This is a genomic window from Microbacterium psychrotolerans (genome assembly GCF_031085295.1).
Lineage (GTDB): Bacteria > Actinomycetota > Actinomycetes > Actinomycetales > Microbacteriaceae > Microbacterium > Microbacterium psychrotolerans.
Map to the genome: position 1 here is coordinate 169,486 of NZ_JAVFWO010000005.1, position 56,253 is coordinate 225,738.

General features: G+C 70.6%; 53 protein-coding genes (1 of these 53 only partly in view). 34 read left to right on the forward strand and 19 right to left on the reverse strand.

Annotated features, from left to right (window positions below):
- From Q9R08_RS16650 to Q9R08_RS16675, 6 genes are all read left to right on the forward strand, one after another.
- Positions 1-841, forward strand: the 3' portion of a protein-coding gene (locus Q9R08_RS16650) for a sugar ABC transporter ATP-binding protein (RefSeq protein ID WP_308869262.1). 743 nt of this gene lie to the left of the window's left edge; the window shows 841 of its 1,584 coding nt (coding positions 744-1,584); its start codon lies beyond the left edge, outside the window; it ends in the stop codon at positions 839-841.
- Entirely contained in the window at positions 838-1,938 is a 1,101-nt protein-coding gene (locus tag Q9R08_RS16655) for an ABC transporter permease (protein ID WP_308869263.1), read from the forward strand. Before Q9R08_RS16650 ends, Q9R08_RS16655 begins: the two co-directional genes overlap by 4 nt.
- Positions 1,935-3,014: an ABC transporter permease gene (locus Q9R08_RS16660; protein ID WP_308869264.1), complete on the forward strand. Its 1,080-nt coding sequence runs from the start codon at positions 1,935-1,937 to the stop codon at positions 3,012-3,014. The genes Q9R08_RS16655 and Q9R08_RS16660 overlap by 4 nt, the downstream gene beginning before the upstream one ends.
- Before the next feature lie 14 nt (positions 3,015-3,028).
- Positions 3,029-4,231 carry a substrate-binding domain-containing protein gene (locus tag Q9R08_RS16665; RefSeq protein WP_418001365.1) on the forward strand — a complete coding sequence of 401 codons (1,203 nt, stop codon included), beginning with the start codon at positions 3,029-3,031 and terminating at the stop codon, positions 4,229-4,231.
- 122 nt (positions 4,232-4,353) lie between these two features.
- Positions 4,354-5,211, forward strand: coding sequence for a sugar phosphate isomerase/epimerase family protein (locus Q9R08_RS16670; protein ID WP_308869266.1), 858 nt, complete (start codon positions 4,354-4,356; stop codon positions 5,209-5,211).
- A 24-nt stretch (positions 5,212-5,235) separates the two neighbouring features.
- Entirely contained in the window at positions 5,236-5,532 is a 297-nt protein-coding gene (locus tag Q9R08_RS16675) for a Dabb family protein (protein ID WP_308869267.1), read from the forward strand.
- A gap of 6 nt (positions 5,533-5,538) precedes the next feature.
- Here Q9R08_RS16675 and Q9R08_RS16680 read toward each other — a convergent pair whose 3' ends face one another.
- The 3 genes from Q9R08_RS16680 to Q9R08_RS16690 all read right to left on the reverse strand — a co-directional run bounded on the left by Q9R08_RS16680 (position 5,539) and on the right by Q9R08_RS16690 (position 8,665).
- Positions 5,539-6,003, reverse strand: a complete 465-nt coding sequence (locus Q9R08_RS16680) for a MarR family winged helix-turn-helix transcriptional regulator (protein ID WP_308869268.1) — start codon at positions 6,001-6,003, stop codon at positions 5,539-5,541.
- A gap of 11 nt (positions 6,004-6,014) precedes the next feature.
- Positions 6,015-7,802 (reverse strand): MDR family MFS transporter, encoded by a 1,788-nt coding sequence (locus Q9R08_RS16685; RefSeq protein ID WP_308869269.1) that lies wholly within the window; start codon positions 7,800-7,802, stop codon positions 6,015-6,017.
- 176 nt (positions 7,803-7,978) lie between these two features.
- Positions 7,979-8,665 (reverse strand): TetR/AcrR family transcriptional regulator, encoded by a 687-nt coding sequence (locus tag Q9R08_RS16690; RefSeq protein WP_308869270.1) that lies wholly within the window; start codon positions 8,663-8,665, stop codon positions 7,979-7,981.
- Positions 8,666-8,916: 251 nt separating this feature from the next.
- Here Q9R08_RS16690 and Q9R08_RS16695 point away from each other — a divergent pair, with 251 nt between their 5' ends.
- From Q9R08_RS16695 to Q9R08_RS16720, 6 genes are all read left to right on the forward strand, one after another.
- Positions 8,917-10,665 carry an amidohydrolase gene (locus Q9R08_RS16695; RefSeq protein ID WP_418001370.1) on the forward strand — a complete coding sequence of 583 codons (1,749 nt, stop codon included), beginning with the start codon at positions 8,917-8,919 and terminating at the stop codon, positions 10,663-10,665.
- 64 nt (positions 10,666-10,729) lie between these two features.
- Positions 10,730-12,394, forward strand: a complete 1,665-nt coding sequence (locus Q9R08_RS16700) for an ABC transporter substrate-binding protein (RefSeq protein WP_308869272.1) — start codon at positions 10,730-10,732, stop codon at positions 12,392-12,394.
- A 66-nt stretch (positions 12,395-12,460) separates the two neighbouring features.
- Positions 12,461-13,417 (forward strand): ABC transporter permease, encoded by a 957-nt coding sequence (locus tag Q9R08_RS16705; protein WP_308869273.1) that lies wholly within the window; start codon positions 12,461-12,463, stop codon positions 13,415-13,417.
- A 75-nt stretch (positions 13,418-13,492) separates the two neighbouring features.
- Positions 13,493-14,326, forward strand: a complete 834-nt coding sequence (locus Q9R08_RS16710; RefSeq protein WP_308869274.1) for an ABC transporter permease — start codon at positions 13,493-13,495, stop codon at positions 14,324-14,326.
- Positions 14,323-16,248: a dipeptide ABC transporter ATP-binding protein gene (locus Q9R08_RS16715; protein WP_308869275.1), complete on the forward strand. Its 1,926-nt coding sequence runs from the start codon at positions 14,323-14,325 to the stop codon at positions 16,246-16,248. The genes Q9R08_RS16710 and Q9R08_RS16715 overlap by 4 nt, the downstream gene beginning before the upstream one ends.
- Before the next feature lie 46 nt (positions 16,249-16,294).
- A complete protein-coding gene (locus Q9R08_RS16720) occupies positions 16,295-16,801 on the forward strand; it encodes a 2'-5' RNA ligase family protein (RefSeq protein ID WP_308869276.1) in 507 nt (168 codons plus the stop codon).
- A gap of 30 nt (positions 16,802-16,831) precedes the next feature.
- On the opposite strand, the gene Q9R08_RS16725 is transcribed toward Q9R08_RS16720, so the two are convergent.
- Complete coding sequence (locus Q9R08_RS16725; protein ID WP_308869277.1) at positions 16,832-17,539, reverse strand: YqaJ viral recombinase family protein; 708 nt, start codon at positions 17,537-17,539, stop codon at positions 16,832-16,834.
- Positions 17,540-17,678: 139 nt separating this feature from the next.
- Between Q9R08_RS16725 and Q9R08_RS16730 the strand changes: the two genes are divergently transcribed.
- Complete coding sequence (locus Q9R08_RS16730) at positions 17,679-18,314, forward strand: VOC family protein (protein WP_308869278.1); 636 nt, start codon at positions 17,679-17,681, stop codon at positions 18,312-18,314.
- A 73-nt stretch (positions 18,315-18,387) separates the two neighbouring features.
- Here Q9R08_RS16730 and Q9R08_RS16735 read toward each other — a convergent pair whose 3' ends face one another.
- The gene (locus tag Q9R08_RS16735) at positions 18,388-18,786 is read right to left on the reverse strand and encodes a GlcG/HbpS family heme-binding protein (RefSeq protein ID WP_308869279.1); all 399 of its coding nucleotides are present in this window, start codon (positions 18,784-18,786) and stop codon (positions 18,388-18,390) included.
- 60 nt (positions 18,787-18,846) lie between these two features.
- Positions 18,847-20,067 (reverse strand): formaldehyde dehydrogenase, glutathione-independent, encoded by a 1,221-nt coding sequence (gene fdhA / locus Q9R08_RS16740; protein ID WP_308869280.1) that lies wholly within the window; start codon positions 20,065-20,067, stop codon positions 18,847-18,849.
- 407 nt (positions 20,068-20,474) lie between these two features.
- On the opposite strand from fdhA, the gene rplJ reads away from it, so the two are divergent.
- From rplJ to Q9R08_RS16775, 7 genes are all read left to right on the forward strand, one after another.
- Entirely contained in the window at positions 20,475-20,990 is a 516-nt protein-coding gene (gene rplJ / locus Q9R08_RS16745) for a 50S ribosomal protein L10 (RefSeq protein ID WP_308869281.1), read from the forward strand.
- A gap of 44 nt (positions 20,991-21,034) precedes the next feature.
- Entirely contained in the window at positions 21,035-21,424 is a 390-nt protein-coding gene (gene rplL / locus Q9R08_RS16750) for a 50S ribosomal protein L7/L12 (RefSeq protein WP_159842404.1), read from the forward strand.
- Positions 21,425-21,717: 293 nt separating this feature from the next.
- On the forward strand, positions 21,718-22,644 hold the full coding sequence (locus tag Q9R08_RS16755) for a carbohydrate ABC transporter permease (protein ID WP_308869282.1): 927 nt from the start codon (positions 21,718-21,720) through the stop codon (positions 22,642-22,644).
- On the forward strand, positions 22,631-23,554 hold the full coding sequence (locus tag Q9R08_RS16760; RefSeq protein ID WP_418001366.1) for a carbohydrate ABC transporter permease: 924 nt from the start codon (positions 22,631-22,633) through the stop codon (positions 23,552-23,554). The genes Q9R08_RS16755 and Q9R08_RS16760 overlap by 14 nt, the downstream gene beginning before the upstream one ends.
- A gap of 95 nt (positions 23,555-23,649) precedes the next feature.
- Complete coding sequence (locus Q9R08_RS16765) at positions 23,650-24,987, forward strand: ABC transporter substrate-binding protein (protein ID WP_308869283.1); 1,338 nt, start codon at positions 23,650-23,652, stop codon at positions 24,985-24,987.
- 199 nt (positions 24,988-25,186) lie between these two features.
- Positions 25,187-27,043, forward strand: a complete 1,857-nt coding sequence (locus tag Q9R08_RS16770) for a DUF6807 family protein (RefSeq protein WP_308869284.1) — start codon at positions 25,187-25,189, stop codon at positions 27,041-27,043.
- Positions 27,040-28,149, forward strand: coding sequence for a Gfo/Idh/MocA family protein (locus tag Q9R08_RS16775; protein WP_308869285.1), 1,110 nt, complete (start codon positions 27,040-27,042; stop codon positions 28,147-28,149). The genes Q9R08_RS16770 and Q9R08_RS16775 overlap by 4 nt, the downstream gene beginning before the upstream one ends.
- Positions 28,150-28,167: 18 nt before the next feature.
- Here the strand turns inward: Q9R08_RS16775 and Q9R08_RS16780 are convergent, their stop codons facing one another.
- Positions 28,168-29,214 (reverse strand): LacI family DNA-binding transcriptional regulator, encoded by a 1,047-nt coding sequence (locus Q9R08_RS16780; RefSeq protein ID WP_308869286.1) that lies wholly within the window; start codon positions 29,212-29,214, stop codon positions 28,168-28,170.
- Positions 29,215-29,458: 244 nt separating this feature from the next.
- Between Q9R08_RS16780 and Q9R08_RS16785 the strand changes: the two genes are divergently transcribed.
- The 3 genes from Q9R08_RS16785 (at position 29,459) to Q9R08_RS16795 (ending at position 33,217) form a co-directional block, all read left to right on the forward strand.
- The gene (locus Q9R08_RS16785; protein WP_308869287.1) at positions 29,459-30,802 is read left to right on the forward strand and encodes an ABC transporter substrate-binding protein; all 1,344 of its coding nucleotides are present in this window, start codon (positions 29,459-29,461) and stop codon (positions 30,800-30,802) included.
- A gap of 97 nt (positions 30,803-30,899) precedes the next feature.
- Positions 30,900-32,240, forward strand: coding sequence for a carbohydrate ABC transporter permease (locus Q9R08_RS16790; RefSeq protein ID WP_308869288.1), 1,341 nt, complete (start codon positions 30,900-30,902; stop codon positions 32,238-32,240).
- Entirely contained in the window at positions 32,240-33,217 is a 978-nt protein-coding gene (locus Q9R08_RS16795; RefSeq protein ID WP_308869289.1) for a carbohydrate ABC transporter permease, read from the forward strand. Before Q9R08_RS16790 ends, Q9R08_RS16795 begins: the two co-directional genes overlap by 1 nt.
- 79 nt (positions 33,218-33,296) lie before the next feature.
- Here the strand turns inward: Q9R08_RS16795 and Q9R08_RS16800 are convergent, their stop codons facing one another.
- Together Q9R08_RS16800 and Q9R08_RS16805 are read right to left on the reverse strand one after the other, a co-directional pair.
- Positions 33,297-33,971 (reverse strand): DUF305 domain-containing protein, encoded by a 675-nt coding sequence (locus Q9R08_RS16800; RefSeq protein WP_308869290.1) that lies wholly within the window; start codon positions 33,969-33,971, stop codon positions 33,297-33,299.
- Between the two features lie 7 nt (positions 33,972-33,978).
- Positions 33,979-34,683 (reverse strand): DUF3105 domain-containing protein, encoded by a 705-nt coding sequence (locus Q9R08_RS16805; RefSeq protein ID WP_308869291.1) that lies wholly within the window; start codon positions 34,681-34,683, stop codon positions 33,979-33,981.
- Between the two features lie 360 nt (positions 34,684-35,043).
- Between Q9R08_RS16805 and Q9R08_RS16810 the strand changes: the two genes are divergently transcribed.
- Entirely contained in the window at positions 35,044-36,411 is a 1,368-nt protein-coding gene (locus Q9R08_RS16810) for a multidrug effflux MFS transporter (RefSeq protein ID WP_308869292.1), read from the forward strand.
- A 7-nt stretch (positions 36,412-36,418) separates the two neighbouring features.
- On the opposite strand, the gene Q9R08_RS16815 is transcribed toward Q9R08_RS16810, so the two are convergent.
- A complete protein-coding gene (locus tag Q9R08_RS16815; RefSeq protein ID WP_308869293.1) occupies positions 36,419-36,919 on the reverse strand; it encodes a nitroreductase family deazaflavin-dependent oxidoreductase in 501 nt (166 codons plus the stop codon).
- Between the two features lie 132 nt (positions 36,920-37,051).
- Between Q9R08_RS16815 and Q9R08_RS16820 the strand changes: the two genes are divergently transcribed.
- The 3 genes from Q9R08_RS16820 to Q9R08_RS16830 all read left to right on the forward strand — a co-directional run bounded on the left by Q9R08_RS16820 (position 37,052) and on the right by Q9R08_RS16830 (position 40,434).
- Entirely contained in the window at positions 37,052-37,711 is a 660-nt protein-coding gene (locus Q9R08_RS16820) for a phosphatase PAP2 family protein (RefSeq protein ID WP_308869294.1), read from the forward strand.
- A gap of 9 nt (positions 37,712-37,720) precedes the next feature.
- Positions 37,721-39,682 carry a helicase HerA-like domain-containing protein gene (locus Q9R08_RS16825; RefSeq protein WP_308869295.1) on the forward strand — a complete coding sequence of 654 codons (1,962 nt, stop codon included), beginning with the start codon at positions 37,721-37,723 and terminating at the stop codon, positions 39,680-39,682.
- A 95-nt stretch (positions 39,683-39,777) separates the two neighbouring features.
- Positions 39,778-40,434, forward strand: coding sequence for a DUF305 domain-containing protein (locus tag Q9R08_RS16830; protein ID WP_308869296.1), 657 nt, complete (start codon positions 39,778-39,780; stop codon positions 40,432-40,434).
- A 92-nt stretch (positions 40,435-40,526) separates the two neighbouring features.
- Here the strand turns inward: Q9R08_RS16830 and Q9R08_RS16835 are convergent, their stop codons facing one another.
- A complete protein-coding gene (locus Q9R08_RS16835) occupies positions 40,527-41,273 on the reverse strand; it encodes an IclR family transcriptional regulator (protein WP_308869297.1) in 747 nt (248 codons plus the stop codon).
- Entirely contained in the window at positions 41,270-42,709 is a 1,440-nt protein-coding gene (locus Q9R08_RS16840) for an APC family permease (protein WP_308869298.1), read from the reverse strand. The genes Q9R08_RS16835 and Q9R08_RS16840 overlap by 4 nt, the downstream gene beginning before the upstream one ends.
- 252 nt (positions 42,710-42,961) lie before the next feature.
- Between Q9R08_RS16840 and Q9R08_RS16845 the strand changes: the two genes are divergently transcribed.
- The 7 genes from Q9R08_RS16845 (at position 42,962) to Q9R08_RS16875 (ending at position 50,695) form a co-directional block, all read left to right on the forward strand.
- Positions 42,962-43,807 carry a hypothetical protein gene (locus Q9R08_RS16845; protein ID WP_308869299.1) on the forward strand — a complete coding sequence of 282 codons (846 nt, stop codon included), beginning with the start codon at positions 42,962-42,964 and terminating at the stop codon, positions 43,805-43,807.
- A 17-nt stretch (positions 43,808-43,824) separates the two neighbouring features.
- Positions 43,825-45,738 (forward strand): copper amine oxidase, encoded by a 1,914-nt coding sequence (locus Q9R08_RS16850; RefSeq protein WP_308869300.1) that lies wholly within the window; start codon positions 43,825-43,827, stop codon positions 45,736-45,738.
- Between the two features lie 99 nt (positions 45,739-45,837).
- The gene (locus Q9R08_RS16855) at positions 45,838-46,524 is read left to right on the forward strand and encodes a DUF305 domain-containing protein (RefSeq protein ID WP_308869301.1); all 687 of its coding nucleotides are present in this window, start codon (positions 45,838-45,840) and stop codon (positions 46,522-46,524) included.
- The gene (gene lepB / locus Q9R08_RS16860; protein WP_308869302.1) at positions 46,521-47,099 is read left to right on the forward strand and encodes a signal peptidase I; all 579 of its coding nucleotides are present in this window, start codon (positions 46,521-46,523) and stop codon (positions 47,097-47,099) included. The genes Q9R08_RS16855 and lepB overlap by 4 nt, the downstream gene beginning before the upstream one ends.
- A 119-nt stretch (positions 47,100-47,218) precedes the next feature.
- Complete coding sequence (locus Q9R08_RS16865) at positions 47,219-49,747, forward strand: FdhF/YdeP family oxidoreductase (protein WP_308869303.1); 2,529 nt, start codon at positions 47,219-47,221, stop codon at positions 49,745-49,747.
- Between the two features lie 28 nt (positions 49,748-49,775).
- Complete coding sequence (locus Q9R08_RS16870; RefSeq protein WP_308869304.1) at positions 49,776-50,255, forward strand: MogA/MoaB family molybdenum cofactor biosynthesis protein; 480 nt, start codon at positions 49,776-49,778, stop codon at positions 50,253-50,255.
- The gene (locus tag Q9R08_RS16875) at positions 50,255-50,695 is read left to right on the forward strand and encodes a molybdenum cofactor biosynthesis protein MoaE (RefSeq protein ID WP_308869305.1); all 441 of its coding nucleotides are present in this window, start codon (positions 50,255-50,257) and stop codon (positions 50,693-50,695) included. The genes Q9R08_RS16870 and Q9R08_RS16875 overlap by 1 nt, the downstream gene beginning before the upstream one ends.
- Before the next feature lie 43 nt (positions 50,696-50,738).
- On the opposite strand, the gene Q9R08_RS16880 is transcribed toward Q9R08_RS16875, so the two are convergent.
- The 7 genes from Q9R08_RS16880 to Q9R08_RS16910 form a co-directional block, all read right to left on the reverse strand.
- On the reverse strand, positions 50,739-50,972 hold the full coding sequence (locus tag Q9R08_RS16880) for a MoaD/ThiS family protein (protein ID WP_308869306.1): 234 nt from the start codon (positions 50,970-50,972) through the stop codon (positions 50,739-50,741).
- Positions 50,972-51,247: a DUF6457 domain-containing protein gene (locus tag Q9R08_RS16885; protein ID WP_308869307.1), complete on the reverse strand. Its 276-nt coding sequence runs from the start codon at positions 51,245-51,247 to the stop codon at positions 50,972-50,974. Before Q9R08_RS16885 ends, Q9R08_RS16880 begins: the two co-directional genes overlap by 1 nt.
- Positions 51,244-51,891, reverse strand: a complete 648-nt coding sequence (mobA, locus tag Q9R08_RS16890) for a molybdenum cofactor guanylyltransferase (protein WP_308869308.1) — start codon at positions 51,889-51,891, stop codon at positions 51,244-51,246. The genes Q9R08_RS16885 and mobA overlap by 4 nt, the downstream gene beginning before the upstream one ends.
- A complete protein-coding gene (gene moaC / locus Q9R08_RS16895; RefSeq protein WP_308869309.1) occupies positions 51,891-52,385 on the reverse strand; it encodes a cyclic pyranopterin monophosphate synthase MoaC in 495 nt (164 codons plus the stop codon). The genes mobA and moaC overlap by 1 nt, the downstream gene beginning before the upstream one ends.
- Positions 52,382-53,614: a molybdopterin molybdotransferase MoeA gene (locus Q9R08_RS16900; RefSeq protein WP_308869310.1), complete on the reverse strand. Its 1,233-nt coding sequence runs from the start codon at positions 53,612-53,614 to the stop codon at positions 52,382-52,384. Before Q9R08_RS16900 ends, moaC begins: the two co-directional genes overlap by 4 nt.
- Entirely contained in the window at positions 53,611-54,810 is a 1,200-nt protein-coding gene (locus Q9R08_RS16905; protein WP_308869311.1) for a ThiF family adenylyltransferase, read from the reverse strand. The genes Q9R08_RS16900 and Q9R08_RS16905 overlap by 4 nt, the downstream gene beginning before the upstream one ends.
- Positions 54,811-54,898: 88 nt before the next feature.
- A complete protein-coding gene (locus tag Q9R08_RS16910) occupies positions 54,899-56,098 on the reverse strand; it encodes an NAD(P)/FAD-dependent oxidoreductase (protein ID WP_308869312.1) in 1,200 nt (399 codons plus the stop codon).
- Positions 56,099-56,253 lie beyond the last annotated feature (155 nt).

Sequence of the window (56,253 nt, forward strand, 5' to 3'; positions counted from 1 at the left end):
CGTCCGTCGCATGGTCGGCCGTCCGCTGCAGTCCTACTTCCCCGGTCCGGTCGAGGGCACGACGCTCGGAGACCCTCGTCTCGAGCTGACGGGCTGCGGCAACGAATTCGTGGACGGCGTCTCGCTGACACTGCGGGCGGGGGAGATCGTGGGCCTCGCGGGCCTTCAGGGATCCGGTCGTACCGAGCTCGTCGAGGGCATCTTCGGCGTCCACGGCTTCACCCGCGGCGCGATGATCCTCGACGGCAGGTCGGTGCGCTTCACGAGCCCGCGTGCCGCCGTCCGCGCCGGTCTCGCGCTCGTCACCGAGGACCGCAAGGCCCAGGGGCTCGCGCTCGGTCAGTCCGTGCTCGACAACTCGCTGCTCGTGGTCCGCAGCGTGTTCGCCGGACGCACCCGCGCATCACGCAAGCGCGTGCCCGGCATCCTGAGTTCGCTCGAGGTCTCGTCACGCGGCGTCGACCAGGAGGCGCGGTTCCTGTCGGGAGGCAACCAGCAGAAGGTCGTGCTCGCGAAATGGCTCGTGACCGACCCGCAGATCGTCCTGTTCGACGAGCCCACGCGCGGCATCGACGTGGGCGCGAAGGTCGCGGTGTACCAGCTCATGCGGCAGCTGGCCGCCGAGGGCAAGGCGGTTCTCATGGTGTCGAGCGAGCTGCCCGAGGTGATCGGGATGAGCGACCGCATCCTGGTGATGCGCGACGGCGAGCTCGCCGCCGAGCTCCCCGCGCGCTCCGCGGAGCACGAGGTGCTGGCTGCAGCGACGGGTTCGAGCGACGCGGAGGCGGCGAGTGACGAGATCCCCGATCCTCGCCTCGAGGAAGGAGGGGACCGGCCGTGAAGCGCATCAGAGTCGACTCGACGGTGATCGTGCTCGGCATCCTCATCCTCGTCATCGCGGTCGGGGCGATCCTCGTCGCGACCGTCGGCCGCAGCTTCTTCAGCCCCGGCAACATCCGCGACATCCTCACCGGCATGAGCGTGCTCGGGCTGGTGGCCATCGGGCAGACGCTCGTCATCCTGGGCGCCTCCCTGGATCTCTCCGTCACCTACGTGATCAGCCTCGCCAGCCTCATCGCGGCCACCACCATGAACGGCAATCCCGCCAACATCCCGTGGGCAGTGGCGCTGACCCTCATCGTCTGCGCGGCCATCGGCCTGGCGAACGGGCTCATCGTCACGGTGCTGAAGGTCAACGGATTCATCGCGACCCTCGGCGTCGGTCTCATCCTGCAGGGCGTCCTGAACACGAGCTTCCAGGGCAGCGCCGGCTCGGTGCCGTGGGCGTTCCAGCTGATCGGGGCGACCGGCGTCGGACCGCTCCCCGTGTCGTGGATCATCATGATCGCGCTCGCCGCGCTGGTCTGGTTCCTGCTCGGGCGCACGCGCACGGGCGCCCACCTGTTCGCGGTGGGCGGCGACCCCGAGGTGGCACGCCTGTCGGGCGTGCGGACGAGGCCGCCGCTGATCGTGGCGCACGTCCTGTGCTCGGTGTTCGCCGGTCTGGCGGGACTGCTGCTCGCGAGCCGGCTGGGTGTGGGAAGCCCCACGGTCGGCCAGCAGGGCGGCTATGCCCTGCTGTCGATCGCAGCCGTCGTGCTCGGCGGCACCCTGCTCATGGGCGGTCGGGGATCTGTCTGGGGCACCATCGGCGGTGTCGCGATCTTCGCCGTCGTCGACAACGTGATGAGCGTCATGCAGGTCAACCCGTTCCTCAAGGACGTCGTCCGCGGCGTCGTCATCGTCGCGGCCGTCGCCGTCTACAGCCGACGGGCCATCGTCCGGCGCCGCACGCGCTTCGGGCCGGGCGGCACGAGGACCGGTGGTGATGCGCCTGCCGAGGCGGCCGCACCCGCGATGGTGGCGGCGACTCAGGCGCTCGAGGCGGAGGCCGATGCGGCCGATGGCGGCGCACCGATGCAGGGAGGCGCACGATGAAGTTCCTCGCAGCGCTCGTGAGCCCCCGCGGGGCCGTCTTCCTCTTGCTGGTGATCCTGCTCGTCGCCGTCATGATCCTGAACCCGAACTTCGCGGAGCCGGGTCAGCTCATGCGCTACATCCAGCGGGTCGCGCCGGTCGCCATCGTCGCGATCGGCCAGTACTTCGTCATCATCGCGGGCGAGTTCGACCTGTCGCAGGGCTCGCTGATCACCGCGCAGGTGATCGTCGCCGGCAACCTCGTCGCCCAGGACGATGCGCGCACCGTACCGGTCCTGTGCCTCATGGTGGTGCTCGGCCTCGTCGTCGGCCTCGTGAACGGCCTTCTCACGACGCTGCTGAAGGTGCCGTCGTTCATCGTGACGCTCGGCATGATGCTGGCGCTCCTGGGCCTCGTGCTGTGGTGGACCGGCGGCGCCGCCACGGGCAATCCCGCCGACAGCTTCCGCCAGATCGGTCGCGGCGGCATCCGTGATCTCCCGGTCGTCGACTTCCTGCCGTGGTCGGTGCTGATCCTCGCGGCGTGGCTCGCGCTCGGCATCTGGATCACCAAGCGCCCGCTGGGCAAGCTCCTCATCGCGATCGGTGACAACGCCCGGGCGACGCGCTACTCGGGAGCCCGCGACTGGTGGGTCACCACGCGCGCCTTCATGATCTCGTCGCTGTCGGCGACGGTCTCGGCGGTGCTGCTCGTCGGCTATGCCGGGGTGCACCCGTCGGTCGGCCGAGGCTACGAGTTCGTCGCGATCACGGCCGTCGTGCTCGGCGGCGTCGTACTCGGAGGCGGCCGGGGCTGGATCGTCGCGGCCGTCGCCGGAGCATTCGTGCTCGAGGCGCTCTTCCTGCTGCTGAACATCGCCGGCGTCCCGTCGTCGCTGCGCGACGCCGTCCAGGGCGTCATCATCATCGCCGCCGTCGCGTACTCGGGACTGGTCTTCCGGTCGCGCAGACGCGGTGGCGCACCACAGACCCCTCCCTCTCCGGGGAAGGAACCCGACGCGCCCGACGGCGCCGAGGAGTCGTCCGCAACACAGGCCCTCGCAGGCGAGGGCGCCGCACCGAACAACAGGAGTTAGCAATGCGACGATCAATGAAGATCGCCACCACAGCGGTGGCGCTCGTCGGCCTCTTCGCCCTCGCAGGGTGCACCACCGACCCCAACGTGGCACCCCCGGACTCGTCGGCGGAGCCGACCGAGGACGGGGGCGGCGCCAACGAGTGGTTCGACCAGGCGCTGTTCGACACCCAGATGGCCCAGCGCGAGGTCGTGCCCGAGGGTCCTGAGGACGAGCCCTATCTGCAGTACATCGACGCCGAGATGGTCGACACGTCGGAGTTCGCGAGCACCGGCCCCAAGAAGGCCTGCTTCGCGAACGCCTCGATCTCGAACCCGTGGCGCCAGACCGGCTGGATCACCATGAACCAGCAACTGGAGGTGCTGCAGGAACAGGGTGTCATCAGCGAGATGGAGACGCGCGACGCGCAGGACTCCGACGACACCCAGATCGCCGACATCGACTACTTCATCTCGGAGGGCGGCTGCGACGTCTTCATCATCTCGCCGAACAGCACGGCAGCGATGACCCCGGCGGTCGAGCGCGCCTGCGACACCGGCAAGCCGGTGATCGTGTTCGACCGCGGCGTGGAGACCGACTGCCCGGTGACGTTCATCCACCCCATCGGCGGCTTCGCCTGGGGCATCGACACCGCGCAGTTCCTCATCGACAACCTCGAGGAGGGCGACAAGGTGGTGGGACTGCGCATCCTTCCCGGCGTCGACGTGCTCGAGCAGCGCTGGGCCGCGGCCGAGTACATGTTCGAGGAGGCCGGCATCGACGCGGTGGACTACTTCACCGGTGCCGACCCGGCCGAGATCAAGAGCATCATCAGCGACGAGCTCGCGAAGGGCGATGTGGCGGGCATCTGGATGGATGCCGGTGACGGCGCGGTCGCGGCGATCGAGGCGTTCGAGGATGCCGGAGTCGACTACCCGGTCATGACGGGTGAGGACGAGATGAGCTTCCTGCGGAAGTGGAAGGAGACGGGCCTGACCGGCCTCGCTCCGGTCTACTCCAACTTCCAGTGGCGCACCCCGCTGCTGGCGGCGCAGAAGATCTTCGCCGGCGAGGAGATCCCCAAGGAGTGGGTGCTGCCGCAGAGCCCGATCACCGCTGAGGAGGTCGACCAGTACCTCGAGGCCAACGACGGCATGCCTGACGGCCACTACGCCAAGTTCGGCGGAGAGAACCTGCCGGGCTACCCGGAGGTCTGGCAGGAGCGCCAGATCCCGTAACCACGAGATCGTGTGTCCCACTTTCTCGGCTGCACGTCCCGATGACAACGGTTGCCGGGACTTCCAGCCAGAGAAGGTGGGACACGATCACCACGCTGTGATCCGGGATGCAAGGGAGAGTCATGCAGCGCACGATCGGCGTCAACACGTGGGTGTGGACCTCGCCGCTGACCGACGCATCGCTCGCCGAGCTGGCGCCGAAGATCGCGCGCATGGGCTTCGGCGCGATCGAACTCCCGCTCGAGAACGCGGGGGACTGGGATGCCGCGCGCGCCGGGGATCTGCTGCGCTCTCTGAATCTGCAGCCCGTCGTGATCGGCGCGATGGGTCCGGGCAGGTCGCTCGTCGACCGCGCGGGCAACGTGCCGGCGACCCAGGTGTACCTGCGAACGTGCCTCGCCGCCGCGCGGGGAGTGGGGGCATCCGTCGTCGCCGGTCCGTTCTATGCGCCCACCGGTGTGACATGGCGCATGACGCGCGACGAGCGCACCGACGTGGTCGCCCAGCTGCGCCGCAACCTCGCGCCGCTCGTCGACGAGGCCGCCGCGGACGGCCTTGCGCTCGCCGTCGAACCCCTCAACCGGTATGAGACGAGCGTGATCAACACCGTCGAGCAGGGGCTCGAGGCGCTCGCACCGCTCTGGGGCCCGGGGCTCGGACTCGCCTTGGACACGTACCACCTCAATATCGAGGAGAAGCGGCCGGAGGCCGCGATCCGCGCCGCAGCCGGCCACATCGCCCACGTGCAGGTGTGCGGATCCGACCGCGGCGCGGTCGGCGACGACCACACCGATTGGCCCGCGACACTGGCCGCGCTCGACGATGCCGGGTATGAAGGCATCCTGGGGCTGGAGAGCTTCACGGGCGAGAACGCCACGATCGCCGTCGCGGCGTCGGTGTGGAGGCCGCTCGCGCCGAGTCAGGACGACTTGGCCGAGCGGTCGCTGCGACACTTGACGGCGCTCCAGGCAGGTCGCTGAGCGCTCATGCGCGACACTCGACCCATGCCCATTCAGCACACCGTCGTCTTCCGCCTCGTCCATCCGTCCGGTTCGCCGGAGGAGACGGCGTTCCTGGCGGACGGGCGGGCCGCCCTCACGTCGATCCCGGGCGTCGAGGACTTCCGGGTGAACCGGCAGGTGAGTCCGAAGAGCGGTCTCGCGCACCAGTTCTCGATGGTCTTCGCGGACGACGCCGCGTACCGCGCCTACAACGAGCACCCGACCCACGTGGAGTTCGTCGCCGATCGCTGGGTGCCGGAAGTGGCGGAGTTCCAGGAATACGACTTCGTCGAGGCCTGATCCGCGTCAGGCGGAGGGGCGCTCGCCGAGCGTGAGCGCGTGCAGCAGACGCGTGAGGTTCAGGATGTCGTCGACCGGCCACGCGGCCAGGGCGTCGACGAGCAGGCTCTCCTGCGGCGCGCGGGCCTCCGCGAGGCGCTCCAGCCCGAACGCAGTGGGGGAGAGCAGGCTCGACCGACCGTCGTCGGGGTCGGGCGTGCGCTGGATCAGACCCAGCTGCTCGAGCTCGCGCACGGTGCGGCTGATCTGGCCCTTGTCGGCCGTCAGCGCCTCGGCGAGCGCCGAGAGCGTGATGCCCTCTCGACGCACGATGGTGGTGAACACCTTGTAGGCGCCCGGCAGCATGCCGGGGCTCACGCGGTTGGCGTTCTCGGTGATGATCCGGCGGAATTGGTTGATCAGCTCGCCGAACTCCGCCTCGAGGGCGCGCACCGCTTCGGTGCGCGCCGCTCGAGTGTCTTCGGAGGTCATCGTGTTCGACATTAGCGTCGGGTGACGCCGGCCTCGTCCGCCGCGTCGGCGGCAGACTCGGCGTCGGCGTCGGCGTCGGCGTCAGCGCTGGCGGAGGCCGAGGCGTCGGCCGGCTGCGACTTCACCGTGGCCGTCGCCGTGAGCACGTCCATGCCCTCGGCGACCGAGACGGTCGCGAAGTCGGCCTCGCTGGCCTGCACGCGCTCGCTCGTCGTCATGCGGGTGAGCGGCTTGTTCGGCAGGAAGATGATGGCGATGAGGCTCACCACCGCCAGCGGCACGGCGATCAGGAACGAGTGGGCGATGGCCTGTGCGTAGATGTCCTCGACGATCACACGGATCGCCTCGGGCAGTGCCGACACCTGCGGGATGGTGCCCGACTGGAGCTGCTCCGCCACGGCGGCGCCCTTCTCGCCCAGCGTCATGATGGCCGCGCCGATGTCGTCCTTGCGCTCCGTGAACAGGTTCGTGGCCGAGGTGGCCAGTGCCGCACCCATCACCGAGACGCCGATGGTGCCGCCCAGGCTGCGGAAGAACGTGACGCCCGAGCTGGCGACGCCGATCTCACTCGGGTTCGCCGTGTTCTGCACGATGAGCACGAGGTTCTGCATGGTCATGCCGACGCCCGCGCCGAGCAGGAACATGTAGAGCGAGACGAGGACGAAGTTCGTGTCGTAGTGGATCGTCGACAGCAGGTACGAGCCGGCGATGAGCAGCACGCCGCCCACGATGAGGTACGGCTTCCAGATGCCGTGACGGGTCACGAGACCGCCGATCACGATCGACGCGAGCAGCAGGCCGCCGATCATCGGGATGGTCATCAGACCGGCCTCGGTCGGCGTGGCGCCACGGGCCAGCTGCATGTACTGGCTGAGGAAGACCGACGTGCCGAACATCGCGATGCCGATCGAGATCGATGCAATGACCGCGAGCGTGAACGTGCGGTTGCGGAACATCGTGAGGGGGATGAGCGGCTCCTTGGAGCGCAGCTCGACGATCACGAACAGCACGGCCGCCAGCAGCGCGCCGCCGACCATCAGGATGGTCTCGATGCTCCACCAGTCGTAGTCCTTGCCCGCGTTGGTCACCCAGATGAGCACCAGCGAGACTGCCGTGGAGAGCAGCACGATGCCGAGGTAGTCGATGCGCGCCTTCGTCTTCGGACGCGCCGGCAGGTGCAGCGTGCGCTGCATGATGATGAGCGCGGCGACCGCGAACGGCAGCGCGATGAAGAAGTTCCAGCGCCAGTCGATCGTGTCGGTGATGAAACCGCCGAGGAGCGGGCCGCCGACGGTCGCGACGGCCATCACGGCGCCGAACAGGCCCATGTAGCGGCCGCGCTCGCGCGGGCTGATGATGTCGGCCATGATGACCTGGCTGAGCGCGGCGAGACCCCCCGCCCCGATGCCCTGCACCGCGCGGAAGGCGATGAGCGTGCCCGGGTCCTGCGAGAATCCGGCGGCGGCGGTGGCCAGCACGAAGATCACGATGGCGATCTGGATCAGCAGCTTGCGGTTGAACAGGTCGGCGAGCTTGCCCCAGATGGGGGTGGAGATCGCCGTGGTCAGGAGGGTCGCCGTGACGACCCAGGTGAACGCGGCCTGGTCGCCGCCGAGGTCATGGACGATCACGGGCAGCGATGTCGACACGACGGTCGACGCGAGCATCGACACGAACATGCCGAGCAGCAGGCCGGTGAGCGCCTGCAGCACCTTGCGGTGGTGGCGCTTCTCGTCGGCGCTCACGCTGCTGGCCGAGCCAGTGGCGACCGACCCGGTCGCGGGGGTGGACGTAGCCATAGGAGTCCTTCGAACAGTGATGGTTGAACAGGCGCGGCGACGGCGACGCGGAAGATGGTTGACCAGGGTCAACAGTTGATGTGGGTCAACTATACATCGATGGTTGATGTGCGTCAACTATCACGGCGAGTGAAGGCAGAGTGTTCGCTCGGCCGGTCGACAGAGCCGGAAGGGGTTCAGGCGGGGCGCGCGGTGCGCTCGGCGGAGCGGATGACCCACTCGACGCCGAGTGCGAAGAGCTCGTGGTCCTCGAGCTCCAGCAGCTGCGGCGAGATCTGCGCGATGTGCGGGTGCTTGATCGGATCGACGAGCAGAGGCCCCTCGAACCAGGGGCTGGGTCCCGATGGCGCGGTGGTGCCGCGCTCGGTCCGCGCCCGGGCGACGCCGGCGGCGGATGACAGGATGTGCGTCGCCATCAGCGCATAGTGCTGCACGAGGTCCTCGCCCGTCAGACCCGCCCGCGAGAAGGCGTCCAGCATGAACTCGATCGCGTCGAGCTCGCCCGGGCCATGCGTGGTGAGCACGATGGCCTCCTGGCCGATCGCGGGGTAGCGGGAGAGCTCGCTGAGCGTCGCGGACGCCAACTGGCGCAGCCGCTCCTGCCAGTCCTCGGGCGGCGCGGTCACGGCGGCGAGGCTGCGCACCGTGAGCTCGTCGAGCAGGGCGCCCATGAGGTCTTCCTTGCTGCGGAAGTGACGGTAGACGGCGGTCGGGTCGGCGCCGAGCTTGGCGCCCAGCTCTCGGATCGACAAGGACGCCGAGCCCGTCGTCTCGGCGAGCTCCAGGCCGGCCGCGATGATCGTCGCCCGATCCAGCCGTCTCCCGCCAGGCTTCTCGGACGTCGCTCCGCTGCGTGCCGCCATGATCCCCGCTTCCGCCCTCGCCGTCCATCGTGCCACGGAGCCGCTGCGCGGCGCCGCGCAGCCGAGCATACCGGCCTTGTCATCGAATCCGTCAACAGTGTTGACATCACCGATGACGGGCGTCTATCGTCAAGCAACCCGCTCGATGACGAAGGAGAGGTCTCGTGGCCGCTGCCGTTCCCGACGACGCACAGACGCCGTTCGCAGACACCGTGTTCACCGGAGGCGCGCTGTTCAGCTCCGACCTCGTGATGGCGGGCAGTCGTGAGGCGCTGACAGGTCTTGCCGTCGCAGTGCGCGGCGGCCGCATCGCCGCGGTGTGCGGCGAGCAGGCGGCATCCGCCCTGATCGGTCCTGACACCGAGGTCGTCGACCTCGCCGGCGCACTGCTCGCGCCGGGCTTCCAGGACGCGCACATCCACCCGATGTCGGGAGGCGTCGAACTGCTGCAGTGCAACCTCACCGGCTCCGAGAACGCCGCGGACGCCCTCGCGACGATCGCCCGCTACGCCGCGGAGAATCCCGATGCGGAATGGATCGTGGGCGGCGGCTGGTCGATGGATCACTTTCCGGGCGGCGCACCGCTGCGGGGTGCGCTCGACGCCATCGTGCCCGACCGCCCCGTGCTGCTCGCCAGCCGCGACCACCATTCGTCGTGGGCCAACACCGCGGCCATCCGCCTCGCCGGAGCGGATGCCGCGACCGCCGACCCCGCCGACGGGCGAATCGAGCGCGAGGCGGACGGGTTCCCGGCCGGCACCTTCCACGAGGGAGCGTCGGACCTCTTCGCGACCGTGCGGCCCAGGGTCTCGGAGGACCTCGCATACGCCGGACTGCTGCGTGCGCAGCGTGACCTGCTCGCGCAGGGCATCACCGGATGGCAGGACGCGCTCGTCGGCAACTTCCCCGGTATCGCCGGCGGACTCGCGTCGTACCGCCGCGCACTCGCCGAGGGCACCCTCAAGGCGCATGTCGTGGGGGCGCAGTGGTGGGAGCGGGCCGACGGCATCGAGCAGCTCGACGACATGATCCGCCTGCGCGACGAGATCGCGGAGCTCGGCCGCGGGCTCCGGTTCTCGCTCACCTCCATCAAGTTCATGGTGGACGGCGTCGCCGAGAATCACACGGCGGCCATGCTGGAGCCGTATCGCGACGCTCACGGGCACGACACCGACAATCGCGGGCTGTCGTTCATCCCCGCCGAGAAGCTCACCGAGTACGCCATCGCGGCTGACGCCGCCGGCTTCCAGCTGCACTTCCACGCCCTCGGCGACCGCGCCGTTCGCGAGGCGCTCGATGCGGTCGAGGCGGCGGCCGCAGCCAACGGCGACACCGACGGGCGCCACCACCTCGCCCACATCCAGGTCATCGACGAGGCCGATGTCCCGCGCTTCGCAGCTGTCGGGGCGGTGGCGAACATGCAGCCGCTGTGGGCGTGCCACGAAGACCAGATGGACGAACTGACTCTGCCGTTCCTCGCCGAGTCGGCGGCTTCCCGTCAGTACCCGTTCGGTGATCTGCAGCGCGCCGGCGCGCGCCTCGCCGGCGGCAGCGACTGGCCCGTCTCCAGTGCCGATCCGCTGGCCGGTGTGCACATCGCCGTCAATCGGGTCGCTCCGCTGTCGGATGCCGAGCCGCTGGGCGGCGAGCACCAGCGGCTGGATCTCGCCACCGCGCTCGCCGCGTACACGTCGGGAACGGCCTACGTGAATCACCGCGACCACGACACCGGCTACCTGCGCGCCGGCTACCTGGCGAACCTGGTCGTCGTCGACCCCGACCCGTTCGCGGTCCCTGCCGAGGAGCTCTACGCGTGCCAGGTCGCCTCGACCTGGATCGACGGCGAGCGGGTCTACGCCCGCGAGGACGCGCCGAGTGTCGTCACCACCCCCTCGCCGACCGCTCCAGCGTCGGAGGGCTCCGACCTCCGCCGGCCCGCCGCCGCAGCGCCCGTCGCCGGGCCGCCCGTCGCCGGGGCCCGCGTGCCGAGCCGCGGCTGACGTGGCGAGCGCCCCACCGAAACCCTTCTCCACCCGACACCGCCGTCTGAACCCCAGGAGCACCATGATCCCCACTCGACGAACCGCCCGTCGATCCTCCGTCCACCGACTCGGCGCTCTCGGAGCAACCGGTCTCGTCGGCGTGCTCGTCCTGTCGGGGTGCACCCCGGGCGAGGCCGGGCCCGATGCGACCGCAGCGCCCGACTGGGAGCTCACGGCTCAGACGGCAGAGCCGTCCGGCGACATCGACTCGTTCACGTGGGTGAGCTATTCCGAGCCCTATTCGCTCGACTATGCGTACGCCTTCGACTACGCCGACAACCAGGTGCTCTCGAACGTGTGCGAGTCGCTGCTGCGCCTCAACCCCGACTACACCCTCTCGCCCGGCCTCGCCGAGTCGTTCGAGCACCCGACGCCCGACACCTGGGTGTACACGATCCGCGACGGGGTCACCTTCCACGACGGCACGCTGCTCACGGCCGCCGACGTCGTGACCTCGATGGGCCGTCACCTCGACCCGGAGGTCGGCTCGTCGTGGTACTCGGTGTACCAGAACGTCGCCGGGATCGAGCAGACCGGCGAGCGCCAGGTCACTGTCACGATGACGCGACCCGACTCGCAGTTCAACCTCGCGATGGGCGGCTCGGCAGGAGTCGTCGAGTCGGCCGCGACGCTGGCTGAGAAGGGCGCGGACTACGGCAACTCCACCGGCCTGGTGAACTGCACCGGGCCGTTCGCGCTGACGGCCTGGACGTCGGGCGAGTCGGTGACGCTGACGCGGTACGACGACTACTGGGACGAGTCGCTGCGCGCCCGGTCCGGCGAGGTCGAGATCCTCTTCATGACCGATCCCAACGCCCGCGTCAACGCTCTGAAGTCCGGTGAGGTGGACGGCGGCTGGATGATCCCGCCCGACGCGATCGCGCAGCTGCGGGGCTCCGGCAGAGGCGAGGTCTACTTCGGCCTCAACACCGCGGTCGGCAGCCTGATCGTGAGCGATCTCGAGGGCCCGCTCGGCGACGAGCGGGTGCGCGAGGCGCTGCTCATGGCGATGGACCGGCAGGGGATCCTGGATGCCGCAGCCCAGGGCTACGGCGAGGTCACCAACGCACTCACCACCGAGTCGGTGTGGGTGGGCGCCAGCGAAGCGGCGCTGGACGAGGCGTTCGACGGGCTCGCGGAGTATCCGTACGACCTCGAGGGGGCGAAGAAACTGATCGACGACGCGGGTGCGGCGGGCGAGGAGATCGTCATCGCAACGGCACCGCTCGGCAACGACTTCGCCGTGATCTCGCAGGGCGCGGCGGCCGCCGCGCAGGCGATCGGGCTGAAGGCGACGATCCAGACCGTCAGCCCGAGCGCGTACACCGCCCTGTTCTCCGACCCGACCGCGCGTGACGGCGTCGATCTCTTCTACACCTCGTGGTACCTGTCGAGCCCCGATCCGCTCGAGATGTACGGCGTGCTGCGCACCGGCGAGTTCAGCAACTACGGCGGCTGGAGCGATCCCGACTTCGACGCCCTGGTCGAGGAGGCGGTGGCGATCGACGACCCGGCGCAGCGCAGCGAGGTCACGGCTCAGGCGCAGCGCATCGCCAACGCGCAGCTGCCCTGGCTGCCGCTGTTCGAGGGACCGATGACGGTGTTCCTGGGCGAGCGCGTGACGGGCGTCGCGCCGTCGGTGGCGTTCCTGTACTACCCGTGGGCGGCGACCATTGGCTCGCGGTGAGCTGAGCGGGCATCCGGCGCGGAGTGCCAGGCCCCGTCCGGCCGCGTTCGCACAGGAGGTCGCCCCGTGACCGCCGTCCGCCGGATCGCCGGCAAGCTCGGCGGTCTGCTGCTCACGCTGTTCCTGGCATCCGTCCTCGTCTTCTTCTCGCGATTCCTGGTGCCGGGTGACCCCGTCGCGTTCCTCCTGCGGGGTCGCAAGCCGAGCCCCGAGGCGGTGGCGCAGATCACCGCGCAGTACGGACTCGACCTGCCGCCGTGGCAGCAGTACCTGACGTGGGTGGCGGGCCTCCTGCACGGCGATCTCGGCCGCTCCCTGCAGTACCGGCAGGACGTGACGGTCGTGCTCGGCGAGCGCCTGCCGGTCACGCTCGGGCTCGTCGTGATGGCGGGGACGATGATCGCGGTCGTCGGGCTCACCGCGGGCGCCCTGGCCGCACTCTCGCGCGGGCGCATCGCCGACCGCTCGATCCTCATCGGACTCACCGTGCTGGGTGCCGTGCCCTCGTTCGTCGGCTCGATCGTGCTCATCGCGGTGTTCGCGGTGCAGCTCGGCTGGTTCCCGTCGTTCGGGTCGGGGGACGGCTTGTGGGACACGGTGTACCACCTGGTTCTGCCGTCCATCGCGCTTGCGATCGTGTTCGTGGTGCTCGTGGGCAAGGTGACCCGCTCGTCGATGATCGACCAGCTCGGCCGCGAGCACGTCGAGGTGGCGATCAGCCGCGGCATCAGACGCGGCACCGTGGTGCGTCGCCACGTCTTCCGCAACGCCGTCGCACCGATTCTGACGGTGAGCGGGATGCTGGTGGCCGGCCTTCTCGTGTCGAGCTCCATCGTCGAGGCAGCCTTCGGCCTCGCCGGCATCGGCTCGCTGCTGGTGCAGTCGGTCGACCGCCTCGATTTCCCGGTCGTGCAGGCGATCGTCCTCCTCGTCGTCACCGCGTTCGTGCTCGTGAACGCCGTGATCGACGTCCTCGAACCCTGGATCGACCCCCGATCCGCTGCTGGAGCCGGTGCCCGATGACCTCCACGATCCCTTCGCCCGCTGATGCGCCGAGCGCACCGTCCGCGCGCACGAGCCCCGCCACCCTCGCGGTCGGTGTGCTGCGCGCCGCGCAGGCCGCGCGCCGGCCTCACGCTCGCGATCGCGCTGGCGGTCGTCGCCGCGATGACGCTGGCCGCGATCTTCGCGCCGTTCCTCGCCCCCTACGACCCCGACGCCGTCGACTTCGCCGCGGTCAACGCCGGGCCGAGCGCCGCGCACTGGCTCGGCACCGACAGCCTGGGGCGCGACACTCTCAGCCGCCTCGTCTACGGGGCGCGCACGGCGCTGCTCGGCCCACTGCTGGTGGTCATCGCGTCGACCGTGCTCGGCATCCTTCTCGGCCTGCTCGCGGGCTGGCGCGGCGGCTGGATCGATGCCGCGCTCGGCCGAGTGTTCGACGTGCTCTTCGCCTTCCCGTCACTGCTCATCGCCATCATGGCCGTGGCGCTGTTCGGCAAGGGACTGGTGGCGCCGGTCATCGCCATGAGCATCGCCTACGCGCCGTTCGTCGCACGTCTGACGCGGTCGCTCGTCGCGGCCGAGCGGACCCGGCCGTACGTGGCGGCGTATCGCGTGCAGGGGTTCTCCGGACCCTGGATCGCACTGCGCCGTGTGCTGCCGAATGTCACACCGATCGTCGGCGCCCAGTCGACGCTGAACTTCGGCTACGTCCTGGCGGAGCTCGCGGCGCTGTCGTTCCTCGGGCTCGGCGTGCAACCGCCGACCGCTGACTGGGGCGCGATGATCAACGAGGCGCAGGCCGGCCTCATCGGGGGACACCTCCTCCCGGCGATCGTCCCGGCGGTCGCCGTCGTCGTGGTGGTCGTGGCGGTCAACATCATCGGGGAAGAGGTCTCCGACCGCATCGGAGGGGAGATCCCCGCATGAACGCACGCTCTTCCGTCGTCGAACCGGCCGCCGGTGCCCGGCAGGTGCCGGCGCACGGCGATGCCCTGCTCGGCATCCGTGATCTCACCCTCGACCTTGCCGACGGCACCCGGCTGCTCCACGGCATCTCGCTCTCGGTCGCGGCCGGTGAGACGGTCGGACTCGTCGGTGAGTCCGGCTCCGGTAAATCGCTCACCGCTCGGACGGTGCTGGGCCTTCTTCCCGCCCGCGCTGTCACCGCGGGGGAGGTCGTGATCGGAGAAGCGAACGTGCTGGGCGCCACCCCCTCCGAACTGCGCGGACTGCGCCGTCACGGCGCCGCTATGATCTTCCAGGACCCGCGCGCGGGCATCAACCCGATGCGCACGATCGGCGATCACCTGACCGAGGCGCTGCGACTGGCCGAGGGATGGTCGACGGATGCCGCGAGAGCCCGCGCCGTCGAATTGCTCACCGCCGTGCGCCTGCCCCGCCCCGAGGAGCACCTGCGTCAGTATCCGCACGAGTTCTCAGGCGGCATGCTGCAGCGCGTCATGATCGCCGGTGCGCTCACGACGTCGCCGCGACTGCTGGTGTGCGACGAGCCCACGACGGCGCTCGACGTCACGACGCAGGCGGAGATCATCGGGGTGCTCAGCGAGCAGCGCGCACGCCGGGGCATGGGCATGCTGTTCATCACGCACGACCTCAACCTGGCCGCCTCGCTGTGCGACCGCGTCTACGTGATGAGCGGTGGACACGTCATCGAGCAGGGGCGGGCGCATGACGTGCTGCGCGACCCGCGGGCGGAGTACACACGTCGCCTCGTCGCTGCGACGCCCACGCTCTTCGCGAGCCCGCCGACGCCGACCGGGCACAGGGTCGGAGACTCTGCTCGACAGGCGGACCTCCAGCATCTGCTCACCGGCGTGTCGGCGAAAAGCTCCGAATCTGCGCAGGGCGATGGTGCCGATGCCCGCGGTGACGCATCCGCTCCGACCCGACCCTCGGTGAACGTGCCGATGCTCGAGGCGGTCGGCATCGCGAAGACCTATCACCGTCGGGGGAAGGATCCGGTGCGCGCCGTGATCGACGCCTCGATCGCCGTGCCGCGCGGTGGGGCACTCGGTGTGGTGGGGGAGTCAGGCTCGGGCAAGTCGACGCTGGCCCGCCTGATCGTGGGCCTCGAGAGCGCCGACAGCGGCGAGATCCGCATCGACGGACAGGCACGCACCGAGGTTCCTCGGGGCCGCCGGCGGCGGCTGGCGCACGCGCGCAGCGTGCAGATGGTGTTCCAGGACCCCTACCTGTCGCTGGATCCGCGCATCACGGCCGGCCGCGCGATCGAGGACGCCCTGCGCCTGCACGGCGGCGCGGGCAGCGAGCGACGGCTCAGCGCGTCCGAGTCGCGCACGCGCGTACGGGACCTGCTCGCGCAGGTGGGCCTGGGGGAGACGCACGCCGCGGCGCGGCCCCGCACGCTCTCGGGCGGGCAGCGGCAGCGCGTCGCCATTGCGCGCGCCCTCGCGATCGAGCCGGACGTGCTGGTGATGGACGAGGCGACGAGTGCGCTCGACGTCTCCGTGCAGGCGCAGGTGCTCGATCTCGTCGACCGCATCCGGCGTGAGCGTGGACTCACTGTGCTGTTCATCAGCCACGACCTGGCGGTCGTGCGCCGGGTGTGCGACGAGACCGTCGTGATGCGCCGCGGCGGGATCGTCGAGCGCGGACGCACCGCCGAGCTGCTCGCCGACCCGCAGCACGCGTACACCCGGCTGCTCATCGACTCCGTGCCGAAGCCAGGCTGGGATCCGGAGCAGGCGGGCGCGGAGGTCGAGGATACCGGCATCGATGTCCCCGGCCCTGACGAGGTCGCCGATGACGATGCGGAAGCCGTGTCGGTGGAGGCGGCGAAGGTCGAGGCGTCGGGACAGGCGCGGTGAGCGCCGGGTCTTCGTCGCGCGGCTCGGTCGGCGCGAGGATCATGGAGTGGTGTTCAGTGTCGAACTGATTCCGGATGCCGAGCTCGACCGCGCGGTCCGGGACGACTGGGATCGGCTGCTGGGGGCAGATCTGCCGAGCTCGGGACGCAACCCGGCGCCGAGCAACCGCCCGCACATGACGCTCGCCGTACGGGACCGGCTCGATCCGTCGGCGTTCGCCGGTGTCGCAGACCTGCTCCCCGTCACCCTGGAGCTCGCAGGAGTCGTGCTCCTCGGCCACCGGGACCGGTACGTCCTCGCACGGCACGTCGTCGTGAGCGCGCAGCTCCTGGCGGTCCACCGCGCCGTCGCAGAGATCGCCGGCCGGCCCGAGCCGCGGTACTCGAACACCGGCACCGACCGGTGGACACCGCACATCACTCTCGCGCGGGGGCTCACCGCTGCGCGACTGGCGACGGCGATGCGGTTGGTGAAGGCGCCGAACATCGTCGGGCAGGCGACAGGCGCCCGCGTGTGGGACGCCGAGGCACGGAGCGTGACCACGATCCGATGAGGCGCCGGCCGAGCCGGCACGGCGGCCGGGTCAGTCGGCGAGGGCGAGCGCGCGGAACGGCTCGCGCGGCGCGGCCGGCGGCTGCGGCATCCGCTGTGCCTGCTGTCGAGAGCGCGTCGTGCGCAGGTAGAGCTCGTCGATGAGGGCAGTGGCGAGGCGGACGAGCTTCGCGATCTCGGCCTCGTCGCGATCGACCCACGCGCAGCGCGGCTCGTCGCCCACGGGCACGAAGCCGTCGTGCTGCTCCCACGCCACCAGCGTGCGTTCGGCGCCGAGCACGTGCTGCTGCCACCACACCTGGCGGAGGTAGGAGCGCGGGATGCTGCGCCACGCCTTGTTGGTCGTCTTGATCTCGGCGAGCGTGATGCGCCCCGAGGCGTCGACGGCGATCCCGTCGGGCGTCGCCAGGTGCCGCTTCTCGACGACGGCGTGGAACAGAGCCGACGACGGCTGGATGCCGTGGGTCGCGGCGACCCACCCGGCGATCTCGGGCTCGCGAGCGCGCCCGTGCGCCGTGTAGGCGTTGCCCGAGAAGCCCGAGCCGAGCAGCTTGGCGTCGGCGGCACGGCCGATGGCACGGTCGGAGGTGAGGGTCGCGACGTCGGTCGCGGTGATGCCGCGCGACCGCGCGCGCACCCAGGCGACCCGGTCGCGCGAGTCCGCGACGATGCGGGCGGCGACGTCCGGTGCATGCGCCGCAAGCGCCGAGGGGCGTGCGGCGGCGTGCTCGGGGTTCACCCTTCGAGGCTACGCCGCCGACCCGACATCCGCCGCCTGCGACGCACCCGCGGCGAGGGGTGCGTCCCGCAAGCACGGTCGCGGCATCCGTTGTGCAAGAGGGGTTGCGATCGGCGCGGGCGGTGGCATCCTCGGGATCATGAGCACCATCACGTCAGACGAATTCCGCGCATTCCCGGGTGTCGAGGACTGGCGTCCCCGAGTCACCGGCGCCTTCGCTCTCTTCCGCACCGGGAGCTTCGCGGCAGGCGCACAGCTGTTCGCGGCGATCGCCGACCTCGCCGAGGCGGCCGACCATCACCCCGACGTCGACGTGCGCTACGCCACCGTGCGCGTGCGGCTGCTCACCCACTCGGCGGGCGGCCTGACAGCGAAGGATGCCGCGCTCGCCGCGCAGATCTCCCGGGCGGCGAGCGAGCTCGACATCCGCGCCGAGACGGAGCGGATGCAGGACCTCATGCTCGCCGTGGCCACGCCGGATCCTCGCGCCGCGCTGGCGTTCTGGAAGGCGGCGACGGGGTTTCGGGAGGTGCGCGACGGCGTTCTGTTCGACGCCGACGGACGCGGGCCGCTGATCTGGTTCCAGCCTGTCGACAAGCCGCTGCGCGGCAGGTCCCACCTCGACGTCAACGCGCCACGCGACGTGATCGAGAAGCGCCTCGAGGCCGCGCTCGCCGCCGGCGGGGTGATCGTCGACGACTCCCACGCGCCCGAGTGGTGGACCGTGGCGGACGCCGACGGGCACAAGGTCGACCTCTGCCCCTGGCGCGAGTAGCGGGGGCGCGTCGGCCGCAGCGACGTCCGCCACGCGCGGAGGCGTCGTCCGTCAGAAGGCGTGGCGCCCTGCGTCAGAAGGCGGCGGCGCCGGCCTCCGCGACGGTCTGGTCCTGGTCGCCAGAGCCGCCGCTGACGCCCACCGCGCCCACGACGGCGCCGTCCCGGGAGAGCGGTACGCCGCCTGCGAAGATCGCGACCTTGCCACCGTTGGTGGCGTGGATGCCATAGAACTGCTGCGTCGGCTGCGAGTTCTCGCCGAGCGCCTTCGTCTCGATGTCGAACGCCCGCGACGTCCAGGCCTTGTTGATCGAGATGTTGACGCTGCCGATCCATGCGCCGTCCTGACGGACGTGGGCGACGAGATTGCCTCCCGCGTCGACCACGGCGATGTTCATGGGCTGCCCGATCTCGTCGGCGCGCTTCTCTGCGGCGGCGATGATGCGACGGGCGTCTTCGAGGGTGACGGACATGGGGGTTCCCTTTCGTGTGACTGGCGGATGTCGCGGCCGCGGCATCCGAGATCTCCGCCGTCAGGCGGTCTTGATGTACCCGTTCGGATTCAGCACGTACTTCTTCGCCGCGCCCTGGTCGAAGTCGGCATACCCCCGTGGGGCGTCCTCGAGCCCGATGGCGGTGGCACCCACGGCGTCGGCGATCTGCACCTTGTCGTGGAGGATCGCCATCATCAGCTGCCGGTTGTACTTCATGACGGGGCACTGCCCGGTGGTGAAGGAGAGGGACTTCGCCCAGCCGAGTCCGAGCCGCAGCGACAGCGACCCGACTTTCGCGGCCTCGTCGATCCCGCCGGGGTCGCCGGTCACGTACAGACCCGGGATGCCGAGCGCGCCGCCCGCCGCGGTCAGGTCCATCAGCGAGTTGAGAACGGTCGCCGGTGCTTCGTGCGACGCATCCGCTCCGTGTCCGCGCGCTTCGAACCCGACGGCGTCGACGCCGCTGTCGACCTCGGGTACGCCGAGGATCTGCTCGATCTGATCCTTCGGGTCGCCTGCCGACACGTCGACGGTCTCGCAGCCGAACGAGCGTGCCCGTGCGAGGCGGTCCTCGTTCAGGTCGCCCACGATGACCACCGCCGCGCCGAGCAGCTGCGCGCCCACAGCGGCGGCGAGGCCGACGGGGCCGGCGCCCGCGATGTAGACGGTCGATCCCGGGCCGACGCCGGCGGTGTACGCGCCGTGGAACCCGGTGGGGAAGATGTCGGAGAGCATCGTCAGATCGAGGATCTTCTCGAGAGCCTGGTCGCGGTCGGGGAAGACCAGCAGATTCCAGTCGGCGTACGGGACGAGCACGTACTCCGCCTGGCCGCCCACCCAGCCGCCCATGTCGACGTAGCCGTAAGCGCTCCCGGGCCGGTCGGGGTTGACGTTGAGGCAGATGCCGGTCTTGCCCTCCTTGCAGTTGCGGCAGCGGCCGCACGCGATGTTGAACGGCACCGAGACGATGTCACCGACCTTGACGAACTCGACGTCGGGGCCGACCTCGACCACCTCGCCGGTGATCTCGTGGCCGAGCACGAGACCTGCGGGCGCCGTCGTGCGTCCGCGCACCATGTGCTGGTCCGAACCGCAGATGTTCGTGCTCACGGTCTTGAGGATGGCGCCGTGCGGCACCTGCCTGCCGACGTTCGCAGGGTTGACGCCCGGCCCGTCCTTCAGCTCGAACGTGGGGTAATCCGTGTCCATGACCTCGACCTCGCCGGGGCGCTTGTAGGCGACCGCCCTGTTGCCGGACATCTTCGTCCTCTCCGTCGCGCGGCGCATCGCCGCGCGACTCGGTCGTGCTGGCTCTCATCCGAGCCTGTACCCGGGCGGCGCCCTGCGCAACGGGGCCGCTCGCCGCAGCGCGCGGGAGAGGGGCGACATGACCGACGGCGGGCGCCGATTTTGCGAGGACCGTGCCATCGCGTACCCTGGTTGGAGCCGAAGACCGCCGGTCATCGACGTGCGCGCAAGCGTCACGAAGATCGAAGCACTGCATCGCAGAGGCCCGCGCAGGTGTCACGAACGATTCTCCTGGATTCAGGAATCCCGCTCCGTGCGCTTGCGCCGGAGCTTTTTTGTTGCCGTGACGAGAAGATGAGCGGATGCCTCCGGCCGGCGCCCCGCCACCGCGGAGCGTCTCGTACACACAAGGAGTGGCCATGGCGCAGAAGGAAGCATCGGTCGCCGAGCTCACGAAGAACTTCGAGGACTCGACCGCCGTTCTGCTGACCGAGTACCGCGGTCTGACGGTTGCACAGCTCAAGGAGCTGCGTAACAGCATCCGTCAGGACGCGGAGTACGCCGTGGTGAAGAACACGCTGACCAAGATCGCCGCGAACAACGCGGGGATCACGTCGCTGAACGACGACCTCAAGGGTCCGTCGGCCATCGCGTTCGTGCACGGTGACCCGGTCTCCGTCGCGAAGGGTCTTCGTGCCTTCGCCAAGGCACACCCTCTTCTCGTGATCAAGGGCGGTTTCTTCGACGGAAACCCCCTGAGCGCTGACGAGGTCAACAAGCTCGCCGACCTCGAGAGCCGTGAAGTCCTGCTGGCGAAGCTCGCCGGTGCGATGAAGGCCTCGTTGACCAAGGCGGCATACGTCTTCACTGCGCTTCCGTCGAAGGCCGTTCGCACGGTCGACGCGCTGCGCGAGAAGCAGGAGTCCGCGGCCTGACATCGGGCCTCGGCGTAGCAAAACCACTATCAAGGAGAAACATCATGGCAAAGCTCAGCACTGAGGAGCTGCTCGACGCGTTCAAGGAGCTCACGCTCATCGAGCTCAGCGAGTTCGTCAAGGCGTTCGAGGAGACCTTCGACGTCACCGCCGCCGCCCCCGTGGCCGTGGCTGCTGCCGGCGCTCCCGCCGGTGGTGCCCCCGCCGATGAGGTCGAGGAGAAGGACTCGTTCGACGTCGTCCTCGAGGCCGCCGGCGACAAGAAGATCCAGGTCATCAAGGTCGTCCGCGAGCTCACCTCGCTCGGCCTCGGTGAGGCGAAGGCCGTCGTCGACGGTGCTCCCAAGGCCGTCCTCGAGGGCGCCAACAAGGAGACCGCCGACAAGGCGAAGGCCGCTCTCGAAGAGGCCGGCGCGACGGTTACCCTCAAGTAATCTCGTTCCTTCACGAAAGCCCCGGATGCTCTGCATCCGGGGCTTTCGTCATGTCCGGGCTGCGCAGCCCGCCGCCCCCACACCTCGACCTGCGAAATCCCTTTCTCACGGTTTGATCTCACATCACCCCTGATTTTCCCAGGGACTTGCATTCCGGCATCCGTTCTGACAAGAATGAGAAAGCGCATTCCAGAAAGCGCATTCTCACACTCGACGACGAGACCGGAGGATACGGTGACGACGACGCACCGCCCCAGAACACGGCCGCCCGGCCGTGCCCGCGGAGCCGCCGCATGAGCGCCATCAGCGAGCTCGGCAAGCTCAAGACCGCCAAGTCCGGCGGCAAGAAGCAGAACAAGGCTGCGTACCTCTTCCTCGCCCCGTGGTTCGCCGGGCTGGTCCTCATCACCATCGGACCGATGGTGGCGTCGTTCGGCCTGTCGTTCACCCGCTACAACCTGCTGAGCGCGCCCAAGTGGATCGGCCTGCAGAACTACGTCCGCATGTGGGAGGACGAGCGGCTGCACACCGCTCTCCAGGTCACGTTCACGTACGTGTTCGTGTCGCTCCCTCTGCAGCTGGCCGTCGCGCTGTTCCTGGCGATCGTGCTGGACCGCGGGCTGCGCGGACTCGCCTTCTACCGGTCGGCGTTCTACCTGCCCTCGCTGCTCGGCGCCAGCGTCGCGATCGCGATCCTGTGGCGCCAGATCTTCGGCGTCGACGGCCTCGTCAACCAGGTGCTGGCGGTCTTCGGCATCCAGGGGCAGGGGTGGATCTCCAACCCCGACACGGCCCTCGGCACACTGATGATCCTCAACGTCTGGACGTTCGGGTCGCCGATGGTGATCTTCCTCGCCGGTCTGCGTCAGATCCCGACGATGTACTACGAGGCGGCCGACGTCGATGGCGCGAGCAGGCGTCAGCAGCTCTTCCGGATCACCGTGCCGCTGCTCACACCGATCATCTTCTTCAACGCCGTGCTCCAGCTGATCGGCACGTTCCAGTCGTTCACGCAGGCGTACATCGTCTCGGGAGGGACCGGCGGCCCGGTCGACTCGACGCTCTTCTACACGCTGTACCTCTACCAGCAGGGCTTCACGAACTACAACATGGGCTACGCGTCGGCCATGGCGTGGCTGCTGCTGGTCATCATCGGCATTCTGACCGTCCTGATGTTCTGGACCTCGAGATTCTGGGTTTTCTACGATGACCAAGATTGACGACGCCGCCATGACGGCCCCGCCCGCGACCGAGACGATCGTCACCGGCCGCGCCCCACGCCTCCGGCGCCGGAGCCCCTTCCGCAAGCCGCTCACGAGCATCGTGCGCCACACGCTGCTCATCGCGCTCGCGCTGGCGATGCTGTATCCGGTCATCTGGATGGTCGTGAGCTCGCTGCGGCCGAACGACGAGATCTTCCGCGACCCGAGCATCATCCCCGACAGCTTCGAGGTCTCGAACTACACCGACGGCTGGAACGCCCTGGCGTACCCGTTCAACGTCTACATGTGGAACTCGGCGCTGATCGTGATCGGGTGCATCATCGGCAACCTGGTGTCGTGCTCGATGGCGGCGTACGCGTTCGCCCGTCTCGACTTCACCGCCAAGCGGTTCTGGTTCGCCGTGATGCTCCTGAGCATCATGCTCCCCATCCACGTCATCATCGTGCCGCAGTACGTGCTGTTCTCCCAGCTGGGCTGGGTGAACACCTTCCTGCCGCTGATCGTGCCCAAGTTGCTGGCGACCGACGCCTTCTTCATCTTCCTGATGGTGCAGTTCATCCGTGGCATCCCGAAGGAGCTCGATGAGGCCGCGCGGATCGACGGGGCGGGGCATCCGCGCATCTTCCTGCAGATCATCCTGCCGCTCATGGTCCCGGCCCTGGCGACGACGGCGATCTTCACCTTCATCTGGACGTGGAATGACTTCTTCTCGCAGCTGATCTTTCTCACCAAGCCCGAGCTGTACACCGTCCCGCTGGCGCTGCGCTCGTTCGAGGACGCGCAGAGCACCACCAACTACGCCCAGATGTTCGCGATGAGCGTCGTCTCGCTCGTCCCGATCTTCCTGATCTTCCTGTTCGGCCAGAAGTTCCTCATCAAGGGGATCGCGACGACCGGGATCAAGTGACGTCCGCGTCACACACACCTTCGCGGGCCGCCAGGCCCACCCTCATCACACGCACCAACACCCACTCACCGACTTCGGTCGAAAGGATGCAAGACATGCGACGCACCACAACCGCACCGCGCTGGTTGCTGCTGACCTCCGTCGGCGCAGCGACGATGCTGACGCTGACGGCGTGCGCGGGACCGACGGAGACCCCCGCGACCGGCCCGACCCTGTCAGACGAGCCCGTGACGCTCAGCTTCACCTGGTGGGGCAACGACGTCCGCCATGGCATCACCGAGGAGCTCATCGCCGCCTTCGAGGCCGAGAACGAGAACATCACCATCGAGCCGCAGTACACCGACTGGGCCGGGTACTGGGACAAGCTGGCGACGACGGTCGCCGCCGGCGACGCCCCCGACATCATCCAGATGGACGAGAAGCAGCTGTCGACGTACGCCGCCAACGGCGTGCTGCTCGACCTCGGCACCCTCGGCGACCAGCTGCCCACCGGCGACTTCCCCGAGGCGGTGCTCGGCACCGGCGCCCTCGACGGCACGCAGTACGGCATCCCGGTCGGCATCAACTCCTACACCTACATGGCCAACGTCGACGTTCTCGACAGCCTCGGCATCGAGCTGCCCGACGACGAGACCTGGTCGTGGGACGACCTGAACGAGATCGCCGAGGAGGTCACCGCGGCCAGCGGCGGCGCCGTCGTCGGCTCGCAGTCGTGGGGATTCGAAGACGGCGGTCTCAACAACTGGCTGCGTCAGCACGGCGAGTCCCTGTACGCGGAGGACGGATCGCCGGAGGTGACGGCGAGTGCCAAGACGCTCGCCGCCTGGTGGCAGAACCTGCTCGACGTCACCGAGGCGGGCGGCACCCCCGACCCCTCCGCGACGATCGAGCGCGAGTCCGCGGGCCTCGCGGAGTCGTTCACCGCGACGAACCAGTCGGCCTTCGGCCCGTGGTGGTCGAACCAGGTCGCCGCCCTGCGTGAGGCGAGCGGCCAGAACCTCGTGCCGCTGATGGTGCCGACGCCCGACGAGGGCGAGAGCGCGGCGGCCTACTACAAGCCGTCCATGTTCTGGTCGGCGTCGGCGAAGACCGAGCACCCGGCAGAGGTCGCGCTGTTCCTCGACTTCCTCTCCAACAGCGAGGAGGCGGCGGATCTGCTGCTCGCCGAGCGCGGAGTGCCCGCGAACGAGAAGATCCGCGAGTACATCACGCCCAAGCTCGACGAGGTCAACCAGGAGGTCGTCGACTTCCTCGACGAGATCGCACCGCGCGTCGGCGACGCCCCGCCGGCGACCCCGCCGGGCGGCGGCGCGATCGAGACGATCATCGACCAGCACACGCAGCGCGTGCTGTTCGGCGAGCAGACGCCCGAGGACGCCGCCGAGAGCTTCATCGCGGAGCTGCAGCAGGCCCTCGACGACGCCGCCATCTGACCGACGACCGGGCCGCGTCCTCCCGAGGCGCGGTCCGTCGTCCCCAGACCGCACGGGGCCGGACCGAAGTGATGAGGGGTCCGGTCCCGGGCGGGCATGCCGAAAAACCGCCCGGCGACCGTCGCCGGACAGAAGTATCACGCGCGAATGCGCCGCACCGGGCCCGACGACGCCCAAGATTGAGAGAGGAGGGGATCCGTTGACCGAGGTCACATCGCGCCCGATCACGATGGCGCAGGTCGCGCAGCACGCCGGAGTGTCGCAGGCGTCGGTGTCGCGCGTCCTCAACGGCGTCGCCACCGTCGACCAGGCGATCGTCGCGAAGGTCAACCGGGCGGTCGCCGCGCTGAACTACTCGCCGAGCGAGGCCGCGCGCAGCCTCGTGCGGGGGAGCAGCCACACCATCGCGCTGCTGGTGCCCGACCTCGAGAACCCGATGTTCCAGGGCGTGCTCAAGGGCCTGACCGTGGCCGCGGCCCGCGACGGCTACCGCGTGCTGGTCGCCGACAGCGCGGAGTCGGTCGGCGTCGAAGCCGACATCGCGGGCGAGGCGCGCAGCAAGTGCGACGCACTCGTGCTGGTGTCGCCACGGATGCCGGATGCCGAGCTGCGCGAGCTCATCCAGCGCACCACGCCCGTCGTGGTGGTCAACCGGCGGGTGGACGACACCCCCGCAGCACAGCTCTCGGTGGACTACGCCACCGCGGTCAAGGAGCTCGGCGCCCATCTGCGCGGCTTCGGCCACCGGCGCATCGCGTACGTCGCCGGACCCTCACTCAGCTACGCGAACGAGCAGCGCGCACAGGGCCTCGGCGAGCTCGCGCGCGAGTACCCCGACCTCGAGTTCCTCACCATTCCGGCCGGGTCGAGCATGGAGGCGGGCTACGACTCCGCCGACGCCGTACTCGAGACGGGCGCGACCGCCGCCATCGCCTTCAACGACCTCGTCGCGCTCGGGCTGATGTCGCGCCTGCGCGAGGTCGGTGTCGAGGTGCCCGAACAGCTGTCCATCGTCGGGATCGACGACATCCCGCAGTCTCGTTTCGCCGCCCCTCCGCTGACGACCATGTCGGTTCCGCGGATCGAGATCGGGCGGCAGGCTTGGAATCGCATGCGTCAAGCGCTGGACGGCGAGAACGCCGACCACCCCCTGTTCTATCGGCCCGTCCTCGTGGCGCGGCAGAGCTCCGGTCCGGCATCCCACGCGAGCGGCTGGGTGGGTCCCGCCCGCCCGGTGCTGCGGCTGGGGTCGACCGTGGTCGCCCAGTACGAGGAGGGCGCGACCGTCGACTCGGTGCTGTCGCCCCGGCCGTACCTCGACGCGGTGATCTCGCGGACGGGGACCCCGCTCACCGTCACCGAGCCGACCGACCACCCGCACCATCTCGGGGTCAGCCTGGCGATCGCCGACGTCAACGGCACGTCGTACTGGGGAGGCCGCACGTACGTGCGCGGCGAGGGCTCGATCATGGTCCCCAATCACGGCCGGCAGCGCCGCGATCGGCTGCACATCGACGGCCACTCGCTCGACGAGCGGCTCAGCTGGGTCGACGAGCACGGCACGACGCAGCTCGTCGAGGTGCGGGAGCTCCGCTCGGCCGAGCTCGAGAAGGGCTGGGCCCTGCGCTGGCGCAGCCATCTCAAGGCGACGCTCGACGCCATCACGTTCGGCTCGCCCGCGACGAACGGTCGCGAGGGTGCCGGATACGGCGGCATCTTCTGGCGATTCGCACCCGAGATCGCCCGGGTGTTCAGCCCCGCGGGCGACACCGAGCGCGACGTGCACGGCGCGGCGACGCCGTGGCTCGCCTTCACCTTCCCCGACCGCGGCACGACCGTCGTGCTCACCCAGGGCGACGAGCGCCTCCCGTGGTTCGTCCGGTTCGCCGAGTATCTCGGTGCCGGCCCATCGGTGGCATGGGACGAGCCGCGCACGATCCCCGAAGGGGGAGAGCTCGATCTAGAGCTGACCGCCTACGTTCTCGACGAGGAGCTGGCCGACGCCGCTGCCGTCGAGGCGGCCCTTCCCGCGCTGCGCGCTCAGGCGGGGCTGTGACCGGACTGCTTCGCGTCGGCGTCGCCGGTGTCCACGGGCACGGTCGCAGCCACGTCGACGCCGTGCTCGCCGGCGCGGACTTCGAACTCGTCGCCGTCGCCGACCCCCGGGGCGGCGGCGACGTGCCTTCTTCGACCCGCGTGTTCGCCGATGCCGCGTCGATGATCGACGACGTCGATCTGGATGTGGTCGTGCTCAGCACGCCGATTCCGACGCACACCGAGCTCACACGGCTCGCGCTCGCGCGCGGCGCAAATGTGCTGCTCGAGAAGCCGCCCGTGCCCTCGGTCGCCGACCACCACGCCCTCCTGAGCGCGTCGGATGCCGCCTCCCGTGCGGTGCAGGTCGGCTTCCAGTCGCTCGGCAGCGAGGGTGTGGCCGCTACCGCCGAGACCCTGGCATCCGGGGTCATCGGGGACCTGGTGCACGTCGGCGCGGTGGGGCAGTGGTCGCGGTCGGAGCAGTACTGGCGCCGGGCGCCGTGGGCCGGCCATCGCGTCATCGACGGACGGCTCGTCGGAGACGGCGTCGTGACGAATCCGCTGGCCCATGCCGTGGCCACGGCGTTCGCCATCGCCGGGGCGGCCGCCCCGGAGGACGTCGTGTCGATCGACGCGGACCTGCGCCGCGCGAACGACATCGAGACCGACGACACGTCGTCGCTCGTCGTGGGGCTGCGCGGGGGCACCCGCGTCGCCGCGGGTCTCGCCGTGACCGCTGCGCGACGCCGCGAGCCGTACGTCCTGGTGCGGGGCACCCGTGGCTTCCTCGTGTACCTGTACACGCTCGACACCCTCCACGTCCACCTGGACGGGGCGTCGCTGCCGCGCGCGTACGCGTTCGAGCGCATCTCGCTGCTCGACGATCTGGCCGCGCACATCCGCGACGGCACGGAGCTGCTCGCTCCGCTGCACCGCACCGGCGCGTTCACCCGTGTGCTCGAGGCGATCGTGACCGGACCGCCGGCCACACCGATCGACCCGGAGCTCGTGCGGGTCGAGGGCGGCGCCGACGGTGACACCTTCCGCCAGGTGATGGGCGTCGAGGACGCCGTCGAGCGCGTCGCGTGGGAGGGTCGCACATTCCGTGACCTCGGGCTGCTGTGAACGAGCGGGGTTCGCTCTCTAGCCCCGGCGGGGTCCGACGCCGATGATGGCGGACGCGTCGTCGTCGACCGCCGCCGTGGAATTGCGCACCACCAGCGGCGAAGCCTCGTAGAGCCGGTTCATCGGCGCGTCGGGATCGTCGAGCTGCCACATCAGCAGCTGCACCGCCGCCCGGCCCTGCTGGTGCGGGCGCTGCTGCAGCGTCGTGAGCGAGAACATCTCGGCGTACGCGTGATCGTCGATGCCCACGACGCTCAGCCGCTCGGGAACACGGATGCCGAGCCGGCGGGCCGCGATGATCGCACCCACCGCGACCTCGTCGCACACGCCGACGATCGCGGTCGGTCGGGTGCGCCGGTCGCCCAGCAGCTCTACGGCGGCGCTGTAGCCGCCGGGCAGCGCGACCTCGGACTGGACGTGACGAGCGGACGCCTCGAGCCCCGCCTCGCGCATGGCGATGCGGTAGCCGTGCAGCCGGCGCCCGTCGCCGAAGCTCGTCCGGCGCCCGTCCGGATCGCCGCCGAGGAACACGATCTCGCGGTGACCCAGGCCGATGAGGTGCTCGGTGGCGATGCGCGCGGCCGCTTGGTCGTCGATCGACACGGCGTTCGTGCCGACGTCGTAGCCGCCGACCGCGACCACCGGCTTGCCGAACGCGACCAGCCGCTCGAGCTCGCGCGCGCTCGGCTCGATGCCCACCGCGATGAGCCCGTCGAACCGCTTACGGGCGAGGAAGTGCTCGAACATCTCGCGACGCGCGGCCGACTCCGGCGGCGCGCCGTACAGGGCCAGGTCGTACCGGCGCTCCAGCAGCGCGTCCTGGATCCCCTCGAGCACCTGGGCGAAGAACCACCGGTCGAGCGACGGCATGACGACGCCGACGGTCTGGGTGCGACCGGTCACGAGGCTCACCGCACTGGTGGTGGGGACGTAGCCGAGCGTTGCTGCGGCATCTCGCACCCGCGCCCGCGTCGCCGCCGAGACATAGCCGGAGCCGGTGAGGGCGCGGGAAGCCGTCGACTTCGAGACGCCTGCCGCGCGAGCCACGTCGGCGATGCCCGCCATCGGGTCCTCCTCGCCTCCGGGGACGCCGCCGTCGCCCAGATTGTGGAACCGGTTCCGGGCCTCATTGTGCCGTGATCGTCTCGCGGATGCCACCCCGGCTTTCGGTGTTTACCGACTTGTGATCCACGGGCGTTGTGCCGTCATGCGGCATCCCCTACCGTGAACATGGAATCGGTTCCCGATTCACACGTGCGGGGCCTGAAACGCTGCCGGCCCCGCGGACTCGAAGAGGAGGCAGACGAACATGACTGCACTGCGATCACGTCGTCGACACGGCTACATCGCTCTGGGGATCGCCACCGTCGCGGCTCTGACTCTCGCGGGCTGCGCCGAGGGCGGAGACGAGGGCGGAGACGGCGACGGCTCGCTCGAGGGCGAGACGGTTGAGATCTCCGGAGGCATCACCGGCACCGAGGCGGACTCGCTTCAGAAGTCGTTCGACCAGTTCACCGCCGACACCGGCATCGAGGTCGTCTACACGGGCGACAAGGGGTTCGAGGGCAACATCGTGACGAAGGTCGCCGGAGGCTCGGCGCCTGACATCGCGATCGTGCCGCAGCCCGGCCTCCTGGCGTCGCTCGTCGGCACCGGCGAGGTGCAGGAGGGCACGGACGAGGTCTCGGCGAACGTCGACGAGTACTGGGCCCCGGCCTGGAAGGAATACGGCTCGGTCGACGGCACCTTCTACGCCGCACCGATGCTCGCGAACCTCAAGGGCTACGTGTACTACTCGCCCGCGAGCTTCGAGGAGTGGGGCGTCGAGATTCCCACGACGTGGGACGAGCTGCTCGAGCTCACCGCGACGATCCAGGAGAAGACGGGCCAGGCGCCGTGGTGCGCCGGATTCTCGTCCGAGGCTGCATCCGGATGGCCGGGCACGGACTGGGTCGAGGACCTCGTGCTGCGTCAGGCCGGCGCCGACGTCTACGACAGCTGGGCCGCGGGCGACACCCCGTTCACCGACCCCGACATCGAGGCGGCGTTCGACGAGGTCGCGAAGATCCTTCTCGACCCGAAGTACGTGAACGCCGGATTCGGAGATGTGAAGAGCATCAACTCCACCGCCTTCGGCGATCCCATCGCCTCGGCGGTGGCCAACGGCACGTGCGCACTCACCCACCAGGGCTCGTTCCTCACGGCGAACTTCCTCGCCGTGCAGACGGCCGAGGGTGCCACCCCCGACGTGGCGGAGGACGGCGACGTGTACGCGTTCCTGCTTCCGGGCTTCGAGGGTGAGCCGTTCTCGGTCGAGGGCGGCGGCGAGTTCGTCACCGTCTTCTCGGACGACGCCGCGACGCAGGCCGTGGCCGAGTACATGTCGACCCCGGAGTTCGCGGACGCGCGTGTGGCGCTCGGCGGCGCCATCTCGGCCAACACCGGCGCCGACCCGTCGCTGGCGTCGAGCAAGTTCCTCACGGACGCCATGACGGTCGTTCAGGACCCCGAGACGGTCTTCCGCTTCGACGCCTCCGACCTGATGCCGGCGACCGTCGGCTCGGGCTCGTTCTGGCGCGGCATGGTCGACTGGGTCGACGGCAAGCCGACGCCGCAGGTCCTGGAAGACATCCAGGCAGGCTACGAGAACTGACGCACCGCGCCTCGGCGCCGGGTCCGCACGCTCTTCGGGCGGCGGACCCGGCACCGGGGTGACGTCATCCGTCGGCGTCGACGGGGGAAGGCAGAACATGTCTCAGACCACATCAGCGACGGAGCAGGCGGAAGCAGCGCCGCCTCCCGAGCGCGGCGGCAAGAAGCCGCCGTCGCGGACGACCACGCGGCTCGTCGTCACGATCGGCTTCATCCTGATCGCGGCGCTCCTGATCTTCCTCTTCCTCAGCCCGCCGGCACCCGACGCCCGGCCGACATCGCTGGGATTCTCGTTCAACTCGTTCTTCCAGTGGATCGGCAACCTGGGCCCCATCGTCCAGATTCCGATCGTCCTGCTGGTCTTCGGCGTGGTGGTCGCGGTCCTCCTGGTGCTCATCGAGTACGCGCCACGCCAGGGCACGGGCTACTTCTGGCTGCGACTGGTCTCGTGCTTCGCGATCCCGCTGCTGGCGTTCATGATGCTGCGGCCGTACCAGAACGCGGTCATCTACGTGATCCCGATCGCGCTCATCGCGGGCGGCCTGCTCTTCTACGCCGACTACCGTGCCCGCGAAGGGGCGGGGTATCTGTACCAGCTGACGCTGTTCCTGGCGCCGGCGGCGATCCTGATCCTGATCGGCCTCATCTACCCGTCGATCGCGACGATCATCCAATCGTTCTTCGACAAGACCGGCGAGAACTTCGTCGGCATGGAGAACTACGTCTGGGCCTTCACCAACCCGCAGGGGTTCTGGTCGATCATCAACACGCTGATCTGGGCGATCTTCGCGCCCATCTTCGCGACGGTCGTCGGACTCGCGTACGCCGCCTTCATGGAGCGCGCGCGCGGTGACCGCATCCTCAAGATCCTGGTGTTCATCCCGTTCGCGATCGCCCCGGTCAGCATCAGCCTCATCTGGAAGTTCGTCTACGACTACCGGCAGGGGGAGCAGATCGGACTTCTCAACGCGATCGTGGTCGCGTTCGGCGGAGAGCCGGTGAGGTGGCTGGACGTCTGGCCGCTCGTGAACACGTTCTGCCTCCTGTTCGCCTTCGTGTGGGCGCAGACCGGTTTCGCGATGGTGGTCCTGTCGGCCGCCATCAAGGCCGTGCCGGCCGAGCAGATGGAGGCCGCGCAGCTCGACGGCACCAATGCATGGCAGCGGTTCACCAACGTCACCGTGCCGGGCATCCGCACCGCGATCGTCATCGTCCTCACGACGATCACGATCTCCGCGCTCAAGCTGTACGACATCGTGGCGGTGATGACCGGTGGCCGGTCGAACTCGACGGTGCTGGGCTTCGAGATGGTGAACCAGCAGCAGCGTTTCCAGAGCTACGGGCATGCGGCAGCGCTCGCGGTGCTGATCTTCGTGTTCGTCACGCCGCTGATCATCTACAACGTCAGACAGCTCCGCCGGCAGAGGGAGGTGCGGTGATGACCGCCGTCGACTCCAAGACCACCCCGCAACTCGACAGGGCGGCCGCGCGCAAGGTCGCGCGCGAGACTCGTCGCAATGAGGCGCAGGCGCAGAGGCGCATGACGTCGCCCGTGGCGACGGTGATCGCCGTCGCGATCGCCTTCCTATGGACGATCCCGACGCTCGGGCTGCTCATCACATCGTTCCGTCCGGGGGCGGATTCCGCGTCCTCCGGGTGGTGGACGGTGTTCACCGACCCCGACTTCACCTTTGGGAACTACCAGGCCGCGCTCACCTCCGGCGGCACGGCGCTCACGCTCGGCGAGTCGTTCCTGAACTCGCTCGCGATCACGATCCCCGTGACGATCTTCGCCCTCGCGATCGCGTCGCTGGCCGCCTATGCGTTCGCGTGGATGGACTTCAGGGGACGCGGCGTGCTGTTCGTGGCGGTCTTCGCGCTGCAGATCGTGCCCATCCAGATGGCGCTGGTGCCGCTGCTGAGCCTGTTCTCGCGCGGGCTCGAGATCGGCGACGTCGCGGTGTTCCCCGGCCTCGAGATGCGGGAGGTCGACCACAGCTTCGCGACGATGTGGATCGCGCACGTCATCTTCGCCCTGCCGCTGGCGATCTTCCTGCTGTACAACTTCATCGCGGAGATCCCCTCCGACGTGATCGAGGCGGCGCGGGTGGATGGCGCGGGCCACGGCCAGATCTTCTTCCGCATCATCCTGCCGCTGGCGACCCCGGCGCTCGCGTCGTTCGCCATCCTCGAGTTCGTGTGGGTGTGGAACGACCTGCTCGTAGCGACGATCTTCGCGCCGTCGTCGTCGCTGCCGATGACGCAGACGCTGAACTCCCTGTCCGGGTCGTGGGGTGATCAGTGGTTCCTGATCTCGGCAGGTGCGTTCCTCGTGCTGGCCGTGCCGCTCATCGTGTTCCTCTCGCTGCAGAGATTCTTCGTGCGCGGCCTGATGGCGGGTGCGACGAAGGGCTGACCCATCGGAGAGCGGGTGCCGCAGGCAGGCGTATGACGACTGCCCGCGGCATCCGTCTTTCCAGCGTGTGGGGCCGGCGTCAGCCGGAGCAGCCGAGGCGCGTCTGGATCGCCTGCATCGCGTCGATCTCGGAGGTCTGACCGCTCTTGATGGCACCGGCCACCTCGAGTGCGCGCGGGTCGGAGCCGAGCTCGAGGAGCGCGTCCGCCATCGGGATCGCGCCCTCGTGGTGACGGATCATGAGCTCGAGGAACAGGCAGTCCGCCTCCTTCCCGGTGGCGGCCTCCAGTGCGGCGATCTCGTCTGCAGAGGCCATCCCCATGGCTTCGTGCGCCTCGTCCTCGGTCATCGCCGCGCCGGCGGTGCCGCCGTGGTCGTGGCCGTCGGCCGCGGCATCCATCCACTGCATCATCGGGCCGCCGCTCTGGGGGAGGCCCCACTGCACGAGCCAGTCGTACATCTGACCCCGCTGGCCGGCCTGGCCGGTGGCGATGTCGTAGGCGAGGATGCGCAGCTCGTCGTCCTCGGTCTTGCCGTAGATCTCCATCGCCATCTGGATCGCCTGGGCATGGTGCACCTGCATGTCGCGGGAGAACCCGGCCTCCGGCGAGCTCGTGCCGGGGGTCGTCGCGGCGGCCTGGGAGCCGAACGTCGAGAACCTTCCGACCGCGAAGCCGAGCGCCGCGATGAGTACCAGAGCGACGCCGATCACGAGCCATCGCCGGGCCGCCCCGGTCGACGTCTCGTCCGACACGCGGCGCCTACTTCTTGCCCGGCGCGTCGAACGCGCCGGTGCAGGCCGCGCCCGGCTCAGGAGCGTTAGTGCTGTTCCAGTACGTCTTGATGAACTCCTCGATGCGCTCGTCGTCGGCGGAGTCGACCTTGAGCTGGGCGTTCCACGCGCTGAGGGCGATCGGGGTGTCCATGTCGTTGTACGGCGAGAGCACTGTGTATGTCGACGGGAGCGCGTCCTCGAGCTGGGCGATCTCCTCGTCCGACACCTGCGCCGGGTCGTAGGTGACCCAGACCGCGCCGTGCTCGAGAGAGTGGACGGCGTTCACATTGGGCACGGGCTCGGTGTAGACGCCGCAGTTGAGCCACGCGACGTTGTGGTCGCCGCCCGCCGGGGGAGTCTGGGCATACTCGACATCGCCCTCGACGTGGTTCGCCGTGTTCGTGAACGTCTCGACGCCCTCGATGCCGCTGCCGTCGCCGTCGCCGCGCGCGTACGACGGCGCCGGTGCGGGGGCGAACACGATGGAGGCGACGATCGCGCCCACGACCAGCACGGCGGCGGCGGAGCCGACGATCCACCACACCAGCTTGCTGCGACGGCGCTTGGCGAGCTGCTTCTGATACTCGGCGAGCTTCTCCTGGCGCTTCTGCTCGCGCTGCTGCTTGACGGTGAGGTCGATCTTCGCCTGCGTGGCCGGGTTGCCGCTCGTGCGCTTGTCGGTCGGGGTCATGCTCGTGATCTCTGCCAATCGATGAACAGGGGTCTGGGCGCCCGGCGCATGCCGCACGACGGCGGATGACGGGTTGTCCTCATCCTATGCGAGCGCATGGGTCCGGCCCTGAGAAGGCGCCGACAGCGCTCGTCGTCGCCCGGAGTCGCGGGTGCGGCCGGGTGGCGGCATCCGTTATCATGGGAACTCGAATCGATTCGACCATGCGGTCGAAACGCGGATCCCGGTGCCGATCGGCAGCGCCGGACGACCCGCTTCCCCTCGGTCCGTCTCCCTGCGCCCGCACCGCCTCGCCGCGATGTCGACGCCGTTCCTCCCTACGCCGCCGTCGAATCTCCCGCCACGAAACGAAACCCACTGTTGCTCGACACCGCATCGCTCCCCGTCCAGAAGCCCCAGACACCCGCTGACCGCCCGCACGAGCCTCAGCCGCATCCGCACCCGACGTCCACCGGGGCGATCCGCACCCTCGGGAGCAACCCGGCCACAGCGCCGATCGTGCTGCACCCCGGCGACTCGATCCCGCATCGTCGCCGCGTGCTCTACATCGTGCTGCTCGGCGCCCTGACGGCGCTCGGCCCGTTCACGATCGATCTCTACCTGCCGGCGTTCCCGGTGCTCGAGGCCGACTTCGACACCACGGCCGCCATGATCCAGCTCACGCTCACCGGCACGATGATCGGCTTCGCGCTGGGGCAGCTGATCGTGGGTCCACTGAGCGACAAAGTGGGTCGCCGGGTGCCGCTGCTGTCTGTCACGGCCCTCCACGTGGTCGCGAGCGTGGCCGCCGCGCTCGCCCCCACCCTCGAGCTGCTGTCGGTGGCGCGGGTGTTCCAGGGCGCAGGAGCCGCGGCGGGCGGCGTCGTGGCCGCAGCGATCGTGCGCGACCTGTTCGGGGGTCGCCGCCTGGTCGTCATGCTGTCGCGCCTCGCGCTCGTCTCGGGTGTCGCGCCGGTGCTCGCTCCGCTCGTCGGCTCGGCGCTCTTGGCCGTCATGCCGTGGCGCGGGGTCTTCGTCGTCCTCGCGGTGTACGGCGCGATCATGCTCGTCTCGGCGATGGTGTTCCTGCCCGAGACGCTGCCGCCTGCGCGCCGCCGCGAGCGAGGCTCGACCACCGTGTGGCAGCGCTACCGGAGCGTCTTCAGCGACCGGGTGTTCATCGGCGTGCTCATCATCGGCGGCATGACGTTCTCGGGCCTGTTCTCGTACCTCTCGAGCTCGTCGTTCCTCTTCCAGCTCAGCTACGGACTCAGCGCCCAGGAGTACGGCCTGATGTTCGCGGTCAACTCCTTCGGCGTGGTGGTCGGCGTGCAGACCGCGTCGCGCCTGGCGGCCCGCTTCGGCCCGCAGTGGGTGATGGCGTGGTCGACCGCGGTGCTCGTCGTCGCGGCCGCGGCCATCATCGTCACCGACCAGCTGGGCCTCGGGCTCTGGGGGACGATCGTGCCCCTCTTCGTCTTCATGACCGGGTGCGGTTTCACGTTCCCGTGCGTGCAGGTGCTGGCGTTGGATCGTCACGGCAAGGCGGCGGGCACGGCGCAGTCGATCATCGGCGCGACGAACTTCGGCGTCGCCGGGATCATCTCGCCCCTCGTCGGGTGGATCGCGAGGGATGCCGGCATCACGGCCACGACCATGGCCTCGGTCATGGTCGGCTGCGCCGTGGTCGGCCTGCTGTCGCTGTGGCTCATCGTGCGCCCGCGCACGGTCGAGCGACTGGCTCCCTGACTCCGGCTCAGTCCGCTTGCGCCACCGGCTGCAGGCGGAACAGGCGGACGGTGCGACCGGACTCGCGCTCGTAGTTGCGGTAGCCGGGCCACTGGGTCTCGATGCGCGCCCACACGGCGTCGCGCTCGGCGTCCGGCACCGGGGTCGCGCGGACGAGCATGCGCCGCCCGCGGACGGTGATCGCGGCATCCGGATGCGCCAGCAGGTTCGCCGTCCATGCCGGGTGGCGGGCGCCGGCGAAGTTCGTGCCCGCGACGATCGCGCGCCCCTGACCGTCGGGCGTGTACATCAGCGCCGCGTCGCGGGGCTCGCCCGACTTCGCTCCGACCGTGTGCAGCACGAGCGACGGCACCAGCAGCGCGCTCACCTGCACCCGGCCGTGCGAGATCCACGCGACGAAGCGCTCGACCGGCGGCAGCAGCAGGGGCCCCAGCACGCGCCGGAAGACCCTGGTGCGGGTGAGGGGCGCGACGATGGCACGGACGATGTCGACGGCCTTTGCTGGCATGGTCCCCATCCTGCCCGACGCCGACGGCGCCGTCACGGGCGGTGCGGCCCGGTGGGGCGGGAGGTTGTCAAGGGGTGCGCGGAAAAAGCCCGGATGAGGTGGATCGTGCGGCTTGCCGGGCAGAATGGGGCGATGACCACGACAGAGCGGCGGGTGGCGGTGCCCGTCATCGCCTACCTGATCGCCGGGTCGGGGCTGGTCGTGCTGTCGTGCCTGCTCGGCTGGTGGATCTTCTCGCGCGGCGAGGAGCCGTTCGCCGTCGACACCGCGTGGAACGCCCTCGTCGCGCAGTTGTGGACCCCGGTCCTCACCGGCTTCTCGCACGTCATGGACTTCGTCGGCGGCGGCTGGTTCAGCGTGCTCGTGGTGCCGATCGGCGGGGCCATCGCGCTCGTCGTGCTGCGGCGCCCCTGGGCAGCCGCATACTTCCTGGCCGCCGAGGCGGTGTCGGCCGCAGGCGTGCAGGTGCTCAAGCACACCTTCGGGCGGGTGCGTCCGGAAGACATCCTCGTCCTGTCGGACTACGGCTCATACCCGTCGGGGCATGTGGCCAACGCGGCCACGATCGCCGTGGCGGCGACCGTGATCTTCCCCCGGCTGTGGGTCGGCATCGTGGGCGCCGTATGGGTGCTGCTCATGGCGTTCAGCCGCACCTACCTGCACGCGCACTGGCTGAGCGACACACTCGGCGGCGCCATGATCGGGGCGGGCACGGCCCTGCTGGTGGCGGGCGCCTTCGCGCTGCCGATGGCGCGGGAGGGAACGGACTTCCGGCGAAACGCCCGTGACTAGGCTGAGCGCATGACCGCGCCCGATTCGCCCGCGCCCGATCCGGCCATCCTCGCCGCCGAGGCGGAACTCGCCCGGCTGCGCGCTGAGGCGGATGCCGCCGAGGCGCAGCTCAAGGCCGCACAGGCCAAGGCCGCGCTCGCGGCCGCCGAGGCCGCCGCTGCGAAGGCCAAGGCGACCAGCGCCCCCGCCCCGGACGTCGAACCCCCTGCCGAGCCGGCCGATCAGACCTCGGCATCGGCCACGCCCGGGCCCGCGCGAGCGCCCGGCTCGGCGTCGCAGACGCAGGAACAAAGTCCCCACCCGACCATCCCCCCGACTCCGTCCGGCCCGCTCACTCAACAAGACATCCAGAAGATCACCTCCGGGTACACGTTCGAGGAGACCACCCTCGACCTCGGCGCGCTGCTCAACGGCGACCCGGTGCCCTCTGCGCAGATCCGCATCCCGCTCGGCATGATGAATCGCCACGGGCTCGTCGCGGGGGCCACGGGTACGGGCAAGACGCGCACGCTGCAGGGGCTCGCCGAGCAGCTCGCGGCGAAGGGCGTGCCGGTGTTCGCCGCCGACATCAAGGGCGACCTGTCGGGCGTCGCGACGCCGGGCGAGCCGAGCGAGAAGCTGCTCGCGCGCACCCGCGCGATCGGGCAGGACTGGCAGCCTGAGGCGTCCGCCACCGACTACTTCGCGCTGGGCGGCATCGGCAAGGGCGTTCCGGTGCGGGCGACGGTGTCGGGCTTCGGGCCGCTGCTGTTGAGCAAGGTGCTGGGCCTGAACGACACGCAGGAGTCGAGCCTCGGCCTGGTGTTCCACTACGCCGACGCCAACGGCCTCGCGCTGGTCGACCTGTCAGACCTGCGCGCCGTGCTCAGCCACCTCACCAGCGATGAGGGCAAGGCAGAGCTCAAGGAGCTGGGCGGGCTGTCGGCGGCGACGGCGGGCGTGATCCTGCGGGAGCTGATCACGTTCGCGGATGCCGGAGCCGACGTCTTCTTCGGCGAGCCCGAGTTCGACGTGGCGGACTTCATCAGGACGGCACCCGACGGGCGCGGCGTCATCAGCCTGCTCGAGGTGCCGGGTGTGATCGACAAGCCGGCGCTGTTCTCGACGTTCCTGATGTACCTGCTCGCCGAGCTGTTCGAGATCCTTCCCGAGGTGGGCGACGCCGACAAGCCGAAGCTGGTCTTCTTCTTCGACGAGGCGCACCTGCTCTTCAAGGACGCGTCGAAGGACTTCCTCGCCGCGATCGTGCAGACCGTGCGCCTCATCCGGTCGAAGGGCGTCGGCGTGTTCTTCGTGACGCAGACGCCGAAGGACGTTCCCTCCGACGTGCTGGCGCAGCTGGGCTCGCGCGTGCAGCACGCGCTGCGCGCGTTCACGCCCGACGACGCGAAGGCGCTGCGCGCGACCGTCGGCACCTACCCGAAGTCCGGCTACGACCTCGAGCGCGTGCTGCAGGAGCTCGGCACCGGCGAGGCCATCGTCACCGTGATGAGCGAGAAGGGCGCGCCCACTCCGGTCGCCTGGACGCGGCTGCGCGCGCCGCAGGGGCTGATGTCGCCGACGCCCGACCCCGCGATCGAGGCGGCGGTGAAGGCGTCGCCGCTGCTCGCGAAGTACGGCACGGCGATCGACCGGGAGTCGGCGCGTGAGATCCTCACCGCGAAGATGAAGGCCGCCGACGATGCCGCCGCCGCGGAGGACGCGGCCCTCGCGAAGGCGAAGGCCGATGCCGAGTACGCGAAGCAGAAAGCCGCCATCGACAGGCAGCAGGCCGCCGCCGACAAGGCGAGCGCCGCTGCCGAGAAGAAGGCGCAGCAGGAGTACGAGCGGCTGCTCAAGAAGACGGCGGGCACGAGCCGCACGTCGCGGTCGGCCCAGAAGTCGCCGCTCGACCAGATCCTCAACTCCAAGTCGACGCAGACTATCCTCGGGGGAGTGATCCGCGGGATCTTCGGCACCGGCAGGCGCTGAAGCATCCCGGCCCCGCCGGCGCACGTTCCCGAGCTCCGCGCTGCGCGACACGCGGCGACGCGTGGGCGGATCCCTCCGACCCGGAAGGCCCCCGCGTGCGCCGCAGAGCTGTCGTCATCGTCGCGCTGGCGCTCGCCGTGGCGACGGCTGCCGCGGGTATCGCACTGGTGATCGCCGCGACGACGGCCGGCACCGGCGCGTCGCGCGGGGCGTCGTCCGGCACGAGCGCCGCGCCCTCGGCAACCGCGTCGCCCTCGATCCCCGTGACGGCCGACGACTACTGCTACGTCGAGGCGATGATCTACTACCGCGTCAGGGAGCAGGAGCTCGCGCAGACGCTGCTGCGGAAGGAAGGGCTCGACGCCGGCGCGAGCGGCTTCGCCACCGGGATCGCCGCCCGCGACGAGGACGAGCTCGCGGATCTCCGCGAGTGGTACGTCTCGTGGGTGGATGCGCGTCCGGTCGAACCGCCCGCCGACGGACCGTGCGGCGGCCACGGCGCCGATCACGCGCAGATGCCCGGCATGCCCGCCTGGACCACGCTGCAGGGCTTCGTCGACGCGGAGCACCCCGACGCCGAGCGCCGGTTCGCCGAGATCCTGCGCGCCCAGAACGCCGGGATGGTGGCCCTGGTGACCCTGATCCTCGACGGCGACCCGCATCCCTCCGTCGCGGACTCGGCTCAGCGAGTGCTCGACCAGGCCGCCTCCGATGCCGCCATCATCGACGGGATCCTCGCGCAGGCGCCCTGACCGTCGGCGAAGACGGATGCCGGCGGCATCCGCCCCTCTCCGGGCTCGATGTCGACGCCGTCTGGTTCGAGCGACGCTGTGGCGCCGGGGCGTCACCAGTCGCTGAGGGCGCCGATCGGGGCCAGTGCGCGCGCCGCGTCCCGCAGCGCGCCGACGTGGCGTGCGGCTACCGAGAGCCGCGAGATCGAGGTGGACAGGGTCACCGCTCCGACCGGACGGGCGGCGTGGTCGTGGATCGGCACGGCGAGGCACCCGCGGTCGCTGCTGAGCAGCGCGACCTGCTCGGTGTAGCCGCGCACCGCGTACGCCTCGTGGATGGCGCGGACATCGCCGGACGCCGCGTCGATCCGCCAGCTCGGCGCCTGCGGCAGACGCCGGTCGGGATGCGCGACCAGCCAGAGGTGTCCGATCGCCGATCGAGTGGGGTCGGCGAGCAGCACGTCGGGGTCCGACAGCGGCTGGGCGGCGTCCTCATCGATCACCAGCAGCCCGGAGCGGTGGAACGCGAACAGGTGCACCGCCTCGCCCGTCTCGCTGCGGAGGCGCTCCACGACCGCGGCGTGGGCCGGTCGTGTGCGCGCGCCCACGATCGCGGCGAGCTCGAGCACGCGTGTGCCGAGAAGGAACCCCGAGAAGTCCGGTCGCCGCACGAGGTACTCGTCGCGGACCAGGGAATTGACCACGCGGTACACCGTCGCCCGCGGGGCGCCGACGGCGCGGGCGATCTCGGCCGCCGACGCGCCGCGGTCGTCGCGCGCGACCTGCTCCAGGATCTCCAGCGCGAGGCCGAGGCCCTTCTCCGGAAGCCGGGTGTCGCCCGCGAGACCCGCGCCGCTCACCTCCGGGCCGGCCCTTCGATGCAGTCCGAGTCGATCGGCCAGTCGTGCACGCCGATCCGCGCCGCCACGCGAGGGTGACGTGCCAGCCGCAGCGAGCCGGCGCCGACGACGACGGCGAGGATCCCCGCCGCCCACAGCAGCCCGCCGGGATTGTCTCGCAGCGTCGCGGCGAGATAGAACCCCAGCACGCACAACAGGCCCGCGAGGGGGAGTGCGCTGATGGCCACCGCGCGCACGGTGAGCTCGCCGATGCGCGCGAGGAAGACCGGCGCCGCCGCACACACGAGTGCGTAAGCCAGCACGAAGCCGATGATCGACGCGGGCGAGGTGACGATCCGCAGGTCCTGCCGGCTGCCGCCGACCGCGAGGATCGCGACGGGCACCGCGGTCACCACCGTCGTCAGCAGCACGCCGGCGACCGCGGGCACGCCCCGGGCCGAGACCCGGCCGAAGACCGCCGGCAGCAGGCCCTCGCGGCTCATCGCGAACCCGAGCCGCGTCGCCGCATTCGTCATCGCCAGGGCGCAGGCGAGGAAGGAGATCGCCACGATCACGTCGATGAGGCCGGAGAGGCCCGTCACCGCCGCGAGGGATGCCGCGCCCGGCCGCTCCGCCACGATCGACAGCTGCGCGGCCGTCCCGACCAGCATCACCAGGCCTGTCGCCCCCACGCTCACCATCACCGCGCGCGGCACTGCGGCGAACGGACGCCGCGTCTCCGGCCCGAGAGCGGCGCCGCTCTCGAAGCCGACGAATCCGATGAGGGCGAAGGCGACGCCGGTGATGATCGCCTCGAGCGAGAAGTCCGACGGGCGGGGGACGAGCAGCCCCAGATCCCACCGGGTGAGGCTGAGGGCCGCGATCGAGAGCACCAGCACCGTCAGCACCGCGATCGACTCGAGCACCAGCAGCATGCGGGTCGACATCCTGAGTCCGCGGGCGACCACCAGGGCGATGATGCCGCCGAACGCGGTGACGAGGACGACCACGAGCCACGGGGGAGCGGTGCCGCCGCCGAGAAGATTCGCGAGTCGCTGCGAGCCCGACGCCAACGTGTTCACCGCGACGGCGAGGTAGCCGATGCCCAGGGCGGCTCCGGTGACCAGGCCGACGTGGGAGCCGAGGCCGCGCGCGGCGAACGTGTAGAGCGAGCCCGTGCTGGCGATGCGGCGCGCGAACATGCCGATCACCAGCCCGACGCCCACCACGAGGGTGATCGTGATCGCGATGTCGAGGAATGCGAACGATCCGCTGCGCGCGTAGGCGGCGGCCGGGTGGATCAGCAGGACGCCGGCGGGCGCGGTGGCCGCCACGGACTGCGCGACGACGTCGATCGTGCGGGCGTGGCGACGGCGCAGTCCCGCGAAAGGCGAGCTTGACCCGAGGTCGTTCCTCGGCCGGGCCCGCTCGATCGCGTCCGCGAGTGCAGTGCTCACGCGTCCTCCTCGGTGCCCGGCGCTCGCCGCGGTGCGGCTGGCCGCGACGCTACCGGCCCTGCGTTGCCGGAAACGGCGGTCCGTGTTTCGGCCTCGTGACACGAGGTGAGATCAGCGGGCCGGAATCGGCCGGCGGCGTCTCATCGGGATTTCGCTCGGTGTTCGCGACCCTGTACGACGGCGAAACGGGGCGGGAGAAGGATCGGCCCCGACGCGGGTGCGAGCCGCGTCATCGCCCTCGAAAGGAACCCTGTGACCGAACAACAGCTCACCCCCGAGGGGGACTCGCCGCCCCCCTCGCGGCAGCGGCCGACACTCCGCGGCCGACTGCTCACACCGCGCGTCCTCGGCATCGGCTCCGCGGTCGCCGCCGCGGCCGCCGCCGTGGCACTCGTCTTCGCCACGCAGACCGCGGTGCAGGCGACCTCGTCGCCCGAGACCACGGCATCCACCCCCATCGCCGCCGACAGCACGGACGAGGACGCGCCCGAGAAGGCCGAGGAGGTCGCCAAGCCCGCGACGATCGCGGCCGCCTACGACGCTCTCTCGGGAGCCGAGGTCGAGTACGTGCGGTTCGTGGGTGCACAGGACGCGGCGTTCGCGGCCGGCGTCGACGTGTTCGGCGAGCCGGGACTGCAGTTCCTCTCCACCGACGTGGCCGACCCGCAGGCGTACTCCGACGGACAGCGGCGCCTGATCTCGCTGTACTACGACTACGCCACGAACGAGACGGTCAGCATGATCGTCAACGCGACGACCGGTGCGGTCGAGGCCGTGGACCGCGCCTCGGGTACGCAGCCCGCTCCGACGGACGCCGAGACCTCGCTCGCGTGGGAGCTGCTGCTCGACTCCGACGCGGCGCAGCCCGTCGTCGATGAGTTCGCCGCACTCACCGGCGGCTCCGTCCTGACCCCGGCATCCGCCGAGGTCCTCCTCACCGCCCACTCGTTCGTCACGGATGCCGGATCCTTCGGTGCCGAGTCGTGTGGCGTCGACCGGTGCGTGCAAGTGCTCGCACAGGTCGACGGGGGCGCGTTCCTCACCACCAGCACCTTCGTCGTCAACCTGTCGACGCGGGCCGTCCTGTCCATCTCATGACCATGGAGACCCTCCCGATGAAACGAAACCCCCTTCGCCGGCTGCTCGGCGCGGGCACCGCGATGGCGCTGCTGGCGGGCGGCCTCGTGCTGTCCGCACCGGCGGCGGCCTCGGCCCAGACGGTCACCGAGGCATCCTGCTCCGGCGACTCCCTCGTCTCGAAGACCCTCGAATCCGGCTCCAGCTGGCAGATGTGCTGGCGCCTCGACACCTACCGCGGACTCGTCCTCGACAAGATCGCGTACCAGCCGCGCGACGACGCGGCGCCGATCCTCGTGCTCGACTCGATCGCGCTCGCCCAGCTCAACGTGCCGTACGACACCGGCGCCACCGAGTACAACGACGTGACCACCTACCAGGTCGGTGGGCGTCGCCTGCAGGCCATCGCGGCGGTCGACTGCCCGGTCGGCGAGGTGCACAGCGCGTGGGTAGACGCGACCCGCGGCGAGATCCCGGCCGTGTGCATCGGCGAAGAGGACTCGGGCCTCGCCTACCGCTCGAACATCACCAATGACGCGCTGTACGCCGCGCAGGGCACCGATCTCGTGCTGCACAGCGTGTCGCGCATCGGCTGGTACGAGTACCAGACCGAGTACCGGTTCCACGACGACGGTGAGATCTCGGTGCGCCTCGGCGCCACCGGCGACCTGTCGCCCAACGACTACGTCGACGTCGTGAATCAGGGGTGGCCGATCGCCCCGGGCCAGGAGGACTTCGCGGTCAACCACTACCACTCGGCGTTCTGGCGCGTGGACTTCGGCCTCGACTCCGGCGCCACCCAGCTGGTCGAGAAGTTCGCGACCACGCCGACCGGCGAGTACGGCACCACGGGCGACACCGGCCACACGGCGATCCTCGAGACGCAGCTCACGCAGATCACCAACGAGACCAAGACGATGGGCTCGAACCGCGAGGCGTACCGGGTCGTGAACCCCGAGAGCATCAACGCCGACGGGCACGCCCGCTCGTACGAGATCATCGTGCCGCGCGACCAGGCCTACAACCTCAACCCCGAGACCGACTACGACATCGCGTTCACGTCGGCCAAGTCGGACGAGATCCACGCCAGCCACAACCTCATCCCGTCGAAGGCGGGGCAGATGGTCACCGACTACATCGCCGACGGCGAGACGCTCGAGGACCCCGTGGCGTGGGTGAACGTGGGCTTCCACCACATCAACCGCGACGAGGACCAGAGCCCCATGCCGATCCACTGGCAGGGTTTCACCCTCTACCCACGTGATTTCGCGGCGCAGAACCCGAACATCCCCGAGGGCCGCAAGTGGGTCAACGGCGACATGCGCGGGGTGCCGAACCCGAACATCACGCCGACGCCGACGGCATCGCCGACGCCCACCCCGACGACGGAGCCCACCACGGAGCCCACGCCGACGCCGACCGAGTCCGGCAACGGCAACGGCAACGGGAACGGCAATGGCAACGGGAACGGCAACGGGAACGGCAATGGCAACGGGAACGGCAACGGGGGCTCCACGCCGCCCGCCGCCGCGCCGGTGACCTTCGGCAGCGCCGAGGTCGCCCCCGGTGCCGCGCAGTCGGCGACCGCGAGCGGCTTCACCCCCGGTGAGACCGTGAGCGCCGTGATGCACTCCGACCCCGTCGACGTCGGCACGTTCGTCGCCGACAGCGAAGGCGTCGTGAGCGTCCAGTTCGTCGTGCCGTCCGACACACCGGCCGGCGAGCACTCGCTCGTCCTCACCGGGCAGACCTCGTCGGCCGTCGCCCAGGGATCGTTCACGGTGGCGTCCGCGTCGCCCGCGGCGATCTTCGGCGCACTCGCGACGACCGGGACCGACGCGAACAACTGGGCGCTGTCGGGCCTCCTGCTCCTGGTGGCAGGAGCCGGACTCGCGGCCACGTCGTGGCACCTGCGCCGCCAGCAGGCGGCCAAGGGACGGGCCACGGCCTGATCCCCGCCCGCGGGGCGGCGCGCCGGTCGCGTCGCCCCGCGGGAACCCTTCGTCGCGGAAGCACCCGCCCGCGGCATCCGGAGCTGAAAGGACGTCCCCATGCGCAGTCGGATCGCCGCCTTCGGCGTCGTGCTTGCCCTGTCGACCGCCATCGTGGCGGCGGGGGCGGTGGGGCTCAGCCTGACGACGAGTGAGGAGTCGGTGCCGCAGGCCGCCTCCACGGGGGCGAGGACGGATGCCGCGACCGCCGCCTACCCGACCGTCGAGGATCACTGCTACATCGAGGGAATGATCCCGCACCACGAACAGGCGCTCGCTCTGAGCGGCCTCGTGCTGGACGCCTCCGGCGTCCGCGAGCGCACGCGTGCGCTCGCCGAGTTCATCGTGGCCGACCAGACCGCCGAGATCGAGACGATGCGGGCATGGCAGAACGCGTGGCGGGGCGCGATCCCCGCCGGCGGTTCGAGCGGCGGCCATGACGGTCACGGCGGTGCACAGCCTGCCGCCGGAGCGGTGCCGACCGGATGCGGCGACCACCCGCACACGCAGATGAAGGGCATGGCGAGCGCCGAGCAGCTCGCCGCGCTCGACGCGGCCGAGGGCGACGCCGCGGAGAGGCTGTTCCTCGACCTGATGATCGCCCATCACGAGGGCGCGCTCGAGATGGCCGAGAGCGCCGTCCGCGAGGGAACCAATGCGTACGTGCGCTCGTCCGGCAAGCACGTGCTCGTCGAGCAGCAGCGTGAGATCGCGGCGATGACGGCGCTGCTCGCCGAGGCGCCATGACGATCGTCGCCGGGTCGGCCGTGCTCCGCCGATCGGCCGGGGCCCGGCGACGGGCGCTCGGAGACCGGCGACGAGCGCTCGTCTGGCTCGCGGCCCTCCTGATCCCCGTCGGCGCAGCCCTTTCGCTCACCGCGGCCTTCGGTGTCGCGGCGGTCCGCAACGACTCGATGAACCCGACGCTGCACAGCGGCGATACGGTGCTGTTCGACCGGTGGAGCACGCCCGGGCGCGGGGACGTCGTGCTCCTCGTCGACCGCGAGGGGTGGTCGGGTACGCAGGGCGCGCTCCTCGTGAAGCGGGTCGTCGGCGTCGCCGGCGACGTCGTGGTGTGCTGTGAGGCGGGAACCGGCCGGCTGCTCCTCAACGGAGCGCCCATCGACGAGGCCTATGCCGGCGCGGTGCGGCCGGGTGGCGACGTCCCGTTCCGCGTCACCGTGCCCGACGGTGCCGTCTGGGTCATGGGCGACAACCGGGCCGCATCGGCCGACTCCCGGGCATCGGTGTCGGCGCCGGGGCATGGCGCCGTGGCGCGGGACGACCTGCGCGGCACCGCGCGCGCGTGGTGGGGCGGCTGAGCACGCGGTACGACGCGCAGGGACGGATGCCGGCGGCCGCCGGCATCCGTCATTCGAAGGCGTGCTGCTCGTGCGTCGTGAGGCACCCTCGACGGTCTCGCGAGGCATAGCCTGGAGGTATGGCGACGAAGCCCCCGAGAGCCGATATCGACGAGACCCGCGTGCACGTGTCACGGCCCAAGAGGGTCGCCGTCGGCGTGCCCGCGATTCTGCACGCGCTCGAGATCGCGAACGAGCAGATGGGTGTGGCGCGGTCGGTGCAGACGCTGCTGCGCGTCAACCAGAAGGACGGGTTCGACTGCCCCGGCTGCGCCTGGCCCGAGGAGGACAAGCGCCACATCGCGGAGTTCTGCGAGAACGGCGCCAAGGCGGTCGCCGAGGAGGCGACGCTGCGCCGTATCGGCCCGGATTTCTTCGCCGCGCATTCACTCGGCGAGCTGCGTGGCCACGACGACTGGTGGCTCGGCCAGCAGGGGCGGCTGACCCACCCGATGGTGCTCGAGGAGGGGGCGACGCACTACCGCCCCATCTCGTGGGACGATGCGCTGGCCCTGGTCGCGGATGAGCTGCGGGCGCTGGACGATCCTGATGAGGCCGTCTTCTACACGTCGGGCCGCACGTCGAACGAAGCGGCGTTCCTGTATCAGCTGCTGGTGCGGGGGCTGGGCACCAACAACCTGCCCGACTGCTCCAACATGTGCCACGAGTCCTCCGGCTCGGCGCTGACCGAGACGATCGGCATCGGCAAGGGCACCGTCTCGATCGACGACATCCACGAGGCCGACCTGCTCATCGTCGCCGGGCAGAACCCGGGCACGAACCACCCCCGTATGCTGTCCGCGCTCGAGAAGGCGAAGCAGCGCGGGGCGACGATCATCGCGGTGAACCCGCTGCCCGAGGCCGGACTGCTGCGCTTCGAGAACCCGCAGACGGTCCGAGGCGTCGCGTTCGGCGGCACCAAGCTCGCCGACCAGTTCCTGCAGATCCGCCTGGGCGGCGATCAGGCGCTGTTCCAGGCGATCGGCAAGCACCTCCTCGAGGCGGAGGAGGCCGACGGGGGTGTGCTCGACCACGAGTTCCTCGCCGCGCACACCAGCGGCTTCGAGGCCTACCGTCAGGCCATGGCGGATGCCTCGTGGCGCGACCTCGTCACCGCCACGGGTCTTCCCGAGAAGTCGCTGCGACGCGTCGCCGAGACCGTGCGCACGTCGAAGGCGACGATCGTCTGCTGGGCGATGGGACTCACCCAGCACAAGCACTCGGTGCCGACACTGCGCGACGTGGTCAACCTGCTGCTGCTGCAGGGCAACATCGGCCGCGCGGGCGCGGGCGTGTGCCCCGTGCGCGGGCACTCCAACGTCCAGGGCGACCGCACCGTGGGCATCTACGAGAAGCCGTCGACGGCGTTCCTCGACGCCCTCGACGCGGAGTTCGACTTCGCCGCCCCGCGCGAGCACGGTTTCGACACGGTCGGTGCGATCCGCGCGATGCGCGACGGCCGCGTGCGGTTCTTCATGAGCATGGGCGGCAACTTCGTTTCGGCGACCCCCGACACCGAGGTCGTCGAGGCGGGCATGTCGCGCGTCGGGCTCACCGTGCACGTCTCCACGAAGCTCAACCGCTCCCACGTCGTCACCGGGCGCCGCGCCCTCATCCTGCCGACGCTCGGGCGCACCGACCGCGACCGCCGCGGCGGTCGCGAGCAGCGGGTCACCGTCGAGGACTCGATGGGAGCCGTCCACGCCTCCCGCGGCCGCCTCGCGCCGCCGTCCGAGGAGCTCCTCAGCGAGGTCGCGATCGTCGCCCGGCTCAGCGCGCTGGTCTTCGGCGACGGCGCCGTGGCCGGCATGTCGTCACGTGGGGAGGAGATGTCACGAACGGAGGACGGTTTCGCGGCATCCGATCCTCCGCTGGACACATCCCCTCCGCTCGTCGCACAGGATGCCGCGCCACACGTTGCCGACGCGACACGTCATGACCGCGGGTATCCCGAGCGGTCGCCGCGCGAGGAGGCCCGCACCGACGGCCCCGATCCGGCCGGGCTGCGGCGTCCGTCCAATGTGCCGCACGCGGACTGGGCGGCGCTCGAGGCGGACTACGCGCTCATCCGCGCCCATATCGCGCGGGTCATCCCGGGGTTCGATGACTACGAGGAGCGCATCGACAAGGGCCGCACGCTGCACCTTCCGAACGGGCCGCGCGATGCGCGCCGCTTCGCGACGCCCGACGGCAAGGCGCGCTTCACCGTGAACCCGTTGGAGTATCCGCGGATCCCCCGCGGGCGCCTCCTGCTGCAGACGGTGCGCTCGCACGACCAGTACAACACCACCATCTACGGCAAGGACGACCGGTACCGCGGCATCCACGGCGGACGCCGGGTCGTGCTGGTGAACGCCAAGGACATCGTCGCGCTGGGCTTCGCCGAGGACGACATCGTCGACCTCGTGTCGGAGTGGCGGCGGCCGGACGGCACGCTCGAGGAGCGGCGGGCGGAGGAGTTCCGCATCGTCGCGTACCGCACGCCCCGGGGCAACGCCGCCGCGTACTATCCCGAGACCAACGTGCTGGTGCCCCTGGACTCCGTCGCGGACGTGTCGGGAACGCCGACGTCGAAGTCCGTCGTGGTGCGACTCGCACGCCGCACCTGAGAGCCCGGCGCGTGCCTAGGCTGGAGGCATGACCCGCGCCGCCGTCATCACCGTCTCCGATCGCTCCGCCGAGGGAACGCGCCCCGACACCAGTGGACCGATCGCGGTCGCGGCGCTGCGGGAGGCCGGCTTCGACTGCGCCGACGCCGTCGTGGTGCCGGACGGCGCCGACAGCGTCGAGCGCGCGCTGACCGCCGAGGTCGTCGCCGGCGTGAAGCTGATCGTGACCACGGGCGGCACGGGCGTCTCGCCGCGAGACCAGACGCCGGAGGGCACCGCCCGCGTGGTGACCCGCCAGGTGCCGGGCATCGCCGAAGAGCTGCGCCGACGGGGTGCGGCAGACAAGCCCGCCGGCATGCTCACGCGCGGGATCGCCGGCGTCGTCGACCCGCATGCCGCGCTCGTGGTCAACCTGCCCGGGTCCCCGGGCGGCGTGGCCGACGGGATGCCGGTGGTGCTGTCGGTCGCCCGACACGTGCTGGACCAGCTGGGCGGAGGGGACCACTGATGACCGTGACGACCGACGCGGTGCGGGTGGCCGCGATCAGAGCCGAGCCGCTCGACCTCGACGCGCACCTGCACGCCGTCGACGATTCCCGCATGGGCGCCGTGACGACCTTCGTCGGTCGCGTGCGCGATCATGATCCGGATGCCGCGACCGCCGTCGTCGCCCTCGAGTACTCGGCACATCCTGACGCCGAAGCCGCGCTCGCCCGCCTGGCTGCCGCGGCGATCGGGGCCACCGGTGCGCTCGTCGCCGTGTCGCACCGGGTCGGCACGTTGCACGTGGGGGACGCCGCGGTCGTGATCGCGGTCGCATCAGCACACCGCGCGGAGGCGTTCGAGGTGTGTCGCACGCTCATCGAGACGATCAAGACCGACCTGCCGGTCTGGAAGCGTCAGGTCGAATCCGACGGCACCGCCACCTGGCTCGGCCTCGGGGGCTGAGCGCAGAGGCCGAGGACCGTCGCCCTCGAATCGCGGGAAGGGATCAGCCGCCGGCGAAGGGCGGCAGCACGTCGACCGTGTCGTCGCTGCCGAGCGGCGTGTCGTCGTCGACGCGTGCGCCGCCGACGAGCACGGCGCAGCGGGGCAGGATGCCGCCCAGCCCGGGGAACTCCTCCGATACGGCGCGCCGCAGTTCGCCGAGCGTCGCCTCGGAGCGGCGCTCGGAGTCCCGGCCGGTCGCCTCCTGCGCGGCGGCGAAGTAGCGGACGACGGCCATCAGGCCTCGTGCTCCCACTCGCCCGCAAGCGCGGTGATCGCGGCCACGGCGGACTCGATGTCGGCAGGAGAACCGCCGTTGCGACCCGCTACGAGCCCGGCCACGAATGCGCTGAACGGCGCCGCGGGACGTGCCACGCCGATCGCCACGTCGCGCGCCAGATCGAGGATCAGCGACACCGGCACGTCTTCGGGCGCGAGATCGAACCGCTCGCGCAGCGCGGCGGCCCAGGCGTCGAGGGCCTCCGGGGGAAGGGTGCGGGACTGCTCGCTCATGGCGACTCCTCCAGGCTGGGGTGCGCGTGGTCGGCCCGCGCGCGGGCCTCGTTCAGATCCTCCCACGTGTCGACATCGCGGGTCAGGTCGTCGGGCGCGGCGACGACGGCGATCGCCACGTCCGCGACGAGCCTGTGCACGGGTTGGTCACGTCCTCCGGCAGGCAGAGCGGATGCCGCCTGACGCAGCGCCCGCGTGCGGTAGACGGCCGTCAGCCACTGGGGTCGGCTCGACGCGTCGCCGAGGCAGAGCCCCTCGGTGTCGGCGGGGAGCAGGGGCAGATCGTCCACCAGCCGCCGGACGGCCGCATCGATGCGGGGGAGGTCGCAGGCCAGCACGAGAGTCCACTCCGGGTCGTCCTCCGCCGGCCAGGATGCGAGCGCCGCGACCACGGCGGCGACCGGGCCCCCGAACGGCGGATCTTCGCGCACCCATTCGACGGGAAGGTTCTCGTCGAGCACCGGTGCCACGACGGTGACAGGGCGGGCGCCGGCATCCGTCGCCGCGGTCACCGCCGCCGACAGCAGCGTGCGCCCGCCCACCTCGAACAGCGGTTTGACGGCGCCGTCCACGCGGGAGCCTCGGCCGCCGGCAAGCAGGATCGCGCCCAGGCCGGTGGGGACTACGGGTCGCCGGTCGGGCATCAGCTCTCGCCCGGGCGGTGCCAGTCGCCGCTTTTGCCACCGGTCTTCGTGACGATGCGCACGTTCTCGATAGAGGTGCCCTTGTCGAGCCCCTTCACCATGTCGACGACGGCGAGCCCCGCTACCGAGACCGCGGTCAGCGCCTCCATCTCGACGCCGGTGCGGTCGGCGGTGCGCACCGTCGCCTCGATCGCGACGCCGTCGTCTTCGACGGCCAGGTCGACCGCAGCGCCGTGCACGCCGATGACGTGTGCGAGCGGCAGCAGTTCGGGGGTGCGCTTGGCCGCCTGGATGCCGGCGATGCGAGCGACCGCGAGTACATCGCCTTTCGGCACCGACCCGTCGCGCAGTGCGGAGACCACGTCGGGCGCGCAGCGCACGAACGCGCGAGCGGTCGCGGAGCGCACGGTCGGCTGCTTCAGCGTGACATCGACCATGCGCGCGTTCCCCGCGTCGTCGAGGTGCGTGAAGGTCGGCGGTTCGGGCGTGCTCATGAGATCAGCATGACATCGACGACATCGCCCGCCGCCACCGCGTCGATCTCGGCCGGCACGACGGCGTACGCCTCTGCCCGGCCGAGTCCGCCGGCGAGGTGGGATCCGCCGCTGGTCGCCGGGACGGCGCGCCAGGCCGCCGGGTCGGAGCGGTCGATCGTGACCGGCAGGTACTGGCGCCGCGCCGGAGGGGTGCGCCAGCCGGCTCCCGCCCGCAGCGCGATGACCGGGCGCTCGATGACCCGGCGACCCTGAAGGCACAGGAGCGCCGGCCTCACGAACACCTCGAACGAGACCGCCGCACTGACGGGGTTGCCCGGAAGCCCGAACAGCAGCGTGCCTTCGCCGAGGCGGCCGAAGCCCTGCGGCTTGCCGGGCTGCATGGCCACCTTCGAGAAGACCATGGTGTGGGCGAGCGTGGTCTTGACCACCTCGTAGGCTCCCGCGCTGACACCGCCGGAGAAGATGACGACGTCCGCGCGATCCGCGGACCGGGGGTCCGTCACCTCGGTGAGCAGGGCGTCGAGCGCCCCGCCCTCGTCGGCAACGCTGGCGCGGCGCACGACGTCGGCGCCCGCCTCGCTGGCGAGGGCGGCGAGCAGCACGCTGTTCGACTCGGGGATCTGCCCGCGTCGCAGCGGGGCTCCGGGCTCGACGAGCTCGCTCCCCGTGGAGATGACGGCGACACGCGGTCGACGTGCGACCACGACCTCGGCGACGCCCGCTGCCGCCGCGGCCGCGACCTGCAGGGGGCCGAGCAGTCCGCCGGCGGCGAGCACCTCGTCGCCGGCGCGGGCGTCCTCGCCGGCGCGACGGATGTGGGCGCCCACGGCACGCGGGGCCCTCTGCACCGAGATCGCGCCGAGGGAGTCCGCGAGCCCGCCGGCGGTGTCTTCGAACGGGACGATCGCATCGGCAGCCGTCGGGACCGCCGACCCCGTCATGATGCGCGCGGCCTCGCCCCGGGCGAGTGCCGGGTCGGCGTCGGTGCCGGCGGGGAGGTCGGCGACGACGCGGAGCGTCGCCGGTGCGGCGGCCACATCCTCGAAGTGCACCGCGAACCCGTCCATCGCGGAGTTGTCGAACACCGGGATGTCGACGGCGGCCCGCACCGGTTCGCGCAGCGTGCGGCCGTGCGCGTCGGCGAGGGCGACGCGCTCGGTCTCCAGCGGTTCGGCGGCCGCGAGCACATCGGCGAGGTGCTCCTCGACCATGCGCAACCCGCTCACGCGCGCACCGTCGCGCCGGCCGCGTCGCGGCTCCACGCGTCCATGCCGCCGGCGAGGACCGATGCCTCGATCCCCGCGGCACGCAGGGCCGCCGCCGCGCGCTGCGCGCGCATGCCGACCTGGCACACCACGACCACGCGCGAAGCCTCCACTCGCCGCGGCTCGGCGAGCACATCGCCGAGCGGCAGGAGTGTCGAGCCGGGGATGACGCCGCGCGCGGTCTCGAACGGCTCGCGCACGTCCAGCAGCACCGCCCCCGCACGCTGCGCGGCGAGCGCCTCGGCCGGAGTCAGCTGGGGGATGGGTGCGGGGCGGGCGGGCTCGGGAACCGACTGCGAGCCGGCGGTCGCGTCCGACGAGCCGGCCGCGACGTCTTGGGGCGCGGCAGACTCGCCCGCGGCGGGGGCTGCGGAACTGACCGAACGGACCTCCGCAGGACGCAGCGGCACCTCGTCGGCCCGGGCGCGGAGGGCGTCGATCACCAGCACGCGTCCGAGCAGCGGGTCGCCGACGCCCGTGATGAGCTTGATGGTCTCGGTGGCCAGGAGCGCACCGACCTGCAGGCAGAGGGCGCCGAGCACGCCGACCTGTGCGCAGGTGGGGGCCTCGCGTCCGGCATCCGGCGGGTAGAGATCGGCGAGGTGGACGGGCTCAGCGCCGGCGGGCGGCGCCGACCAGAACACCGTCGCCTGCGCGTGGAACTCCTGCACGACGCCCCACACGAGCGGAACGCGGAGGTCCTCGCACGCGGCGGCCACGGCCTCGCGGGTCTCGAACGTGTCGGTGCCGTCGACGACGACGTGCGCGCCGGCGAGGAGCTCGCGCGCGTTGGCGGACGTGAGCACGGCCTGCACCGGCCGCACCACGGTCGTGGGCGAGAGGTCGGCGGCGATGCGCACGGCGGATTCGACCTTGGCGGCACCGACATCGGCCACCCGGTGCATCACCTGCCGTTGGAGGTTGGATGCCTCGACCAGATCGTCGTCGATCACCGTGAGGGTGCCGACGCCGGCGGCCGCGAGCGCCAGCACGGCGGGGGAGCCGAGGCCGCCCGCACCGACGACCGCGACGTGGGCGGCGGCGAGGCGGCGCTGCGCGACGTCGCCGAAGCCGGCGAGCACGCGGTGCCGCGCGGTGCGCGTGCGTTCGGAATCGGTCAGCTCGGCGAGGGGCTCGACGAGTGGGGGAAAGGCCATAGCGACAGGCTACGCCGCGTGCATCGGGGGTCGGGCGCCGCCCACCCGATCATGTCCGACGCGCCGACGGCCGTCGGGACGGGCAGGGTCAGACGCGCCCGGTCAGGATGAGGTTCCAATACACCCAGGGCAGGACGTGCCGGTCGAAGACCCATGACAGCCGGCTCTCCCGGTACATCCGCCGGAAGAACGGGATGGTCGGCTTCTGCTTGCCGGCATCGTCGAACTCCGCCCACACGACCGTCGACCGCGAGACCGTGAACGGGCACACTGCGTAGCCGTCGTAGCGCGCCTTCGGCTCCTTGCCGCGGAGCACCCTCGAGAGGTTCCTGGCCAGCACCCACGTCTGCTTGCGCAGCGCGCCGCCGCACTTCGAGTTCGTGGTCGCCGCGGCGTCGCCGAGAGCCCAGACATGGGGGAATCGCGGATGCCGCAGCGTCCGCGGATCGACCTCCACGAAGCCTCCCGATGCCCCCGGCGCCGGCAGCACCGACGCCTTGAGCCAATCCGGTGCGGACTGCGGCGGTTCGACGTTGAGCACGTCGTAGTGCAGGTGCTCGGGCCCGTCCGGGCCGCCGATCACCACCTCCTGCGTGGCGGAGTCCACGCGGAGGAGCACCGAGCGGGTGCGGAGCTCGATGCCGTACTCCTCGATCTTGCGCTCCAGCTCGCGGTCGAACGGCGCCAGGAACGCGGTCTCGGTCGGCACCACCATCACGACCCGGATCCTGTCCAGCACGCCGGTGGCACGCCAGTAGTCGCAGGCCTGGTACATCGGCTTCTGTGCGGCGCCCGCACACGAGGCGGGTCCGTCGGGCTGCGTGAAGATGACCGTGCCCTCCTTGAGGTCGCGCAGAAGCAGCGACGCCTTCTGCGCCAGCTCGAATTCGTAGTGGGATGCCGCCGCCGGCGTCTGCATCGCCTCGGCAAGTCCTGGCACGCGGCCCCAGTCGAGTTGGATGCCCGGACACACGATGAGCTGGTCGAACGTGATGCGCTCACCGCTCTCGAGCAGGACGGCGTTCGCGTCGGGCTGGACGGCGGTGACGGCATCCTGGATCCACTCCACCCCCTTCGGCATCACCTCTCGCTGCGAGCGGACGGTGATGCCGGCGCGCGCCGTGCCGCCGGCGACGTGCGAGAACAACGGCTTGTACAGGTGCTGCTCGCGCGGCTCGACGATGGCGATGTCGTCGACGCCCGAGCGCCGCAATCGCGCGGCGACCGAGATACCGCCGTTGCCCCCGCCGATCACCAGCACCTGGTGGTGCGCCTGCTGCTCGGACATGTTTCCTCCCCGCGGATGGCGACGCCGCCCACCGGGTCCACGGCTGCCGCGTCTGAGATCTCCCTGCTGGCGAGATTAGGCAGGCACGTGGAAGAAGCGAGGGGGCTTGCGCCGGGGGCTGCAGTCGCACGAGGATGCCGGGTCGCGCTCGTCGG

What these genes read in the sequence shown, in the direction of transcription:
- Q9R08_RS16865 (WP_308869303.1), top strand. Translation starts at nt 47,219, where the DNA reads ATGGCGACGAAGCCCCCGAGAGCCGATATCGACGAGACCCGCGTGCAC.
- Q9R08_RS16785 (WP_308869287.1), top strand. Translation starts at nt 29,459, where the DNA reads ATGACTGCACTGCGATCACGTCGTCGACACGGCTACATCGCTCTGGGG.
- Q9R08_RS16765 (WP_308869283.1), top strand. Translation starts at nt 23,650, where the DNA reads ATGCGACGCACCACAACCGCACCGCGCTGGTTGCTGCTGACCTCCGTC.
- Q9R08_RS16870 (WP_308869304.1), top strand. Translation starts at nt 49,776, where the DNA reads ATGACCCGCGCCGCCGTCATCACCGTCTCCGATCGCTCCGCCGAGGGA.
- Q9R08_RS16805 (WP_308869291.1), bottom strand. Translation starts at nt 34,683, where the DNA reads ATGACCCCGACCGACAAGCGCACGAGCGGCAACCCGGCCACGCAGGCG.
- Q9R08_RS16790 (WP_308869288.1), top strand. Translation starts at nt 30,900, where the DNA reads ATGTCTCAGACCACATCAGCGACGGAGCAGGCGGAAGCAGCGCCGCCT.
- Q9R08_RS16690 (WP_308869270.1), bottom strand. Translation starts at nt 8,665, where the DNA reads ATGGCGGCACGCAGCGGAGCGACGTCCGAGAAGCCTGGCGGGAGACGG.
- Q9R08_RS16695 (WP_418001370.1), top strand. Translation starts at nt 8,917, where the DNA reads ATGGCGGGCAGTCGTGAGGCGCTGACAGGTCTTGCCGTCGCAGTGCGC.
- Q9R08_RS16780 (WP_308869286.1), bottom strand. Translation starts at nt 29,214, where the DNA reads ATGGCGGGCATCGCCGACGTGGCTCGCGCGGCAGGCGTCTCGAAGTCG.
- Q9R08_RS16755 (WP_308869282.1), top strand. Translation starts at nt 21,718, where the DNA reads ATGAGCGCCATCAGCGAGCTCGGCAAGCTCAAGACCGCCAAGTCCGGC.
- Q9R08_RS16760 (WP_418001366.1), top strand. Translation starts at nt 22,631, where the DNA reads ATGACCAAGATTGACGACGCCGCCATGACGGCCCCGCCCGCGACCGAG.
- mobA (WP_308869308.1), bottom strand. Translation starts at nt 51,891, where the DNA reads ATGCCCGACCGGCGACCCGTAGTCCCCACCGGCCTGGGCGCGATCCTG.
- Q9R08_RS16820 (WP_308869294.1), top strand. Translation starts at nt 37,052, where the DNA reads ATGACCACGACAGAGCGGCGGGTGGCGGTGCCCGTCATCGCCTACCTG.
- Q9R08_RS16675 (WP_308869267.1), top strand. Translation starts at nt 5,236, where the DNA reads ATGCCCATTCAGCACACCGTCGTCTTCCGCCTCGTCCATCCGTCCGGT.
- Q9R08_RS16680 (WP_308869268.1), bottom strand. Translation starts at nt 6,003, where the DNA reads ATGACCTCCGAAGACACTCGAGCGGCGCGCACCGAAGCGGTGCGCGCC.
- Q9R08_RS16715 (WP_308869275.1), top strand. Translation starts at nt 14,323, where the DNA reads ATGAACGCACGCTCTTCCGTCGTCGAACCGGCCGCCGGTGCCCGGCAG.
- fdhA (WP_308869280.1), bottom strand. Translation starts at nt 20,067, where the DNA reads ATGTCCGGCAACAGGGCGGTCGCCTACAAGCGCCCCGGCGAGGTCGAG.
- Q9R08_RS16905 (WP_308869311.1), bottom strand. Translation starts at nt 54,810, where the DNA reads ATGGCCTTTCCCCCACTCGTCGAGCCCCTCGCCGAGCTGACCGATTCC.
- rplJ (WP_308869281.1), top strand. Translation starts at nt 20,475, where the DNA reads ATGGCGCAGAAGGAAGCATCGGTCGCCGAGCTCACGAAGAACTTCGAG.
- moaC (WP_308869309.1), bottom strand. Translation starts at nt 52,385, where the DNA reads ATGAGCACGCCCGAACCGCCGACCTTCACGCACCTCGACGACGCGGGG.
- rplL (WP_159842404.1), top strand. Translation starts at nt 21,035, where the DNA reads ATGGCAAAGCTCAGCACTGAGGAGCTGCTCGACGCGTTCAAGGAGCTC.
- Q9R08_RS16685 (WP_308869269.1), bottom strand. Translation starts at nt 7,802, where the DNA reads ATGGCTACGTCCACCCCCGCGACCGGGTCGGTCGCCACTGGCTCGGCC.
- Q9R08_RS16735 (WP_308869279.1), bottom strand. Translation starts at nt 18,786, where the DNA reads ATGTCCGTCACCCTCGAAGACGCCCGTCGCATCATCGCCGCCGCAGAG.
- Q9R08_RS16700 (WP_308869272.1), top strand. Translation starts at nt 10,730, where the DNA reads ATGATCCCCACTCGACGAACCGCCCGTCGATCCTCCGTCCACCGACTC.
- Q9R08_RS16885 (WP_308869307.1), bottom strand. Translation starts at nt 51,247, where the DNA reads ATGAGCGAGCAGTCCCGCACCCTTCCCCCGGAGGCCCTCGACGCCTGG.
- Q9R08_RS16815 (WP_308869293.1), bottom strand. Translation starts at nt 36,919, where the DNA reads ATGCCAGCAAAGGCCGTCGACATCGTCCGTGCCATCGTCGCGCCCCTC.
- Q9R08_RS16855 (WP_308869301.1), top strand. Translation starts at nt 45,838, where the DNA reads ATGCGCAGTCGGATCGCCGCCTTCGGCGTCGTGCTTGCCCTGTCGACC.
- Q9R08_RS16660 (WP_308869264.1), top strand. Translation starts at nt 1,935, where the DNA reads ATGAAGTTCCTCGCAGCGCTCGTGAGCCCCCGCGGGGCCGTCTTCCTC.
- Q9R08_RS16875 (WP_308869305.1), top strand. Translation starts at nt 50,255, where the DNA reads ATGACCGTGACGACCGACGCGGTGCGGGTGGCCGCGATCAGAGCCGAG.
- Q9R08_RS16795 (WP_308869289.1), top strand. Translation starts at nt 32,240, where the DNA reads ATGACCGCCGTCGACTCCAAGACCACCCCGCAACTCGACAGGGCGGCC.
- Q9R08_RS16880 (WP_308869306.1), bottom strand. Translation starts at nt 50,972, where the DNA reads ATGGCCGTCGTCCGCTACTTCGCCGCCGCGCAGGAGGCGACCGGCCGG.
- Q9R08_RS16670 (WP_308869266.1), top strand. Translation starts at nt 4,354, where the DNA reads ATGCAGCGCACGATCGGCGTCAACACGTGGGTGTGGACCTCGCCGCTG.
- Q9R08_RS16825 (WP_308869295.1), top strand. Translation starts at nt 37,721, where the DNA reads ATGACCGCGCCCGATTCGCCCGCGCCCGATCCGGCCATCCTCGCCGCC.
- lepB (WP_308869302.1), top strand. Translation starts at nt 46,521, where the DNA reads ATGACGATCGTCGCCGGGTCGGCCGTGCTCCGCCGATCGGCCGGGGCC.
- Q9R08_RS16730 (WP_308869278.1), top strand. Translation starts at nt 17,679, where the DNA reads ATGAGCACCATCACGTCAGACGAATTCCGCGCATTCCCGGGTGTCGAG.
- Q9R08_RS16850 (WP_308869300.1), top strand. Translation starts at nt 43,825, where the DNA reads ATGAAACGAAACCCCCTTCGCCGGCTGCTCGGCGCGGGCACCGCGATG.
- Q9R08_RS16665 (WP_418001365.1), top strand. Translation starts at nt 3,029, where the DNA reads ATGAAGATCGCCACCACAGCGGTGGCGCTCGTCGGCCTCTTCGCCCTC.
- Q9R08_RS16910 (WP_308869312.1), bottom strand. Translation starts at nt 56,098, where the DNA reads ATGTCCGAGCAGCAGGCGCACCACCAGGTGCTGGTGATCGGCGGGGGC.